We start from the raw sequence: 57671 nt of genomic DNA on the forward strand, positions 1-57671 counted from the left end.
AAATTTTCAATCGCTATTTATTTTATATCAGTACTTTAATTTGTTTTGATAATTACTGTAAGTCTAAACTAATTAAACAGCAACATCATATTCGCGAAGTGCATCATTTAAAGACGTCTTCTTATTTGTACTTTCTTTACGTTTTCCAATAATTAGAGCACAAGGGACTTGAAATTCTCCCGCAGCAAAGGTTTTAGTATAACTACCAGGTATCACTACTGATCTTGCAGGGACACGACCTTTCATCTCAACAGGAGTATCGCCGGTAACATCTATAATTTTAGTACTCATGGTTAATACCACATTAGCACCTAAAACAGCTTCTTTTTCTACATGTACACCTTCTACAACGATACAACGTGATCCAATAAAAGCACCATCTTCTATAATAACAGGAGAGGCTTGTAAAGGTTCTAAAACACCACCAATACCAACACCACCAGATAAGTGGACGTTTTTACCAATTTGTGCGCAACTACCAACGGTGGCCCAAGTATCAACCATGGTTCCTTCGTCTACATACGCACCAATATTTACGTAACTAGGCATTAAAATTGTTCCAGCAGCGATGTAAGCACCATGACGTGCAACAGCATTTGGTACCACTCTAATTCCTTTTTCTTTATACCCTCTCTTTAGTGGAATTTTATCATGATATTCAAAAATACCAGCTTCTAAAGTTTCCATTTTTTGAATAGGGAAGTATAAAACAACCGCTTTTTTAACCCATTCATTAACCTGCCAACCATCAGTTGTCGGTTCTGCTACTCGAAGTTTTCCTAAATCTAAAAGGTTAACCACTTCTCTAATAGCGTCTATCGTTTTTGCGTTTGTTAATAACTCTCGGTTATCCCAAGCAGTCTCTATTGTTTTTTGTAATTCTGTCATGTCAATTTTAATTTAAGACAAATATAATTCGTAAAAATTAAAATATGGCACAATATTTAAGGTGTTAAGAGTATAAAACTATAAATTTGCACAAAATTTAATATGGCTCGCATTTTAGCAATTGATTTCGGAAAAGTTAGAACAGGATTAGCAGTCACTGATGAGATGCAAATTATTGCCTCTGGATTGACTACTGTAAATACTAAGGAACTTATTACATTTTTAAAGGACTATCTAAGTAAAGAGCAAGTCGAATTGTTTTTAGTCGGGGAACCAAAACAAATGGATAATACGCCAAGTGAAAGTGAAGCGTTAATTATTCCGTTTTTGGTGAAATTAGAAAATGCATTTCCTAAGATTCCGATAAAACGTGTGGATGAACGTTTTACTTCTAAAATGGCGACGCAAACGTTAATAGATAGTGGATTAAAGAAAAAACATAGACAAAATAAAGCGCTTTTAGACGAGGTTAGTGCAACCATAATCTTACAGAGCTACCTTTATAATCAATAATTAATAGTATGATATTACCAATTGTCGCCTATGGCGATCCCGTTTTAAAGAAAAAAGCGACTGACATTACTAAGGATTACCCGAAGTTAAAAGAGTTAATAGCAAACATGTACGAAACCATGTATGGTTCGTTTGGTGTTGGTTTAGCTGCACCGCAGATTGGATTGTCAATCCGTATGTTTATTGTGGATGCGACTCCGTTTGCAGATGACGAAGACGTTTTAGGTAAAGAAGAAAGTGAGTTTTTGAAAAATTTTAAACACACTTTTATCAATCCAGTTATTTTAGAAGAATCTGGAGATGAATGGGCGTTTAATGAAGGCTGTTTAAGTATTCCTGATGTTAGAGAGGATGTCTTTAGACAACCAAATATTAAAATTGAATATTTTGATGAAGACTTTAATAAGCAAGCTATGGCATTAGATGGTTTGGCTGCTAGAGTGTTTCAACATGAGTATGATCATATCGAAGGTATTTTATTTACAGACCATTTATCTGCGTTAAAAAAGCGTTTGATAAAAGGAAAATTAACTAATATCTCTAAAGGGAAAATCAATGTAGATTACCGCATGAAATTTCCATTAATGAAAAAGAAACGTTAAACGTTTGGAAAACCCAAACTAACATAAGATATTTGCCATCCAATTTTTGAACACTATGCAGCGTCAAAGTGAAAGATAAAAGGATAATTAAAAACAAGAAATTATATGGCTTTAGATAAAGTATTAGCAATTGCAGGTAAACCTGGATTATATAAATTAGTAACTCAAACAAGAGGTGGCTTTATTGCTGAATCTTTAATTGATAATAGACGTATGTCTGTTGGAATACAACAAAACGTTAGTATTTTAAGTGAGATTGCAATTTATACTTTAACAGAAGAAGTGCCATTGAAAGACGTCTTAAGTAAAATTAAAGACAAAGAAAAGGGAGCACAAACTAGTATTAGTCATAAAGATTCTAAAGATAAACTGGAAGAGTACTTTTTTGAAGTATTACCAGATTATGATGAAGATAGAGTGTATCCAAGTGATATTAAAAAAGTGGTGCAATGGTATAATATGTTACAAAAAAATGACATGTTAGACTTTGAGACTGCTAAGACTGAAACGTCTGACGAAGAAGAATAAATTGATTTAATTTATAGATATTAAAAATCCAGCTTTTGCTGGATTTTTTTTGTTTATCATTTTTTAAGATGAAACAAATCAACGTACTTTTACAAAAACCTTTTTTATATGAATTCTAGAGCAGACCAATTAAAAGCATTTGACCGTTTATTGACTATTATGGACGAGCTGCGTGAGCAATGTCCTTGGGATAAAAAGCAAACTATGGAAACGTTACGTCATTTAACTATTGAAGAAACGTACGAGCTGGGTGATGCTATTTTAGAAGACGATTTAGAAGAAGTTAAAAAGGAAATTGGAGATCTAATGTTGCATATGGTTTTTTATGCAAAAATAGGAAGTGAGAAAAAAGCATTTGATATTGCAGATGTTTGTAATAGTATCTGTGAAAAACTAATCCATAGGCACCCACATATTTATGGAGATGTTACTGTAAAAGATGAAGCAGAAGTCAAGCGTAATTGGGAAAATCTAAAATTAAAAGAAGGAAGAACAAGTGTTTTAGAAGGTGTTCCTAATAGTTTGCCAGCCTTAGTAAAAGCAAGCAGGATACAGGAAAAAGTAGCAGGAGTTGGTTTTGATTGGGAACGACCAGAGCAAGTATGGGAAAAAGTAGAGGAGGAGCTTAACGAGTTTAAAGTTGAAGTAGAGAAGGGTGATGCTGACGCCATGGAAGACGAATTTGGAGATGTATTGTTCTCTATGGTGAATTACGCTAGGTTTTTGAATATAAACCCAGAAAACGCCTTAGAACGCACGAATAAAAAGTTTAAAAAGCGCTTTCAGTATTTAGAGAAAAAAGCAAAAGGGCTGAACAAAGATTTAAAAGACATGACTTTGGGTGAAATGGATGTTTTTTGGGAGGAGGCCAAAAAACAGTAATTAGAAAATCTGTGATTTTCAAATACCAAGTTTTTTTGGGAGGAGGCCAAAAAACAGTAATTAGAAAATCTGTGATTTTCAAATACTCAGTGTTTTTTGGGAGGAGGCCAAAAAACAGTAATTGGAAAATCTGTGATTTTCAAATACTCAGTGTTTTTTGGGAGGAGGCCAAAAAACAGTAATTAGAAAATCTGTGATTTTCAAATACCAAGTTTTTTTGGGAGGAAGCCAAAAAAAAGCAGTTAATTTTTGTTTGATTTAAAACCCAATAGCTATTAGTTAGAGTTAGTCTTAAGCTATAGTAGGTTAGATGCTTACGTTACTATTATAATATCAATTGTAATTAGCAAATAAAGTGCTGGAATAAAAAAACATTTTTTTTTCAATCTAAAAAATCCAAAACAATAATTGCGTCGTATATAAAACAAATGATACAATCTTTTCAAGATACTATAGTTGGTTAATAGCATACATGACTTTAGATGTCATTAAAATAATTATTTCTTGTAAGCGAACGGAAATAATTGGTTAGTTTAGTTAGGAGCTACAATCCTACCTCTTTACAGAGGTGGGATTTGGTTTTTTATAATGTTTCGTTTAATTACTTTTTTCAGGAAAAAGTTGGTTTATAAGTGTTTTGTTGGTGTACAAAAAAGCTATTAATAAGATTAGAAACAAGAGATTGAAACTTAAGCCAAATACCGTTATTTTTATATTTATATAAAAAACGTCAATTAAATTAATTAAGCCCAAAACAGAACTTGACAGAAAAGTTAAAACATACCATTTTTTGTTTTTAAAAAATAAAAGGTTCGAAATTAATAGTAGAAGAAAGCCTAATAGATGCGTGTTATTAATTACGTTGGTTGATAAAAAAGAGATTATAATTGACACAGTAATTAAACTGAGCGCAATTAAAGGGATAATAATAGTACCTTTTAGAGGTTGCATGTTTTTTCTTGCTTTAATTTAATGTGTTTAGCGCAGCCTCAATTTTTGTATTTAAGATATTTAGTTCATTATCGTATAGGTCTGTATCTTCTGCAATCGTTTTTCTAATAAGTATAAAGCTTTGAAGTCTTAATTCTGAATAGTCTAATAAGGTTTTATTTTGCTCTATTAAATCAGAAGGTAAGCCATCTAACGTATTTAATTTTTCAATAATATCGACATTTTCTTCCCATTTAGGAATTACAATAGCATCCAATTCTTTAATTAAAGTAGGATTGTCTTTTGAGTCTATATTGTCATAAAACTTTAGAGATTCAGTTTCATTTTGAGAAAACACTTCTATAGTGTTATCGTAAATATCATATACAGGATTACTGGTTTCATAGTAGATGTATCCAAATAGTCCTATTCCAATAATTAATAGAGAGATAAGTCCAATGCCAGCAGCTCTCCATCCTGAAAAGAATATATGGTCATTGTCTTTATGGCTCTTCAATGCCTCACCTTGGGTATGTTCTACAAGTCCTAAGATAATAGCAATGTAAATAGCAGGTATTACTATGTTGGGGATTTTATTGATAATCTCCTCAGGAATCATTAGTATTCCAACAAAAATAATAACTGTGCTTACGATGCCCAAAATTAAAGCAATACGACCTTTTTTAGGTTGATTTAATACTTTAAAGTTTTCTCCTATCATATAGCCAGCAGCTAATGGACCTCCTAAAAAGGTTGCCCCGCCTATTGCTCTATGAGAGTATAATTTTAGGTCTTTCTGTGCTACGGCAATTTGTGTTTCTATATTATCCATTCTATAGTTGTCTCATTTTTTTGTAAAAAAAAACCTGTTTAATCCATTAAAAATGGACTAAACAGGTTTGTGAAATAATTAATATTTTAAGAATATAAACCTTTAATTTTTTTCAATTTAGTGGTCCATAATACTAAATCGTCCTTATGTCTTTTAATATTTTTATGTACATCTTTAACTAAAGGATTGTCTGATTTTACATTAGAGAAAAACTGTAAGTTATTTTCTAATTGAATGATCTCGCCTTTAATGTCATCTACTTTTTTCTGAATGTAAAAACGCTCGCTATCAATTGCTCTAGAATCATCACCAGAAGCTAATTGGTCTAACTTGTTTTCAAATTTAATTAACTCAGATTCTGTTCTGTTTAAGTCTAAAGATTTAAAAACACCATCTAAAGCATCATTAAAATCATTTTCAATTTGACGTTTATTACGTGGTACGCGACCAACAGCTTTCCATTTATTGATATGTTCTTTAATGGTGGCAAGGTCTTCTTTTTTCTCTCCTGCTAGTTTTAAGCTTTTAATTTCTGCAAGTAATGTTTCTTTAGTCGTAAAAGCTTCTTCCTCCTCAGCACTAGCGGCATTACGTTGTTCTTTAATACGATCAAAGTAATGGTTACATGCACTTTTAAATTGTTTCCATATTTTGTCGCTGTCTTTTCTAGGGACATGTCCAATACGCTTCCAATCCCCTTGAATTTTTTTCATTAATTGGGTAGTCGCTTCAAAATCGTCATTGTTCTTGTTGTCTTCAGCAATTTTAACTAAAGCTTGCTTTTTCTCTAAGTTGTCGTATTGGTCTTTTTTTAGATTTTTATAGAAATCATTTTTCTGTCTGTTAAACCCTCTAACGGCTTCTTTAAAAGCAGCCCATGTAGCTTCGTTAACTTTTACAGGTACTTTTCCTGCTTTGAAAAATTCTTCTCTAAGCGCTTCAATGTCCTTAATCTTGTTTTGCCATCCACTATGATTACTGATGGTCTCATTAGATTTTTCGTTGATAAGCGTAATAATAGCTTGCTTATTTAGTAAGTTTTGCTCGTAAATAGTGTCTAGATTTTTGAAGTAGTCTTGACGTTTCGCATTTATCTTTTTGGTTGCTTCTTTAAAGCGATCCCAGATTGGCTCTCTGTGTTCTCTGGCTACAGGCCCAAGTTCTTCTTTCCAAATTTTATGTAAATTTTGAAGTTCTCTAAAAGCTCTATTTGTATTTTGATCATCGGCTAATGCTTCGGCTTGCTCAATAATTTTAGTTTTTAACTCTAAATTATGTGCAAAATCCTTGTCGCGTAAATCTCTATCTAAATGTAATAAATCGTAAAAACGTTCTACATTAAAATGGTAACTGTTCCAAGCGTTGTTGTATTTGTCGCGCGGAATTGGTCCTGCAACTTTCCACTGGTCTTGAAGTTCTTTAAATTTTTTGTATTTAGTATTCATAGAGTCTTCAGCATCTTCTGTTAATGCTTTTATACCCTCTATAATGTCTAATCTATTGGTTAGATTTTGTTTGTGGTTTTGTTCTATATTCTTATAGTGACCATTCAAACGTTGTTTGTAATCTTTATAACTATCTTTAAAGCTACGTTGTAAAGGCGATTGGAAACTAAAATCAATCTCATTACCACCAGTACTTAAAAACTCTTCTTTTTTCTCGTCAAGCAGGTCTTGAAATTGCTTGTCAAACTCAGTTTTTATAGCATCAATATGCTTTTTTATGGCTTGTACTTTTTCATTCTTTACTAAACGTTCAATCTCTATAACCAGTTGTTCAAGGCTAAGTGACTCGTAATCTTTATCCTCAATATTATGACGATCTACATTACCTTCATCTTCAGCATCTTCTGCATTAGAGTCCTCAATCTCGTTTAACACTTCATCATTGTCTTCTGTAGGAGAAGGCGTTTCTTGAGGTGTTTCAGGTTGTACGTTTGCGTTAATTTCTTCCGTTCCATCTGCATTTTGCAGGTTATCTAGCTCTGACATTTTATAAATGTTTTAGTTTGTTTTATGTGTATTCAGCTTTTAAAGATAGTAACATCTTCAAAAACTACCAATATTTTAAGTGTTTACTCGTGATTTAAAGTCGTTTATTCCAAATTTTCCAAGATTTTTCGGCTTGAAAGACTAACATATCATACCCATTGATTGTTGTTGCGCCTCTATTTTTACCTTCTTTTAAGAATATAGTTTGTGATGGGTTATAAATTAAATCAAATAATATATGTTGAGATGAAATCCCTTGATATGGAATGTTTGGAGCATCATCAACATCCGGAAATGTCCCAACAGGAGAACAATTAATAATAATTTGATGGTCTTTAATAATGTCTTCTGTAAGTGTATCGTAGGTGTAACTCGCTTTTTCTGAATCTTGACGAGAGACAAAATGAAAATCAATTTTTAGTGCTTTTAACACAAATGCAATCGCTTTACTAGCGCCACCAGTTCCTAAAATCAACGCTTTTTTATGGTGTTTTTTTAGATGTGGTTTAATCGTTTTTTTAAAGCCGTAAATATCTGTATTGTAGCCTTTAAGGTGTCCTTTTTTTGTGAATTTTATGGTGTTTACGGCACCTATTTGTTCCGCTTTTTTGTCTAAACGGTCTAAAAATGGAATAATACTTTCTTTATAAGGAATGGTGACATTTACGCCAGATAAGCCTTCTGTTTTTAGAATACTTTTTTTAAACTCTTCAATGTTTTGAATATCAAAGTTTTGATACGTCGCATCGTTTATAGCTTCATCCTTAAACTTTAAAGTAAAGTAATTTTGCGAGAAAGAGTAGGAGATATCTTTACCTAATAAGCCATATTTACGCATGTTGTCGTCCTGTTTTTTGTCCATAAAGTTCTAAAGCTAATACAATTGCTATTCCTACAAGAGTATAGAAAAAGGCAAGATAAGTTTGGGTATTTAATTCTGGTAAATAACGTTCGTAATTTTCTATTATTTTATGATTTCTAGAATCCATTAGAAAACCACCTGTGTCTGTCATTTTATAAATAGTACGCTTAAAAGGCCATACAACACCTAAAGACCCCACAATAAAACCTATTATAGAAGCCATTGTAACACTTTTATAATGTTTTAGTATATAGTTTAGGACATGAGAGAACGTCACCAATCCGACGACGGATCCAATAGTGAATACCGTTAGTACTTTAAGCATTCTGAGACGTTCTAAGTTTGATGTAAAGCTGAAATCACCTATTAATAGTTCTGAGAAGGTATCAAATAAAGCATTTACAGAATCTACTAATAATAATACATAGTTGCCCAGTAAGATTAATATGAATGATCCTGAAAAACCAGGTAAAGTCATTCCAGAAACACTTATAATTCCACAGAAAAACACAAAAATTAGATTGTCATTTTCTGTTGCGGGGTCTAAAAAACTGATGCCTAAACCTAATGCTGCTCCAATTGCTAATGCAAAATAGGTCGTTGTTTTCCAATCTTTAAAATCTTTACTAATATAATAGATAGAGCCAATGATCATCCCGAAAAAGACACTCCAGACATACAATTGATAATGTGTGATTAGATAATCTAATATTTTAGAAATACTAAAGTAACTGACGATCATTCCGAAGAATAATAAGGCTAAAAAGCGACCATTGATATAGTGATAAAACGCTTTAAAACGACCAGTTATTAATAGTTTAAAAGCGGTCCCATTTACTTTTTGTAGTGAATGAATAAACTCTTCATAAAAACCAGCAACAAATGCGACAACACCTCCAGATACACCAGGAACTTTATTAGCAGCTCCCATACCTAATCCTTTTAAGACTAAGAATATTTTATCTTTTAATGTCCGTGTATTCTCCATTTATTCCGCTCTGTTACCTACTTTTTCAAGAATAAAAATAGTTAAAAAACCAGCAATCATTAATCCAATAGCTAACATTGTTTGTGGATTAACTAAATAATTATTTAACTCGCTATAGTGTATGGGTAACACACTTTCTTCTAATACGGTTTTGTATGATTCAAAGTCATTAGTCGTTTTTTGAAAAAAGGATAAGGTTCCAAAATCGGTAATAGTACTAAAAGGTACCACGTCTCCTGTTTTGTCAACCATAACCGAAACTGTTTTTTTCCAAGGCCAGACTTTATTTAAAGAGCCTAAAATAAAACCTGTAAGTACTGCCAAAGTTGTATTATGATAATTTTTAAATAACCATTTTAAAACGTGGCTAAAACTAAGTAAACCAACGACTGCTCCTGCAGCAAATAAACCAATTTTTTTAATGTCAAAGTCATGAAAAGCATTACTTAACGTTTTGTAAGCGCCTAAGATCACTAAGATAAAACTACCAGAAATACCTGGCAATATCATCGCACAAATAGCAATGGCACCGGCAATGAATAAAAAGTAAGAATTTGTGTTACTTGCTAAAGACGGGAGGCTAGTAATATAAAAGGCAGCAATAGCACCTACTATAATTGCAAGTATCGCACTGACTGACCATTTGGTAATTTGTTTACCAATAAATAGAATACTAGCTATAATTAATCCGAAAAAGAAAGACCAAATTAAAACCGGATGATGTTCTAGTAGATATTTAGCTAAGCGCATAAATGTCACAAAACTGATAACAATACCTGTTAAAAGTGCTACTAAAAAATTACCATTAAGTTTTGTCCAAAAGGCTGAAAATCCGTCTGATTTTAGAGTTTTTAGCAGCGCTAAGTTAACACCACTTATTGTGGAAATTAACTCTTCATATATACCAGAAATAAAAGCTATTGTACCTCCTGAAACACCAGGGACAGCATCGGCAGCTCCCATTGCAACACCTTTTAAGCTAATTAAAAGATAATCTTTTAAACGTCTTTGCATAGTTTAATTTTTGTTAGTAATCAAAGGTATGCAAAAAACGTTTTAAGTTTAAATTATTGCAACTTTTTTAATGCCTTTTTAAAGGTAGTAGACTGATAAACAAATGGGAACAATTCCTCAATAACGATTAAAAATTCTTTGTCAAAAGTAAAGGCGTTTTTTAAGTGATAACTCGCTTTTTCTGTTTCTAATAGCGTATAGTAAATACCTGTTAATCGGAATTCGATTTCTGCATTTTCAGGATAAAACTCAGCTGCTTGTATTAAATTAAAACTCGCAGATTCAAATTCGCCTAATTGTACTAAAATATCAGCACGCTGTAACCAAGAGGTTAATTCGTAGTTACCTAATTCTATAGCACGTTTATAACCACGTTCTGATTCTTCTAAAAAATTTAATCTATGATTGATTTTTGCATATAACTTCCAATAAGACACGTTATCTTCATCAATGTTTATGGCTTTATTGATGTAGTATAGTGCTTTTTGGTAATTTTTCTGTTTATTATAAAACTTAGTAATTGCAATCCATCCTTTATCTAATAAGGGATCTTCTTTAACGGTTTGATAATAATATTGTTTGGCCAATTTATTCTGACCTAATTTTTCATGACAACATCCCAATCGTAATAAAGCAAATGATGTTGGATCCTCTAATTCTAGAGTTAATGCGTAGTTTTCTATAGCTTCATTGTATCGTTTTAATTTTTCTAAAACTTTACCTTTTTCAATATAGGCCCCAACAAATGTATCATCTGAGATAATAGCAAACTCATAGGCGCTTAAAGATTTTTTATAATCTTTTATAGTATAATACTGTTTTCCTAATTGGTGCCAACCCACTTCAGAATACGGGTGTTTGTCTAAATACGCATTTAAAAAGTTTATGGCTTCTACGTTTTCATTTAAAAAGTCGAAGCAATACATCACATTATATAAAGACGAATAATCCTCAGAATCTTCCGCTAAACAACGCATAAAGCTTTGTTTTGCTTCTTCAAAATTATCTAAAAATAAGTATTCCATCCCTATTAAAGAATGTAATTCAGACGTTTCTTCAGATAAGTCTAAGGCTCTATTTAAGACTTTTATAGCGTCTTCATGCTTGTCTTCTTTAGATAAAATATTTGCTTTTTGAATGTAAACCTCTTCATTTGAAGATTCTAAAACATATAAGGCATCTAATAATTGATTCGCGTCTTTTAGCTTGTTTTCAAATACAAAAATTTCTACTTGAAACAATTTGAGATTAGTAGAGGTCGGGTGTTGGTCCAAACCTAATTTAATCGCTTTTTTTGCTAGTGATACTTTTCCTTGATTAAGGTAATGATGAATTATATTTTCAAACTCATCCGAATCAAAAAACAACACATGGTTTGTTTTTAACATAGATTCGAATTTTTTGAGTGATACTTTATTAGGTTCTTCTTGGCTAAACTCCATAGGCACTGTTTAGGTGTTTCTAGTGTAATAAATGTAGTGTTCTCTTACTTGTTTTATGGCCTAAACCAATTTTGTTTTTAACAAAGTAATCAACAATTACAGGGATTTATATGTTTTTGGGTGACTTTTAGTAACTTATGTACTAGTTGTGATCACTTATGTTATCTAATAAGTCAATAATAATGCCACAACCGTCTATTATTTGAGCAATGCTAATGGTTAAAGGTGGCGTGATACGTATTGCTTTTGGTTCAAATAGTAACCAGAATAAAATTAAGCCTTGATTTTGAGCTTCTAAAATGACTTTGTTAGTGATGTCTGCCGATGTAGTGAGGGCTGCTAACATTAAGCCACGACCTCTAATTTGAGTAATTAAAGGGTGTTTTAAGTGTTGTCTTATAACTTGTTCTTTTATTAAAGCTTCTGCCATTAAGTCACTATTTACAACTTCTTTTAATGTCGCTAAAGCGGAAGCTGCAATTAGTGGATTACCTCCGAATGTGGTGATATGCCCTAGTTTTGGACTATCTTGGAGTGTATCCATATGTGCTTTTGAAGCTGTAAAGGCACCAATAGGTAAGCCTCCTCCAAGTCCTTTTCCTGTGACAACAATGTCGGGAATGACATTATAATTTTCGAAACCAAATAATTTACCAGTACGACCAATACCTGGTTGTATTTCATCTAAAATTAAAAGGGCACCAACTGCTTTACATTTAGCTTTTAATACTGTTAAATAGTTGTTTTCAGGTTCGATAAACCCAGCACCTCCTTGAATAGTTTCTACAATAACAGCTGCAGTTTTTGTAGTAATATGCTTTAAGTGTGGTTCGTAATTAAAGGTAATATGATTGATATCTGGTAGTAAAGGTCTAAAAGGTGCTTTGCGTTCTTCAAAATCCATCAAACTTAAAGATCCCATAGTATTACCATGGTAGGCATTATGGGCTGCTATTATTTGACTACGTCCTGTAACACGGCGGGCAAGTTTTAAAGCACCTTCGATAGCTTCTGTACCCGAGTTTACTAAATACGTAGACTCCAATGGTGCCGGTAAATGTTTGGCGATAAAAGCACACAGGTCGACCGCTGGTTGTTGTGCGTATTCACCATAAACCATGACGTGTAGATATTTATCGGCCTGATTTTTAATAGCATCAACTATTTTTGGATGACAATGCCCTAATGTACATGCAGACACGCCTGCAACAAAGTCTAAATAGGCTTTATTGTTTGTGTCATAGATATAACTTCCTTTGGCATGAGAAATTTCTAAGGCTAAAGGATATGGAGAAGTCTGTGCTTGATATTTAAAAAAACCATCGGTCATACATTATTCTTTTTCGTCTTCTAGTTTTAATCCTGGTTTTTCAGCTGTTTTTTTAACCCCGGTAGCAGCCTTATTTAAAAATTTCTTCGGTACAGTTCTAGAAGCTTTTGGTGCTTCATCCTTTTTATTCAGTTGTTTAGCATCGGCTTCTTTATCGGCTTTATTGATACGTCCAATTAAAGCGTCTCCAAAAAACTCTTCATCAGCTTTATACGGGGCTAAACCTTTTATAACAGGTAAAACATAAGGCGGGTCGTCTTTAAATAAGTCTTCAACAGATTTAGGACGCTCATCATCACGCCAGTCAAATCCTCTTAGTTTTCTAGCATTTTTAGGAAGGTCTTCCTCTGTATATAGTTTGCCTTCAAATTGTGTTATTTTTCTAAGTTCTACAACTTCTTTGTTTTCAAAATAGATTATGATATCTCCTGATTTTGATTTTTCAATACCAATTAATTCATCTTTATCATTTCTACTATAATTTATAGATTCTGCGTTTTTAAGAATATGCACTTCATTAATATCATTATTATCATCAAATAACCCAATCAGTCGTTTACCAGATATTTGATTATAGCCATCTTCACTAATAGTATCCTTACTAATTAAGAAGGCGTTATTAAACACAATAAGTGAATCTAATTTTTCCGTTTTAGGATTTGATTTTAAATGAATAGTATCCCCAGTCATTTGGTTGTCAACATTCCAAAGTATGGGTTTTCGTGCTGCCGAAAAGGCGTCTCCTTTATTAAGTCTAGCTAAGTTAATTAACTGTGTTAATCCTGATTTATGATCGGCATGAATCGAATCGGCTTTAGCACTAATGTCTGATTTATACACTTTACCATTATAAAACCCTCTGGTTATACGATGGTCTGCTTTACCAGTAATCATTAAGGTATCTGCGTGCATATAAATACTATCCGTTTCTTGAATAGTAATGGCTAAGGCGCGTTTTGTAATGTAAACAGAATCTTTGGCACGATATACTTCTGCATAATGACCTTTAATAATACTACTATTGATAGTATCAGTGACTGTAATATTATTGGTTGCTGATGCAAAATTACGGTTTCTGTCAAAAAAGATACTGTCACCAACTACCACGCGATTATCGTAGTCTATTCTTGAATTTCTTACAAAGTATCCCGTGTCATCAGTGGTATTATAAAAACCACGTTCACTATAAATTTTACTACTATCACCAACGATTGTTGAAGGACCATACATGTAGGCGTACCCATTATCTGAATAGTAGTCTAAGGTTTTTGTATTTAATTCGTATTGTGGATTTACTAATTTTACACTATCTACAAAACGGTATTTTTTTTCATTCATATAATAACGTCCGACACGACTAGTAATAGTCCCTGAAGAATCTCGCACTACTTTTCCTCCAGATTTATAATAGGATTCTTGATTAACTCTATTAAAATATAAAGTATCAGAGGTAATTGTTGATTGTGGATCTGTAAGTACGACATCACCACTAGCAAATGCTAATTGTGTTTTTCCAGAATACTCGACATATTTAGACGTTAAGTTAATGGTGTCTCCTTGTTTCATGTTTACATTACCATAGGCTTCTATAAAATCTTCCTTACCATAAAAAATAGCTCTGTCACAAAACATATCAATACCATCATGGTATATGTGGACTTGTCCTTGATCACTTCTAGTCAAGATACTTGCACCAGGAAAATTTTCTTCATCAATATCACCAAATGCACCAGAGTCTTTAATCTCGATGTTTTTTTGTTGGGCCATTCCTAATTGCATGATAAATACAAGGAATAAAAAGGGAGTATATTTAGTAAATTTCAAATTGCGACTGTTTGGTGTAAAAATAACGATTTAATAGACTTACTATTATGTATTAGGAATAATTTAAGATGAAAAAACCTGCTATTAAACTGAATAGCAGGTTTGTAATTTAAACGTTTATTTTGAATTACATAAAAATAGTTTGCTTTCTGTCTGGTCCAACAGATACTATTTTTATAGGTGTTTCTAATTCTTCTTCTAAGAAACTAATGTAATCATTAAGTTCTTTTGGTAGTTGAGACGCTTCACTCATTTCAGTTAAGTCTTCACTCCAGCCTTTAAACTCAGTATAAATAGGTTCTACATTTTCCGGTTCTATATTAAACGGTAAATGCGTAATTGTTTCGCCTTTATATTTATAAGCAGTAGCTACTTTTAAAGTCTCAAAACCAGATAAAACATCACTTTTCATCATCATTAATTGCGTCACACCATTAACGCGACAAGTATATTTTAAGGCTACTAAGTCTAGCCATCCACAACGTCTAGCGCGACCTGTTACAGCTCCAAATTCTTGACCAATTCTAGCCATTTCATCACCATCTTTATCAAATAACTCAGTTGGGAATGGTCCAGAACCTACACGTGTTGTGTATGCTTTAAAAATACCAAAGACTTCTTTGATTTGGTTAGGTGCAATACCTAAACCAGTACAAGCGCCTGCTGCAGTTGTATTACTTGAAGTTACAAATGGATACGTTCCAAAATCAATATCTAAAAGAGACCCTTGAGCACCTTCAGCTAAAATGGTTTTACCCTCTTTAAGCGATTGATGTAAATACGCTTCACTATCTATAAATTGTAACTCTTTAAGTTTTTCAATAGACTCGAAAAATTCAACTTCCATTTCATCTAGATCGTATTGTACGTCTACATTATAAAAAGCAATCATAGCTTCATGCTTGTTAGCTAAAGCTCTGTATTTTTCTTTCCAGCTATCCATTTCTAGATCACCAACTCTAATACCATTTCTACCAGTTTTGTCCATGTAAGTTGGACCAATACCTTTTAAAGTAGAACCAATTTTGGCTTTTCCTTTAGAAGCTTCACTAGCAGCATCTAATAAACGATGCGTTGGTAAGATTAAATGTGCTTTTCTTGAAACAATTAGTTTGGCCTTATAGTCAATATCAAATTGGTCTAAACCTTCTAATTCTTTAATAAAAACAACTGGATCGACTACGACACCGTTTCCAATAACATTCATAGCTTCTTTATGAAAAATCCCTGAAGGTATAGTACGTAGTACGTGTTTTATTCCGTCAAATTTTAAGGTATGTCCTGCATTTGGACCACCTTGAAAACGTGCTATAATGTTGTATTTAGAGGTTAATACATCGACAATTTTTCCTTTGCCTTCATCTCCCCATTGTAAACCAAGTAGTAAATCTACTGCCATCTTTAATTTGTTGTGTTGTTATTAGTTTTTTTTCGGTTTCCGTAAAAGTATAAAGAGTGTTTTGATATCTCGATATCAAACACTTCCTCTATTGTTTTTTTTATTGCTTGGATTCTAGGATCACAAAACTCTATGACTTCTCCTGTGTCTTGAAGTATAACATGATCATGTTGCTTGTCAAAATAGGATTTCTCATAATGTGCTTGGTTTTTACCAAACTGATGTTTTCTTACCAATCCACAATCCAAAAGTATCTCTATAGTATTATATAAAGTAGCGCGACTCACGCGATACTTTTTATTCTTCATATTATCGTACAAAGATTCTATATCAAAATGTTCTGAATTTGAATATATTTCTTGGAGTATAGCGTAACGTTCTGGCGTTTTCCTATGTCCATTGTCTTCTAAAAAAGAGGTGAAGACGTTTTTTACAATCTCTTGATTTTTTATATCTGTTTTTCCGCTCATAAATACCCAACAAATTTACATCTTTTTTTGAGGTTGTACTCATAAAAAAAGATAATTTGACAACTGTGTTATTAGACAGTTATTAACAACTAAACTTTAAATTCTAGTAACTTTATCAATACCATTGATTTTTTTAAGGTTATCTGTCAGTTTTTTTAGCATTGATTTATTATGAACTTTGACATTTATTTTTCCTTTAAAAACACCATCATCACTCTGAAAACTTATACTATTCATGTTGACATGCATGTTTGAGGATATGACTTTAGTGATTTCATTTACTAACCCTAAGTTGTCAATACCTGATAATATAATTTGAGCAGCAAATTCTTGTTGAGAGGAATCTATCCATCGTGCTTGAATAATGCGATACGCGTAATTAGATTGTAAACTAAGTGCATTTGGACAGTTTTTTTTGTGCACTTTAATACCGTCATTAATAGTAATAAACCCAAATACAGCATCACTGGGAATAGGATTACAGCAATTGGCTAATTTGTAATCTAACTTTTCTTCCTCTTTACCAAATACTAATAAATCATACTTATTAGTAATCTCTTCTTTATGTATATCGTCAGGATTAGTACCAGGCTTTCTGTTTATTTTACTTTTCAAAAAGCTGACTAACGCATTACTTCTAGACGCTGAATAGTCCTTAAGCATCGTGTTATCTATGCTTCCGGTACCAATACGATAGAATAAATCTAAACTAGTTTTTAAATTAAAATGGCTAACCATTTCATTAACAGATTTTTCGTTTAGGGTGATTTTAAGTTGTTTTAATTTTCGTCTTAAAATCTCTTTACCATCCTCAGCTATTATTTTAGTATCTTCTTTTAATAAGGATTTTATTTTTCCTCTGGCTCTTGCAGTCGTGGCATAATCTAACCAGTTTGGGTTAGGTTTTGCATTTTCGGAGGTGATAATATCAACTTGATCTCCGCTATTTAAAACGTGGCTTAATGGGACTAATTTTCCGTTTACTTTAGCACCTCTTGTTTTTTTACCAACTTCAGTATGTATACTAAACGCAAAATCTAAAGGCGTAGCTCCTTTTGGCAACGACTTTAATTCCCCTTTAGGGGTAAATACAAAAATTTCTTTAGAATATAAATTCAGTTTAAACTGTTCTACAAAATCTACAGCATTAGTAGAGGCATGCTCTAAAGCTTCTTGCAAACGGTTAATCCAGATGTCTAGATTATCTTCTTTGTCATCCGCATTTTTGTATTTGTAATGTGCAGCATATCCTTTTTCTGCAATTTCGTTCATGCGCTCACTACGGACTTGGACTTCTACCCAACGTCCTTTTGGCCCCATTACAGTAATGTGTAATGCTTCGTAACCTGTGGACTTTGGTGATGATATCCAATCGCGTAATCGAGTCGGGTTGGGTCTAAAGTGATCGGTAACAATTGAATATATTTTCCAAGCTAAAAACTTTTCGTTGTCTCTGTCACTTTTGTAGATAATACGAACCGCAAATTTATCGTATACCTCGTCAAAGGAAACCCCTTGCTTGTCCATTTTTCTTTTAATAGAAAAAATAGATTTTGGACGTCCTTTTATATTGTAATTTAAACCTTCTTTATCTAAAGATTTTTTGATAACATCATTAAACTCTTCAATATAAGCGTCTTGTTGTTCTTTACTTTCTTTTATATTGTGTAAAATGTCATTATAAATCTCAGGCTCTGTATATTTTAAACCTAGGTCTTCTAATTCCGTTTTAATATTATACAATCCAATTCTGTGTGCTAAAGGGGCGTAAATATATAAGGTTTCGGACGCTATTTTTTCTTGCTTGTCTGGACGCATACTGTCCATGGTTTGCATGTTATGCAAACGGTCTGCTATTTTTATAATGATAACCCTAACGTCATCATTTAAAGTTAATAGCATTTTTCTAAAATTTTCGGCTTGTAAAGACACATCCATGTCTTTCTCTTTACTTAAAGACGAAATTTTGGTCAGTCCATCAACTATTTTGGCAACAGTTTCTCCAAATAGATCTTCAATGTCTTTGACAGAATAATTGTCGTTGTCTTCTACAACATCATGCAATAGGGCAGCAGCAATAGAGGTCGCATCTAAACCAATTTGTTCGGCAACTATTTTAGCAACTGCAATTGGATGAAAGATATAAGCTTCACCACTTTTTCTGCGTTGATGACTATGGGCTTCCACCGCAACATCAAAAGCTTTTCTAATTAGTTTTTTATCGTCCGTAGATAAGGTGCGATAACTCACTTTTAAAAGATGCTTATAGGCTTTTGCAATTTCTGCATTTTCTTTTTCAATATCGATTTCTGTCATAAACTGTTCTCCTTCATTTAAAATAGAATGAATACTAAAAATACTACAAAAAAGTGAAAAGACAACACCTTAATGGCTAATTTGGATTAAAACTATATAATGTATTTTTTATAGGATAAAGTGTCGTTTTAAAAGATTACTGTTCTTTATAAACAGCCATTTTTAGCCCCATACCGTAATTGTTTAAACCTGCGTTTAGTAGGTTAGAGTTTGTAATGTTTTGTTTATCAAAAAGAACCCACTGTCCATTGTTGTGAAAAACACGTTTGACGTAAGTTGTTTTAGTCTCAATTTGATCAGTAAATGGTAATAAAGGTCTAAAGGTGGTTGATACTTTTACAATACCACGTCTGGTTTTAACCTCTTTGTATTTTTTATTAGGGAGTAGTTTTCCATTTTTATCTGTAAAACCTAGTACTTGTATGGATACATAAATACCGTCTTTTGGAACAAAAATATCAAAGCCTGAAACGTCAAATTCAAATATGGGTTTCGTGTTTTCTGTGGCAATAAAAACAACTTTTTCATAAGTTAAAACCGCTCCAGGGAACCCGTTTTTGTTTTCATAAAATTGGACTCTAAATAAAGTTGAAAAGCGGCGTTTGGCTTGTTTACTCTTACTTCTTTTTTTCCAGTCCTTCGCTTCCGTTTTTATAGGAAGCAATATTTTGGTTAAATGTTTAGGCTTATTGTCCTCATTGGGAAAAAATACCGCAATTTCACTTTCTATTGTTGGTAACCAACATTTGTAATAATCATTATGATCTGTTGGTTTTAAAGTGACTTCTTTATATTTTCCGGTAGGTCTAGCGATAACAATGACCTCGTCCAATAGGTCTGCTTTAGATTCTAAAAAGAATGTATCTTTTAGGGTGGCTGTTGCTAACTTTAAGTCTTTGTAGCCTAAAGCCGAAATAAATAACGAGTCAATATCTGAATATAATTTTTTTGTAAAGTGAAATTTACCTTCGTCATCTGCAAACAATCCGTTTCCGTTTCCAAATGAAATAGTAGCAAAAGAGACCGGTTCGTTGGTTGTAGATAGTAGTGTTTTATTTTGTGATTGACTTAAAAGTGAAATAAAACAAGTGAAAGCGAGAAGTAGGTGTTTTTTTGACATGGTCTAATTTAAAGATTATACTTAAATGATTCAATAATTATTCCAATAATTTGGAAATTAAAAAGCCTTCTAGAAATAGAAGGTTTTTTTAATTTAATTGAGTATTGTATTATTAGATTCTTGTGAGAACCTGAAACCAATTCAGGTTGACGACTTGTATATCTTAATTTTATTAATGAACGTCATTCCGAATTTATTTCGGAATCCCATTATCTTGGATTGTGGAGTTTTAAGTGAGAACCTGAAACGAGTTCAGGTTGACGACTGTAGTCTTATAATTCAAAGTTTATCATGAAAACCTAAAACCAATTCAGGTTGACTAAAACTTATTTAGACGCTTCAATCCACTGGTCTATTTTAGTTTCTAGTAACGCTAATGGTACACAACCTGGTTCTAATACTTGATTATGAAACTGCGCAATATCAAAACGATCACCTAAGGCTTGTTCTGCTTTAGCGCGTAATTCCATGATTTTTAATTGCCCAATCTTGTACGATAATGCTTGTCCAGGATTTGCCATATAACGTTCGATTTCCGAAATGATACTAGCTTCATTTTCTGCTTCATGGTCTAATGAGTATTTAATAGCTTGTTCTCTTGTCCAACCTTTAGTATGCATTCCTGTATCCACAACTAAACGAATCGCACGGTGCATTTCCATCCCTAACATTCCAAAATATTGATAAGGATCTGTATATAGTCCTAATTCTTTCCCTAGAGACTCGCAGTATAACGCCCAACCTTCTCCATAGGCACTATACCATAGTGTTTTTCTGAATTTTGGTAATTCTGTATCTTCTTGTTGTAATGAGATTTGATAATGGTGTCCCGGAATAGCTTCGTGTAAAAACAAGGCTTCGTCACTAAAGACGTTATATTTTGAAGCATCAGGAATTGGTGTGTAAAAAATACCAGGTCGTGTGCCGTCTAAAGAGCCCGGATTATATTCTGCACTAGCAGAGGCTTCTCTGAATTTTTCAGTTTGTCTTACTTCAAAAGCTGTTTTAGGTTTAACATCAAAGAGCTTGGCAATTTGCGGTTTCATAGTTTCATGTATCGCATTAAAATTGTCAATTATTTGCTTAGGTGTGGTGTATGGCGTTAAGTCTTTGTTGTTTCTAACGTAATCAAAAAACGAAATAATATCTCCTTCATAGCCAACTTGCGTCTTTACTTTTTCCATTTCGGCAAGAATACGCTTCACTTCACTTAGACCTAAATTATGTATTTGGTCTGCAGTCATTGTCGTTGTGGTGTATAACTTGATTTGATGCTCGTAATAGGCTTTCCCGTTTGGCGTATCGTCAATGCCACTAGTTGTTCTACCAGCTGCCATATAATCGTCTTTCATAAAATTGTAAAGCGATGTGTAAGCAGGAATAACTTTGTTTGACACCATATTAGCATAAGCTGTTGTCAAACGTGTTTTGTCTTCGTCAGAAAAACTGTCAGGTAAATTTTTAATCGGTGTATAAAATAGGTGATCCTCTAATGTCGTTTCTGCAATTGTTTTTAATTGTGGTACAACCTTAGCGATTAATGCTTTTGGTAAAACATGTTTGTTGTCAATCCCTGCTTTCATTTTTGTTTCAGCAGAAGCAACCCATTCTAAATATTGGTCTACACGTTGCAACCAATTATCATAATCTTCGACTGTTTTAAAAGGCTGAGAACTTGCACCACTTGCCAGAGTACCAACCGTTAGTTGTTTGGTCCACATTTGGTTTATAGGGGTGTAGTTTTCATTAAAATCAAAGCGTTCTAAATTAATATCGCAATCCCATATTAAAATGTCACGACTTAATTGTTGTTTGGCGTTAAGCTGTGAGTTGCTATAAGATGCCGCTTTAGATTTAAAATCCGAATAGTATACTTTTTCTTTCTCTGAAAAGGTATCTGTTAGCGTATTTGGTAAGCTATTATTGTAGCGATTATCTCCAGCCGATGTTGCACTTAATGGGTTTAATTTTAAACCTTCTTCATAAAAATCGTTTAGCATGATACTAAAAGCTTCGTTTTTTACTAAAGTTTCAGTAGGAGTGTTGTCTTTTACGGTTTTATCGTTTTTACAAGCTGTAAATAATGTAAAAACGCAAAGTAGGGTGAAGTAATGTTTCATTTTATGCTTTTTTGAAGGTGTGATTAAATGATTGCTATCATGTTACTTATTAATACCAACGCTTTTTCTTCTTTTTAGACGCTTCACTTTTACGTCCTTTTTTATGCTTACTACCAGATTTTGCTGATTTGTGCACAATAGGTTTTGCTTTTGGATCTAAAGGATAAGGATGATCGTCTATAACATCTAGTTGTAAATGAATCAGTTTTTGAATATCTATTAAATATGTTTTTTCGTCAGCACTACATAAAGAGTATGCCATACCTGATTGACCTGCACGAGCTGTACGACCAATTCTGTGGACATACGTTTCTGGTACACTTGGTAAATCAAAGTTAACGACAGCATCTAAATGATCAATATCAATACCACGTGCAGCAACATCTGTTGCAATTAAGATATTAATTTCTTTTTTCTTGAAGCGTTTTAAGGCGTCTTGTCTTGCTGTTTGACTTTTATCACCATGGATACTATCCGCTAAATAGCCATTTTTAAGTAAGGTTTTTTCTAATTTATCCACACCATATTTGGTACGTCTAAAAATTATAATGTTTCCTTTTATGGTATTGCGAAGCAGGTGTAATGCTAATTCTATTTTGTCCTTTTTAGGTGTGAAATAAAGTAATTGATTAACATTTTTTGAAGTAGAACTATTTTGCGCCACTTCAATACGTTGTGGCTCCGTTAAAATAGTACTTGCTAATTGTTCTACTTTATAAGGTATCGTTGCAGAGAATAGTAACGTTTGTTTTGTTTTAGGACAAAGACGTTCAATCTTTTTAACATCATCAATAAAGCCCATGTCTAACATTAAATCAGCTTCATCAAGGACTAAGGTTTGTACATAATCTAGATTAATTTCATCTTGCTTATGTAAATCCAATAAACGTCCCGGAGTGGCAATTAATATATCAATCCCTTTACGTAACTTTTCTATTTGAGGGTCTATTGATGCTCCTCCAAATATAACCGTACTATCAAGGTTGGTATACGTGGCGTAAGCTTCAAAATTTTCGGCAATTTGTATTGCTAATTCTCTTGTTGGACTTACAATTAAGGCTTTGATTTTTTTACCTTTTTTGGGACCGTCTTGTTTGTCATACAATAACTGTAAAATAGGTAATGCAAAAGCAGCTGTTTTTCCTGTACCGGTTTGTGCAGAAACAATCACATCTTTTTTGTTAAGTACTAACGGAATGGTTTTTTCCTGTACTAATGTTGGGTTATCGTATCCTTTTTCCGCAATAGCGCGCAAAATAGGTCTGTTAAGTTGTAAGTCTTTAAATGACATGTATTAATATTTGCTACAAAGGTAGTTTTTTCCACGCATTTAATAGTGTTTAATAGTTTAAGAATAGCCTAACGGTATTTACTCTTTAATTACGCTAACCGTGTAGGTTGCAACGATGTCGTTTTTGATTTTTAAATGGACATCATAAACGCCTTTACTTTTAAATTTGTAATTAAAAGACACCAAACCATTATCGTTTTTAAGGTCGGTAATTTTGAATGGAATAGTTTTAATACCAATATATTTAATCAGTGATATGTCTTTAGTCTCTAAGCTATTTAGAGATTTAAAGCGTATTGCTAAGGTGTCATTCTTTTTTATGGTTGTATTTAAGTTACTGGGACCAATCGGAATGATTTTGTGTGTAAATGTCTCGCCATAAACTATTGGAGACGCGCTATAGTCAGAGGTTATTAACGTATCGTTTAATAACCATTTTTTATCCAACGGATAATGGTTTTTAGCAAATAGAGTAGGGTCTGTTAAAAAATAGCCTAAGTTGTAATCTTTGATAAAGACATTGTTTACAAAATAGCCACTAGACCAGGTCGCGTCACACAAATACCATTTGTTATTTAATTTTACGGCATTCCAAGAATGATTGGCTAAGTCTAAAGATGTCACATTGGCGGTTGTAGAACGTCCATAACCATTGACCATTTTACAATCTATATCCACTAAAAAACAAAGCTCTTTAATGAGATAAGCATAACCTGTACACATGGTTTTTTTATGCTTTAATAGTTTTTTAAAGGCTGTTTTTTGATAGTCATTATTCCATTTTAAATAGGATAGACTATCGTTTTTAAAGCGTTTACGTTGTTTGCTAACTTTATTATCTTGATTAAGATCGCCTTTTATATTAGTACAAACCCAAGTATAGATTGCTCTAAATTTTTCGGCATCATTATCTAGTTTGTAAGTTAAATTATGCGCAAGTAATGGTAAGTTTTTTAAACTAGCATTAGCATTTAATTTAGCAATATTATCAGCTCTAGTAAAATCGATAGATTTAAAATCCGAAACTTGCGCAATAGTTAATTTAACTATGAAAAAGAAAAATAGTATGAGTCTGTTTTTCATATAAATAGCATTAATCCTTTTTAGAAGAATACACTTCTTTAACAGCCACTTTACCCATTAAAATATAAGAGTCGTTGTTTAAACTGACATTTAATACCATGTTTGCAGTTGCATTGTTATTCTGAATCGTCATTTTTTTAGATTCGTAACCAACGTAACTAAAGATTAATATGTCTCCATTTTTTACTTTTTTAGGAAATACAAAATTACCATCAAAGTCAGATTCAGCTCCAGTAGCAGAACCTTGTAAAACAATATTGACGCCTGGTAATGGTAAGTTGTTTTCGTCTACTATTGTTCCTGTTACAGCATTATTTTGGTTAGTTTGATTCACTCTGATATTAGGTGTCGTGTCTTTTGTAACGGTATCCTGTGCTTTGACACTAGTAAAAGAAAATAGCGCTAAGCACGCTAGACCAATAGCGCTTATAAAACTGAATTTACTTTTTGTGACGTGTGTAGGATACGCTGTTAATTGTGTGCTTTTAAATCGACCACAAGTATTTTGAGTGTCTTTTTTATTGAAAAAGCTTGCGATGTCATCAGTATTCATGGTTGTAAAGTCAATCACTTCTTTTGTACAAGACTTACAAAAGCCACCTTTTGGTGTTGGTGCAAATTGATTGAAGTTTTCCGAGCAAGGTGTCGTAATGTCTAAGTTGATTTGATTTTGCATGAGCTATAGGTTTAAATGTTAATATACATCAAACTTATATAACTAAGGGGAAGATTAAAAAGGGTAATGAGTAAACTATACTTTTCAATGAGTAAAGTCTCTTTTTTAGTAGATTTACTTAAAGTGATCGAGTCAACTGTTTGATTTTGTAGAAAAACGGATTAGTCTTGTTCGCCTTCTGGTGCTTTGGCATTGTCAGGATTTGTTCCTTTTAAAGCATATATATAAGCTGTTACTTGACCAACTTCTTCTGGAGATAATTGATATCTCCATGCAATCATACCTTTGCCCGGAGTACCACCAAATATTATAGTTTGTGCAATGTCTTTTTTGCTTCCACCATGGAGTGAATAGTTATCGGTTAAATTAGGGCCGATACCCCCTTGACCATGTTGTCCGTGACAAACGTTACAATTATTGTTATATATTATTTTTCCAAAATCAATACTAGTATCATTATCTGCGATTTCAAGTATTTTAATGTTTTTTTCTGCGATAATATTATTCCAATAAGAGGTTTTTATTAGTTGTTTTTCTTTTTCAATATGGATCTCTTTTTGAAGAGTTTTACTTGTTGGGATTTGCTGTAAGTAAGCTATCAAAGCTAGTATTTCGGTAGTGTTATTAGCATTTGGATAGGTTACTGATTTAGAAATGATGTTGGCTTCATTAATTAATGTTTGCCAAATCAGATTCTGATCTGTTTGTAATTTATTAGCTGTTGTGATTTGTGATACGACTGCTTTAGTAAGTTGATTGGTTTTTAGTTTTGGGTATGCAGGCATTTCTGCGTTAAAAGCAATTATTTTTGGGTCATTTAAAAAATGAAACAGCCAATCGTTAGAATACTTTCCGCCTAATCCATCAAGGCTAATCAGTTGTTGTGTTTGATTTTTTATTTGTTGCGTATGACATTGACCGCAAAGTTCTCGAGTATAAATTTTTTGACCATATGCTGCTAAAATGTTTTTTTCAACAGTTGGGATAGCTGTATAGATTGCTGTGTTTTTTTTGATTGAACAACTTACTGAAAAAGTAAGAATAGCTATACATAAGAATATGATGGATATGTATCGTCTCATTAAAGGCGGTGTTTCTCTATCTAAAGTGCGTCGTAATAAAATTTGATTTTTAAATTACTATAGCAAGTTAACTAAAAACCGACTTATATTTTACTGTCGTTTTAGTTAAATTGGCTGATAACGATTTTAACCACAGTAATTGATTGTTAATTAAGTGAGCTTCCTGGAGGTTTAATAACATGTTGTCATCAATTTTGGTTTGCCCAGCTTCAATATCACTGTCTCGTTTTAAAGATAAATTATCATAGCGTTTTTGTAGTTTTTTATGCGCTTGATATATTTTGTTTTCTTCGGAAACAAGAACCGTTTTAGTGCTTTCTAATTGCGAAGCAGAATGCAGTAATGTTCCTGTAATCCCTTCGATAATAGTATCAAATTCTTCTGAAGCTGGTGTTGTACTATGATTTAAAATATAACGTCCAATCGAAGCTATCGCAGATAATATGGTGTGGTTTAGTGTGACCATCTCATATATTAAAGCCGATTCTTTTTGTTTAGATTTTGGATCTTGTGTTAACCTTTGGAATGCTGCATTTAGATTACTCATCGCTAAAAAAGCCTCTTTTCTGGATACTTTATAAGCTAATGTGTTTTCTTCCTTGTCGTGGTAGAGCTTTTTGGTCGCTTTTAAATAATTACTGTTAGAGGTAATTACAGTGGCTAATACTGTGTCTAGGTTTTTGTATTCCCAACTCGGGAACAATAGGTAATTGGCTATCACTGCTATTATGGCGCCAATTACGGTGTCTATTACACGATATTGCACTACAGTAAAAGCGTCAGGATCTATAAGTGCATATACAAATACAATGTGTAAGGTTATAAAGGCGGCGCCTACTTTATAGCTTTGTTGTATTAATGAAAACGCAAACGTTAAAGAGACAATCGCTAATACTAAATAGACCGTTGTGTTTTTGGTGATTACTATAATTGTTGTGGCAATTATAGCACCAATTAAGGTACCGATGATTCTATTTTTAGAGCGCTCTTTGGTTAACCCGTAATTGGGACGCATGATCACAATTATGGTTAGAATAATCCAATATGCATTTTTTAAATCCAAAACACTTCCTAAAAGAAAACCAAATACAATGGCACAAGCCAATCGTAAAGCATGCCTCAGCATTGGCGATTTTAAACTAAAATGCTGTACTAATATATTTAGTCTGTAATCTTGAGAGGTTAAAAACTGTTTAGATTCCAGAGGTTTTAAAGAAGCCTTCGCATTGTTTTTTACTTTGGTTAAAACGCGTCTGATAACTTTTACTTCCTGGAATAATTGCTTCTGATAATCTTGAAGGTTACGCATCGTAATTGCACCTTCTCTAGCTTTAGGTAGCGTCACTTCTGTAACATAATCCTGAATTGCAGTCTCTGTGTCGGCAGCTATTTTATTTAATAATTCAATATCAGGAAGATTGCCTTTTTTTATGAATAATTCAGATAATTTGATAAGGTGATTTCCTAGCTCTTTATTTAGTTTTTTAAAGGTATTTAAATGCTTTTTTTCTAAGCCAAATAGGGTGTCAATTTTGGTGTAATCTAAAGTGTTTGCTAAGGCTAACTCAAAAATATCGATTAAGGATATAAATATTAAGAGGCGTCTCTCATTAGAAAAGGAACGTCCAGAACGTTTTCGACCCTCTAAAAGTAGCTCTCTTAAGGTTTCGTGTTTTTCACTTATTTGGGTTTGAAGGACTAATGCTTTTTTAGCATACTTCTCCCGTTTATTAGGCTTGGTTAATAGCTTGGCTCTTATTTTTAAATATTGGCCAGTAAGCGATAATGTATCCGATAATAATTGGTCATCGTCTTTTCTAGGAAACACCCAATTAGACAATAAAGACACTACTAAATACCATAAGCCACCAACGCCAATTAAGCCGACGTGTAAAATAATAGATTGAAAATCGGGCTTACTAACCGCTAAACCTAATACAATCGCGAGTAATCCTGAAAATGATATTAAAGAAGCTCTGAAACCATAAGCAGAAATTAAACTAACCGCAAAACTTAAAACAGCAATGGCAATTAGTAGAATAATAAAAACGGGTTTGGTTAACAGGATTATAAACGTTACCAACATGGTTAGTATAATACTAATTAAGATGCCGTTTATTTTACGTCTTAAGCTTCCTGGGACATCACTTGGGGCGTTTAAAAATGTCCCTAGAGCAATGGCGGGCGCGTAAGCAAACAAGTCTATTAAATTAAAAACAGCTAATGGTAAAACAATAGCAACGGTTAAGACTACACCTCTATAAAAGCCTGAACCTTTAAGAAATAACTCGATGGTTTTTAAATGATTTTTAATCTTATTTCGCATTAAAACAAAGGTAGCTTTTAATGCCTTTCGGCGAAATTAATCTTGTGTTAATTATAATTGCAACAAACCAAATTCTTTCAGCTTTTGCATAGGTTTAGAAAACCAGAATAATTCAAAATCGTCTAACTGCGTTTCGAAGTCTTTTTTTAACGCTGAAAAAGAAACACTTTTGCCACTTGTTGGTTTTAGCGTTTCTAGTGTGTCAAGCAACCATTCGCCTTCAGGCTTATTTAATGTCATTTGAAGACGCTCCGTTTTATCATGAAACGTCAGGTCTAACAACTCATTTATAAACCCTTTTTTAGTTTTTGTGCGCTCTGCAACTAATGGTAAGTGTCCTAACCATACAATTTTTGCAGTTGGTTTTGTGGTTAATGTGGTTTCGATATTTAAACAATCTTCAATATGAAAAGGTGCAATTGAGGTCTGCGGAATCTCAAAATCAAACCATTCTTGTAAATCCATATCAAAACCAATCCCGTGCATAAAATTGAATAACGATTTTTTTAAACCGAAACTGAATTGGCTATGATCAATACCTGTGCTATCCGTAAAATCAATATCATTATTGGCAAACGAAATAGATTTATAATTTGGCGTGATACCATATTCGGTAGGATTTAAACCAATCGGACTGTGGGCTGTTAATGCAAATTGATGCCAGAACCCAGACTGAATAATTCCTAATTCAAATAACTGTCGGACCATCTCTAAACTATCAACCGTTTCTTGTACCGTTTGTGTCGGATAGCCATACATTAAATAGGAGTGGACCATAATGTTGGCTTGCGTAAAGTTACGCGTCACTTGCGCGACCTGCTCCACCGTTACACCTTTATCAATTAGTTTTAATAGTCTATCTGATGCCACTTCCAAACCTCCAGAGACGGCAATGCAACCTGAGGCTTTTAGTAAATAACATAAATCTTGTGTAAAGTTTTTTTCAAATCTGATGTTAGTCCACCATGTGACGGTAAGTTTTCGTTTTATAATTTCTAAGGCTAACGCTTTCATTAACGCAGGTGGTGCCGCTTCATCCACAAAATGAAATCCGTTTTCTCCAGTTTGCGCAATTAATTGCTCCATACGATCCACTAAAAGGGCTGCTGCAATGGGCTCGTAAATCTTGATATAATCTAAGGATATGTCGCAAAACGTACATTTTCCCCAATAACAGCCATGTGCCATTGTTAATTTATTCCAACGTCCATCACTCCATAAGCTGTGCATGGGATTAGCAATTTCTATAACCGAAATGTAATCCTCTAGCAATAAGTCAGAGTAGTCTGGTGTGCCTACTTGTAGTTGTTTATATTCTGGTCTTGTGGTGTTGTTTTTATAAACGACTTTCCCATCTTCTAAAAGGAAGGTGCGTTTGTACTGTTTTTCTTTGCTACTGTGATCAGTGGTTATTGTAGTGCTTCGACTGCGCTCAGCATGACTGGTGTTGTTGCTATTTGGGTCATTGGTTATTGTGGTGATTTGACTGTGCTCAGCGTGACCTTTGTTGTTGCTATTTGGGTCTTTGGTTATTGTAGTGCTTTGGTTGCGATCAGCGTGAACTTTGTTGTTGCTGTTATTGTCTTTGCTTATTGTGGTGCTTTGATTGTGATCAGCATGACCTTTGTTATTGCTATTTTGGTCTTTGGTTATTGTGGTGATTTGATTGTGATCAGCGTGACTATTGCTATTTTGGTCTTTGGTTATTATAGTGCTTCGACTGCGCTCAGCATGACTGGTGTTGTTGCTATTGTGGTCACTTGTTATAGTAGTGCTTGGACTGCGCTCAGCATGACCTTTGTTATTGCTATTTGGGTCATCGTTTTCTAGATTGTTTTCTAGATTTTTTTTTAGATCAGTTTCGGAAGGACTTTGGTTGTCATTAGACTGACATACGTTTTGGTATAATAACGCAATGGGTAGCTCGCCATCGTCTAGCGTAATAAAATCAAAGAAATCAAAAACACGTGTGTCTGTTACTTGACGTAGCTCGGTATTTGGAAAACCACCACCAATCGCAATTTTAATCTCTGGATAATTTACTTTTATAAATTGTGCACATCTAAACGCGCTGTATAAATTCCCTGGAAAGGGTACCGAAAAACAGATTAATTTTGGTTGTACGGTTTTTAATTTGTCCTCAAGAAGTGCCAGTGTTAACTGATCTATAAATGTAGGTGTGTTTTGTAGACTGTCGTAAAGTTCGTCAAACGCATTGGCACTTTGTCCTAAACGCTCGGCATATCTGCTAAATCCAAAATTAGGATCGATACATTCAATAATAAAATCTGATAAATCTTCAAGATATAAGGTGGCTAAATGCTTGGCTTTATCTTGCATGCCCATTTCTCCAAATGCCCAGTCCATATCTTCTAGTTGTTCAAATCTAGAGGCTTGTGGTAGGAAGTTTGTCGTGCATATTTGTCGTGCTAAAGTTTGATTTTTGCCTTGTAGAAATAATATAATAGCATCCAAAGGCTGTAAATAATCATCTTTTAACGTGTAAATACGTTGCCCATTTTCTGTCGAAATGGAGTCGTTTTCTATGGCTAAATCAAAAAGTTTTTCAAAGGTCTTTTTACTGAATAATTCTAAAATCACCTCAATCCCTAAATCCATCTGAAAGGCAGACACCCCAATAGTATTTAAAAACCCTTTTAAATATGCGGTGGCAGGATAAGGCGTGTTTAATTGGGTAAAAGGTGGTGTTATTAGTAAAAGATCTTTCAAAAAAATGGCTTTAAAAATAGATTGGCGCAAAGATAACTTAATTGTTAGCTATCAGATTTGTGTTCTATTAGTTTTTTATAAAAGCCGCTAGTTTTTGACGTTTTTTTAGTGGTATGGCGTCATTGTCTATAATTAAGGCTAATTGTGATTGGTCTTTTTGTTTAGAAAACAATAGGGTAAACAGTTGTGCTGTGGTTAGACTGTTGGTTGCCGCTTGCACCAATAACATGTGGTCTCCGGGTTTTACAAGCCCTTCTTCTAAAATACGGATATAGGTTCCTGGGCGTGCATGATTGATAAATTGTTTAAGAATGGTCTGTGTGCCAAACCGTATACCTAATTTAAAACAAGGTTCCCTTGGTTGTGTCACTTGGACTAGGGCGGTTCCTATTTTATAAATATCACCAACCCTAATTTTAGTTTCGTCTAATCCTTTTACGGTTAGGTTTTCGCCAAAAACGCCATAATTAAACGCTATGTTTGGGTATAGGTTTTTCCAATAGTCATAATGGTCTTCCGAAAATAAGTAACAGGCTTTAAAAATGCCACCATGATGTTTTCTGTCGGAAACCTCGTCACCTTTTACGTCTTCTTTTTCTAAATAAATACCAGCATCTGTTGGGTTTTTGTACATGCCCGTGGTTTGCTTTTTTCCATTCCATTCAATGGTTGTTGGTTTGGCGATGTTAGTAGAAGTGATTTTCATAAAGGACAATTATACTTTAAAATACCAAAAAGGGATGGTTATTATGGTGTCTCGGGTTTGTGTACTATCTGTTGTTTCTAATCGAAAAATACTTAAGTCATGCTTTCCGTCTTTAAGAGTATTAAGTGGTAATACCGTTTCAAAACCATTTTGGTTATTGTTGTGTCTTGTGTATATAAAATCAGGATTGGTATACTCTAAACTATCTATTTTAAAGCTGTAAATACGTGCTATTGTTTTGATGTATTCTAGTTTTAAGCTGTCATTGCTTTTTTGGGATGAAGCATCATGCATACCCATGAACATTGCCGATTTAAGACCACGAATGTCTTCTTTAGGTTTTAATGACGGATTAAAGTTAAAAACAGCATCTTCAACTCCTTTTTGGTAATCAATAAAAACAGGCAAATACGCTGTGTTTATAATTTTAGAAGGAATGGAAGCCATTTTTATAAACAAGTTTTTATCAGAAATACTTTCGTCATAATTGTTATTGTTTGCTATAAATGCGTTTGAATTATCCGTTGGAGAAAAATAGTTAGATCTGTTATAAGAGTAGGAGGATGCCGTTATAATTAAAAAATAAATAGGTATTAATGCAAAGCTTAAGCGTTTTCCAAATTTGTTGTCTAAAAAATTATGTACTAATGGTCGATATAAAAACGACAGTGTAATAAAGCTAAAGACCCAATAAAACGGAAAGTAAATTTTGGCCAACCATTTGTTTTTTTTCAAATACCCTTGAGTCAAAAAATCAATAAAAGTTAAGAGCATTCCAAAGATAATAAATAGTAATAGCGCTATTCCAATAACATATAAAATAACAGGTCTTTCTTTGTGATCATTGATTAAAGAATAGGCGACAAGTGTAATGGCTGCAAAAGTTAAAAATATGGAAAGAATATAAAAAATCAATAAAAAAGAGACAGCGAATAAAACACTACAATAATCTTCTAAGGAAGCAATATACTTGTCAAAAGAGCCTGTTTTTTTACGTAAATAACGGTCAAATTTAGGTCTGTAGTTTAATGTTTTATAATCAATATCTCCAGAGACATAACGCAAACCCAAAGCTCCAATCCATAAGCCTCTAAGCACGACGTGCAGTAATAGTGTCGTAATTAAAATCCAACATGACATTAAAACGATTGTTATTGTAGTAAGATATAACCAATTGTTTTCATTTCTGGCAATCGATTGGTATAGTTCTAAAGGCCCAAACACTTGTGTCAATCCATAAATTGCAAACCCAGAGATAATTAATTCTAACTGCCAACTTTCTTGTTGTAGTTTATCTAACCAAGCTTTAAAGGCTTTGGATCTATAATTATTTTGCATGGGTTTACTCTGGTTGGTTTCTGTAAATATAGAGTAAATATTGAAAAATTACTTTTCATTACTTAAAATACTAGCGACTGCTTGCTTGTATTTTACAGGATTCCCAGCTTTTTTAATGGCTTTGAATGTTTTTTGAGGATTAGAAAACGACTGCGAGAAAAATTCCCAAAAGCCTAACATTTTCATTTTTATTGGGGTTGGTCCCGACAGATACGCGTCGTACTGTTGGTAAATCGTATCATGAAACTGACTAAAAATCTCCCAACGGTCTTTAGGATAGTCTGTCGTATTATTTTTAATCATGCTTGGTAAAAATGGATCTGCAATTAAACCACGACCTATCATAAAATGATCAATACTCGGAAAGCGTGCCTCTATCTTTTTAAAGGCAGCAACACTAGTAATATCACCATTATAATACAATTTGTGCTTTGTACTTGTAATGCAACGTTCAAAGGCCTCTAAATCTACAGGACCTTTGTATAGCTGTTTTCCAATTCTGGCATGAATTGCAATGTTTTTAAGCGGATAACTATCTAGAATAGGGAAGGTGTCTAAAATTTCTTCCGCATGGTCATAACCCATTCTCATTTTCATAGAAACCGTAATATCACTTTCGTCGTGTGCTTTTTTTAAGACGTCGTTAATTTTGGCAGGATTGCAAATCAAACCAGAACCCATTCCGGATTTAGTGACCATTGGATAGGGACACCCTAAATTCCAGTTTAACTCTTTATAACCCAAACTTTGCACGTATTTAACCACAAACATAAACTCGTCAGGATCATTAGTCATCACTTGCGGAATCACGTCTAACGTCGTGTTATTTTCTGGTAGTAAATCTAATTGATACGATTGCTTGATTTTTAGCTTTCCGTTTAGCCTGATGTAAGGGGCGTAAAACGTGTCGATACCACCAAAATAATGGTGAAACGCATTACGGAATCTAAAATCCGTGAAGCCTTGTAACGGTGACGATAGTAAAGTGGTTGACATCTAAAATATACAGTAATATTAGTTGCGCAAATATAGTTTCAAAATATTACAATTACGCACTATTTGCTAAACCACTTGGAAACGGTCTGTAGGCATAGTATTGTAGGACTTCTTCAATGGCTAATTTTAGCGCCCTGTTTATTGGGACAATAACATTACCCATTGTAAAATCTATCTGCGAGAGTTGCATGTAATACGCTGTAAACATTGGGATGTTTAGGTCTTTGTTTATGGCATCTGTAGTTTCTTTAAGTACTTCTTTTTGGTTTTCTTTTATAATTTTGCAAGTCACCATACGTTTTTGTCCATACTTATCATTAGAAGCTGCGTAGCCAAAAAGACGACAGACTAAACCCCGATATTTATAATTACTACAACGACCTAGTGCACTGTCTACGAGGTTTAAGGGACTATAAATGTGGCAAATGGAGTGTTTTGCTTTGGTATTAAGTGTTTTTAGCGTGGTTTCGGCTTGACCGTTTAAAAATAAATGAAACGCAAAAGGTAGAAACTCTAAAGGAGAGGCTTCCATTGTGGGGTTAGTACAGCACTTACCGCAACCCGTTGCGCAATGTAATGTTGTTTTGTGTTGAAAGGTTGCAATCTCGGTATCTAGCGTCTCAAATAACACTTCCACCATTCGTACTCTTCGCTCTATAGACATTACTTTTTTTTGAAGGTACGCTATAAATTTACCGTATGCTGTGTTTATTGTGTTTATAAAAAAAGAGAAGTGCTAGACCATGCTTTAAATTAGAAAGGTTAGTGTCTAATTGGCTTTAAAACCAAAGGCGATATAGGGTTGTGAGTTGTTGTTAATAACTGTAGTGCTTTCGCTAAATTTGGAACTTAAAAATACGACTTGGTTGGAGGCTAATGGGTAAGGGACATCAGAAAAGTCCGATTGACGTAACACCCGACCTACAACAGCGTCGTATGGTGTGTAGCCAGGCGTTATAATACGTCTTACTGTAATGATATCTCCAGAAGTTACTGTTACTGCGGTAATATTTTGATAATCTAAACCGGCTTGAGAAAACGTATGAAGTCCAGAATAACTTAAACCACTGGTATTATTAATAACCGCCACGGTATAACTTCCCGTATATGTGCTTGGGTTTTGATAACCGATACTGCAGATTTCTCCAGACTGATTAATTTGTATGTCATACTCATGCACTTCTAAATCCATCCATTCGGCAAAATTCTCATAACCATCAGCTATACTAAAAATAGTCGTCATATAATTAGCCGCATATTCATTTTCGCAGCTAGAAGACTCATAATCGCAGTCGTCGTCGTTATCGCAATTAAAAAGGGTGATAGCTAAAAGTGCGAGTATACCAAAGGTTATATTTTTCATTTTTAAAAGTTTGTGTTGCTTGCTGTATTATCAGTAATCTACTGGTTGTAAATTACTGATAATGCAAGCACTTTTAAAAGTATGATTTATTGAACTCGTAGTTTCATTAGATTAAAAGAAGACTTGAGTCCATCCCCGTTATCGGTTTAAAACTAGATATAAGGCCGCCACCAAACAAATGGCGATAATAATAAGTACGTATTTTTTAACTTGATTGGGTTTACTGTACAACATTCCATTGCTAGATTGTTTTTCTAACGTTTCGATGTTTTTAGCCATGTCTGGGGAAACCACAGCTATTGTATGCGCTTTACCATCATAATATTCGGGATTAGCCATCAAATTCTCGACAATGGTTTTGCTTTCCTTTAAATCTAAATTAGTTTGCGCACGGACATATTTTATTGCCGCAAGTTGACCAGCGTCCATTAACTCCAGAATAATCTCCTTATCTAATGGGATGTTATTTATAACAATTTTCATAATTACTCAATAGCCTTTTTTAATGCGTCTAAACCGCCAACGACAGGTAATGTAATACTTGTGTTGTCTAAATCGACCTTTAATTTTGTTCCTGGTTTAGGATGAATGGTAAACTCTTTATCACTAGAAAAAATAATCAAACCAATTTGTTGTCCTGCTTTGATAATTTGATCATCTGGTTGTAAATTGAAGGTCATATCGTAAAACGTTCCTTTTTCAAGCGGTTCACTTTCTGTTAAGGACTTATAGTTTTGCGGATCCGCCCAACCACGTGTAATAATATTATCAGTGATCACTTCTGGATCATCAGTATACGGTAACGACACTAACATTACCGATAAATTGGCAGCCGGTTTACTACTAGATAAGCTAATCGTGATTGTGCTTTCTCCAGAAAGATGTACGTCTTGTTTTAAAGTCTTAGTAGCATATAATAAACGGTGTTTACTTTTTTCGGCTTGCGCATGTTGCTTTCCAGAAATATTAAAATCATCCTCTAGCGTTTCTGTTTTTTGCTTTTTGCTTCGTAGGGTTGTTAAAGGACCAACCTCGTTACCGCCTTTATTTAAATATAACGTCACATTTTTAGCCTCTGGATTTGGATAGGCTGTATACGACGTCGGATTGTTGGGTTTGTCATTTTCTCTAACAATTTTGACTTGTGGGTCATTTTCTACACCATTATCAATACCGTGTAAATAGTGTGTAAACCAACGGTTCATCATCGTCATTGGTGGTGGTCCACCATGTCCATTTTGATGGTAATATAGTTGTGTTGGTAAGCCCATTGCTTTGGCCTTTTGGTAAATACGATTACTGTGCTCTGGCATAACATTCCAATCGTTAAAACCATGAGACATTAATAATGCTGCTTTCATACCTTCCATTTGGTTGAGGTAATCACGGTCGTTCCAAAACTCGTTTAAATCTCCAGTTTCTCTGTCCATGCCGTTAGCCATTTCTGTATCTCTAACGGTTTTGTTATTGTACGGACGTTTACTCTCGTCGCCACTATGTATAAAATCATACAATACATCAATATCTTCTCCTAAATAGCCTCCTGGCGAACGTACTAAACCATTAGATCTGTAATAGTGATATGATGAGGTATTTGGTGCGATTGGGATAATGGCTTCCAAACCGTCTACACCTGTTGTTGCAGCTGCTAGTGGTAAGGTCCCGTTGTATGAGGTTCCTGTCATACCGACTTTTCCGGTAGACCAAAAGGCTTCCACCTCTTCGTCACCATCAGGTGTGGTGTAACCTTTAGCACGACCATTTAACCAGTCAATGACTGCTTTTGGTGCTAATGCTTCGTTTGGACCACCAACAGTTGGACTACCTTGTGATAAACCTGTTCCTGGAGAAGAGGAGTGAACCACAATGTAACCACGAGGCACCCATGATGCGATATGCGAATTTGATATAATTGGACGTTCTCCTAAACGGGTAACTTCTGGATGGGCACGTTCGGTTTTAGCAGGTTCGCCTAGTTCATGCTCTACATCCCACATAATACCCGGGACATCTGGTGCCACACCAGCAAAATAAGGACTAGTGACGTAAACGATAGGTAATTTTAAACCTTCTGTATCAGTTTGTTTTGGCCTAGTTACAGACACGTGGACACGATCTAAAGTGTCGTCTCCATCGGTATTAAAGGTCGTTTCTACCCAAAGGTCATGTCTTATATAATCTTTATAATTGCTAAAGCCTTCTACCTTTTGCGCTTCTCCGTTTTCAAAAACAGGCACCGTTTTGTCTTGCGCGATACTTATGGTAGCAGCCGAAAATATTAAGGCTAAAGCAGACGCTTTTAAATACTTTTTTATCATAATAACTAACTTGTAACGTTTGTGGGTTACAAGTTAGTTATTTTTTATGAGTAGAAATTACCGTAGGTTGTTAAGGTAATTATAAATGTTTTGGAGTGGGTTTGTTAGAGATTGAGTAGCACCTTGGTTTTTAAATCGTGTCTTGAGTCACTAAATCTTCAATTTTATAGAATAGGATTGCATTAAACAGAATGTAAATAATTGCTGTCCAGAATCCATACAACATAGATAGCCAACTTGATGCTCCAAAACTGTGTGCAATTAAAACAAACAATAAGAAAACACGAGAATATTTTTTAGGGCTGTAATAGCCTAATAGTCCAATTATAATTAGCCAAAGTCCGCAAAGTATAAAAATTCCGGACACATGTTGATTCATCACAAAATGCCCTATATCATTTCCTTCGTTTGCGATAGTTAGATCTCCATTCCAATAGGCTTTGGGTTGATGCGCAATAGTAATTACAGCATCAAAAAGACTTGCCCATAATTGTTAACGATTTTGTGAAAAGTTAGTTTTGAGCAAGCAGTTTTTTTTATTGAATTAATGCTTAATTCGCTTCCAATAAGAATAAAGAAATAGCAGCTTGTTCGGGAAACGATAATTGACTTGTTCCGTTTTTATTCATATGATTAAGTATATCCATTTCCGTAATTTTAATTTTGCTTTCTTTTCTCAAAGTCACTAAAACACTTCCTGTTCTCTCAAGATTGTTTTCTGTAACTTCTATTCCGTGGAATTTCATAACTTTTTCTAAAGTCGGTTGAATTTCACTTGTCATAGGATTTCCGATAAAAGCAACTTCCATTTTATCATATGCCGTTTTTTCAATAGTTGTTTTTTTGTTTCCTGTCGATGAATTACAATTTGATAATAAAATTGTAATTGAAAGTAATAGTAAAATTTTTTTTAATTTCATAATTATGGTTTTTAATGTTTGCTAACTCGTTATATAATTACTTTTGCTACTCATATCTCGTAAAAAAAATATAGTACTTTTTTAGTACTGATAATACGTAAAGTTCTGTTAAATATGTTTATAGGTTTTCCTGTGCGTGTGAAATACGTAGAACTACTTATGTTTCCGTAAAGGCATAAAAAAAAACACGAGATTGGGTGTTTTTTAGATGTTTCGCTTTGCTCTGAATGATAGCTGAGGTTTGAATGTTAAGTTTGGTTAATTATCCAGGTTGTTGGCGTCATTGTTTTTATTTATTATAATTTTTAAATAGCTTTCAAGTTTAAACGCATCTAAATTTGTAATCGGAATAGATTGAGATGAAAGTTTTTTATTTTCAAATAACTCAACTTTGAAATCACTTTTTTCAATTAAGACGCCGTCAACAAAGCTGACGTCATAATATTCTTCTTTCTTATTATTAAGAAAATCTGTATAATTGATTCTTATGATAAATAAAGGGTTAATAAGCAGGGGAGTATATCCGTTTTTTATTAATTCTGTGCTCATTACTCTTGTAAATTCATCAAATTTTATATTGTTATCAAAACCTTTTAGTAATCTAATATCTCCCTTGTTTTCTCCAGTTCTATAGCTCTCATTAAAACATCCCGTTAAGTGAATATATTTATTCAGTTTATTATTTTGTTGATCAATAATTTCGAAGTGAGCATAACTTTTAATCCTTGTGGAAATATTTTTTGCTTTACCTCCAAACTTAGATATTTTAACGGCTATTTCTCTAATGTAACCTGTGGCATCTCTTTTGACTTCTTGTGATAAATTAAAATCTGGCGTGTTCTCATAATAGCTCATCTGTTTTTGTTCATTAGCTATTACATTTGAATTATACGAAACAATTATTGCCATCAAGCCTAACAATAGCGTTGTTAATACATTAAAATAAATTTTATTTTTCTTTAAAAACTTCTTAATCTTCATTTGTAAATAATTACTAACGTTATGTTTAAAAATAGTTTCGATTTTGTGTGCGAGGGTTAACGAACCGCCGTATACTTTCCTGAGTGCTATTGTTAATAACAATAGAGACGAAAGGACCAACCTAGTTGCTTACGTGCGGTGGTGTGAGAGGCGCACTCCGGCTATTTTAGTCGGAGCCGTCTACTCGATTAGCTGTAGCGTTATATTATTCTATTATTATCTTTATTCAATTCACTCCACAATTTATTCAATTCAATTAATATTTTCTCATTATCATTAAATAACCATTTTTTAATATTCTTTATTTCTTTTGATTTTAAAGAACATTCAAATTTTAATTCAGTATTATTTTTAGAAGGAAAGTATACTTTTCCTAAATCTTTATTTGTTTTAAATTCTATGATATGAAAATGTGGCTCACCATGTTCACTTCTTCCGGAAGAACCTGTTTCACCTCCTCTAATATCCATGTAATATTTTCCAAATATTCTTCCACTAATATTTTTTAATTGAACTAAAAACGTATTTGAATCTAAAGTTTCAGGAATATGAAAAGAAGTTTCAGATTTAGGTCTTTCTTGTAATATGAAGCTATTTATTTTTTTATTTTCAAAGTATTTTTCACCTTTTGTTATAAGAATTTTAACATACCAATCTCCTTTCTTAAATTTAATATTAGGAATTCTATGTTCTCCATTTATTGGTTCAATTATAGAGAAAAGCTTTACAATAAATCCTTCTATTTCTGGAATATCGATGACTATTAATTCACAAATGGCAAGGGTTATTTCAGGTTTTTCAACCCGACCTTCTAAACACTTAGTTTCTGAATTATATTCAAAATTTAATATAGAATTTAGTATTTTTTTCATTAGTTACAGCTAACGTTTATGTATAAGAATAGTTGCGGGTTTGTATGCGAGGATTTTCCGAAGGAAAATCAGACGTAACAAAAGCGCACGAACTCTAGATTAAGCACTAAACTACGCATTATTTTTATGCGATGTTAGCTGCTGTCTTTACTATTAAAATGACTTTTCAAAAGGTGTTCGTTATTTTCATCAACTAAAAATGATGTTATTTGACCATCAGGTTGCAATACGCTCATTCCAATATCTATTCCAGATGAGTAAAGAATAAAATCTAAAATTGATGAAAATTCTTTATCAACCCACTTTCTAGACTTCAATGTTCCAACAGTATTTACAGTCAAAATTTCTGAAGTTTGATGAAAAATCGAATGATAACGTGGTACATTCTCTTTTATCATTGCACTATAAAACAGAAAAGCATTTACTTCTAAATATTGAGCAAAGTTTAATTGATGCTTTTGAAGGTCTTTTAGAGGACTCATAAAGTCTGAAATTACATTATTATCTTCATAAACTATAGTCAGTGATACTTCGCCAAATTTCATTGATAAGCATAAAGCAGGTATATTGTTATGATAGAAGAATTCATCATCCTTACATTTAAATGTAAATATGCTCCAAGGTTTTGGGGCGTTGAATACTGTTTTATATCTAATTGATTGTAAAAATAAATGTAACGCAGAGTAACCTTCTAATTCAGCTGATGATAATATATTTCCAAGATTGGGATTTGCTCTGTCAACTTTTAAAGACAGTTCTTTGTATCTAGTAGCGTATAAAATTTTAGCAGTCCATTGGAATATTATTTTTTCATCTTCATTAGTTAGATTTTTAAATGAATTGTCAAGAAGTGTTCTGAATTTTTCTTCCATTTGAGAAAGGTGAACATTATTGCATTGAGAACAACAAGGAACGGTCAAACTTCTGTATGGTATTTGACTTTGATTTGAAATGGTCAATTTTTTATCCCATAAATTATATTTGTGTTGCAACCATTTAGGAAAAATATGTTCGGCAGTTTTTGAATCACATTCTTTTCCACATAAAAAACAACTTTCATCATCGAAAGTTTCTTCATTCAAGTTTCTATAAAAATTAATTTCTTGTTCCAATTCTCAGATTGCAGATAACTCGTTATATAATTACTTTTATTCCGGATATCCCGTAAATTAGGATAGGGTATGGTTACTTTTTATTCATAATATCCCGTAATGCGTTAGTACACAAAGCTACAACTATTCTTTTTGTTGTGAAATACGTATAACTACGTATATTTTTTACAAAGCCAAGTTATAACAGTTGCTATAATCTAGTTTACGGTTTTCCGTAAAGGCTTAAAAAAAAAAAGGATTTTAGTTGTGAGATTATACCGTGGGTTGTTAGGATAATGTTGTTTATGTGTAGTGTTTTGAGAGGCGCACTCCGACTATATTAGTCGGAGTCGTTTACTCGATTGTGCGCTGGCTTTTTCCGTTTATATTAATTTTCAATCATAATTTTTATCATTTCTAGGTAACCTGGGAAATCATTTGGATTTAAAAGAACTTGGTCTCTGTTTTTCGCAAGATTTACAACTTTGAAATCAGGCGAAGGATTTGTTTGAAGAATATATTCATTCAGCACTTTTGCTCCTAATTTGTTGTTGCCACGAAAACTATAATAATATGTATAGGACGCAACATCATTCGCTTTATCACCTAATTCAGTTGAAAGGCGGTCTATTTCAGATAAAATCTTCTCGTTCTTCTCGATTTTTGAGTTCAGTTCAGTAACTTTTTCTTCGCTGAACATTGAAGGGATTTCAGTTTTGTATCTTTCTTGTCTTTCAAGGTCGTCCTTATCATACTTTAAATTTTTTTCGAAATATTCCTTGCGATATTTTACATTGTCACTATAAAGAATTGAATCGGTTAGTTTTAATTCGGCAAATTCATAACTTTCTGGGTCGTTCATTTTCGGTTTTAAATACTCCTCAACATTTTTTTTTACAATGTCTTGTTGAGTTGGTTCTTTTTCCGATTGACAGGAAGTCATTCCTAATACTACAAATGCAATTCCGACAAATAAAATAGTAGTTTGTTTAATCATAATTTCTGGTTTTTGTTTTTTTCCGCTTGCGCACAACTCGTTATATAATCACTTTTATTACTCATCTCCCGCAAGTACAAAAAGATATAGTGCCTTTTTAGTACTGATATCTTGTAAAGCTCTGTTACACAAACCTACAACTATTCCTATACGTGTGAAATACGTAGAACTACGTGTATTTATGTAATACCAGCAAGTTACAACAGCTTGATTAGTAATGGTTACGGTTTTCCGTAAAGGCATAAAAAAAAACACGAGATTGGGTGTTTTTAGATGTTTTGCTTTGCTTTTAATGATAACTGAGGTTGGTGTGTTATGTTTGGTTGGATGGTTAGGGGTATGGAAAGTTGTGGTTTTGTGTGTGAGGATTTACGAAGGAAAATTAGAAGCTAGCAAACGAGCAACTGACTTTGGTTACCCTAAAACTAGCAGTTTTTTATACGGTGTTTTGCTTAGTGCTTTTTTACTTCAGTTTTTTATTTAGTAACTAGATCTAAAGATTAAATTATTTTATTCAATTTTAATATCAATTAGAGAAACATCTCCATTCGGTTTTTGATTTAGTTCAACGGTATAATTACTTCTAATCATTGCACCAAAACCATTTTGAGAGTCAACATAAGATGTTATTATGAATGAACCATTCTTTTTTTTAACTTTTGCTTTAAAAAGAGCAGGAAATTTAGCTGTACTAGGAGTTTTTAATTGTCTTTCAACAAATTTTTGGGAAGCAATTACAGCTTCATTGTCACTTAAGTTATTGTTTTTTTTATATTCCGATGAAGAGCTTGGAATTCCGAAATCTATTTCCGTTTTGTAATCTATGTATTTGTTATACAGAAACATACCTGCGGTCAATACAATAAGTATAATTAATGTTTTTTTCATTTTTTTTAGTTTTATGTTCGTTTTGTGAGTTTTTCGGTATTGAGCATAACTCGTTATATAATTACTTTTTTTACTGATATCTTGTAAAGTTCTGTTACACAAACCTACTATTATTCTTATAGGTGTGAAATACGTAGAACTAGTATATTTATGTAATATCAGCAAGTTACAACAGCTTGATTAGTAATGGTTACGGTTTTTTGTAAAGGCAAAAAAAACACTGGATTGGGTGTTTTTAGATGTTTTGCTTTGCTCTGAATGACAGCTTAGGTTGGAATGTTACGTTTGGTATGCTATTGTTTGTTGTAGGAATAAATAATGTATGTGAATATCTTGGACTAATTGGAGTTCAGCAAGAATTTACAGATATAGCCACACCAGAAGAAATACGCGTATACCAGCAAGCCTATCATGGAATACTAAAAAAAAATAAAAGAGTGGGTTACCAATATTTTGGGCAAATTGAACAAATCTTAAAAAGGGATGTGGCTTTTTATAATAATATGTAGGTTACATATGCTCTTAGAATATGTTATACCAATGGAAAAATAGGATGCTGATAAACACCTCATTTTAATAAAAAAATTAGGAGCTTAATTAATAATTGAAATTTAAAAGATTACTCTTGTTTTATAGGGCAAAACAGTTTATTTCAAATAATCTTTTGTTTCAATTATATAATTATAATCTAAAGTAATTAACACTGCTTATTTAAAGTAAGATAAAAAAAATGTGATTATAAACATCGCATAAACTGCCCAAAAAAAGCCTTCAAACCCTTTGGTTATCATAGTTTGATTATAAGCCAACCATTCATTTCTTGGGTTTTTATGTACGACATTCTTAATCAAATTTCGAACTCCGTATTTATTCCAAAGGAATATTATAATTCCAATGAATAGTATTTGTGTAATGTGCTCTATAAATGTCATCTTTTAAATTGTTATCAACGTTAAATATATGGCAAGTTGGGCAATATAAAGCAGTGAACTTTCTAGTTTGCAGTGAGCCAAAACGTTGTGTTTTGTTTTTATCTTATTTATTTTAAAAGCCAAATCAACGATTTGGAGGGGTTGGTAAATAGAACTGAACTTTATTAAACCAGCGAACGCCCTATTTGCTATATACCGTGTTTAGGTAGTTTAATCCAATTCGTACTTATCAAATTTTGCTCTAAATAAATGTTCTCCCCATCCGTTATTCAATCCGTTTAAGATTTCATATTCAAAAAGTTGAATAGATTTTGTTTCACCGTAAGCATCCTTTGGTTCAATATTTCTACTATTCAAAAGAGTTTTAAACTCCTCAATTCCCTTGACCGATTCAGTTGGTTTTCCTTCTGAATAAGCCCTAAAGATTGGGTTTTCAGATATGTAGAATGTTTTTACCTCAAAACTTTTAGAAACATTCAATGGAAACTCTTCGTTATGGGTTACTCTATTTACAACATCAGTTATAATTATCCATCCGTTTAATTCAGTAATTCCCATTGCTTTTTCCATTTTATATGAAGTTACATCTTCAAAAAATAGATTTTCTTCTGATTTGTAAAGTACATCAGGTATTATTTCGTCAATTTCTTGTTTTGATGCTTTAACACACATGATGCTAATATTCCATGCCATAATTTCTAATTGATTTATTTTTCTGTTATTACCTACAACGTGATTGTGTATGGCAATCTGGGCAGAATACAGGTACTTATTTTCGGTTTAGCCACAAGCCATTTTTTTTATTTTGCTTTAATTTTTCTCTTTAATACCAAATCTATTTCATATTTCCCTAAAGGTTAATCTAAAAGATTTGGCGACTTTGTAACTAGATAACAACCTTTGGGTTAAACACTAATCACCCACTTTACTACATATAGTGTTATCACACGTTTTTAAGCTAATTCCTCTGAGACTATTTCTATTTTATTTCCATTTTCATTAATAGTCCAGATTTGTAAAGTGTCAAATCCGTTCCGTTTTACTTTTTTAAAGTCAACTTTTTGTCCGTTAATTAATTCTATTTCTCCATTTGAGTCAACTTCGTCTCTATAGTCATCTTCATAATCAATTCCATTATAAGTTGAAATAATCAATTCGAATTTGCTATTTCCTTTTTCGTCATGGTATATTTTGTCGGGAATTCTATTATTTATTTGTTCATCAGAATATTTGTCACAAAACATAGCATTATATCCGTGTTTGCATCCGTCAAATAATAAGTATTCACTTTTGTCACTTATATTAACCGCAATAATTTTAGAAGGAGCAAAGTCAGTACCTACGATTAAGTTTTTATAGTCAGAGTGAAGTTGTCCATAATACTTGATTTTGAAAAATGTCTCACCATTTTTTGATTTAAGTTTACGTTTCCACTCGTGAGAATGTAATTCCTTTGGGTTGAAAATATGTTCAACATTTCCTTCAAGAAAAGTCGGTCCTAAAATTCCGTTTTTAGTTGTAGAGTTTGAGTTTGATTTCTCTTTTTTGAAGATGTCAAATATTCCCATTTTTTTCTTTTTTGTAATGTGTGGTAACGTGTTTCTTTAGTTTGTAATAAATATCTTTATATAGAGAAAGAGGAGAATTATAACGTGTTTTAGAATTATAGATCCATTACGCGTACTTATAAGATTTTTTGCGTGTATAAGCGACTAATTTAGCAAATAAAAAACCAACTAGAAAATCCGCGAGAACTTTTGTAAGTATGCTAAAACTAACCATTAACTTTATACGGTGTTAGGTATCTAGCTTTTCAATCGTTTTCCATTTTTAATAATAAGTATGAAAGTTCGATTGATAAATTCCGTACTTCTTCTCTTGAATTCGTATTGTTTGCCAGAGCTACAACTACTATTTTCTCATCAAAAAATATTCTAAAAAAACTACTACATCCAACTTGCTTTCCATTATGTTCTATGACTTTTCCATATTTTGGTGTTATCCAACTAAACCAACCATTAGTATATTCTCTTTCTTTGTTTTTTGGATTATTGAGTAGAATCATAAGTTCAGTAGTTTTTGGACTTATTAATTGATAATTTAAAATTGCTTTTCCAAATTTGAGCATATCTTCTGCTGTCGATTGTATTCCTCCACCAGCATATGTATGGCTTAAATCATTTTGTGGGCTTCTATAAAATGTGTTTCCAAGTTTTATGTAAACATCTGCTTTGTTTTTATAGTCTAAATCACTATTTTCTATATCAGTATGTGTCATTTTTGAAGGTTCCCAAATGTTTTTCCGCATATAATTCTGATACGTTTGTCCAGTAACTTTTTCTATAATAGCTCCAAGTAATGTGTATCCATACGAAGTGTATATAAATGTACTTCCAGGCTCAAAATCAAGTTTTCTATCCTTAAATTTATCTAGAGCTTTTATACAATTAGCATAATGAGTAAAATGGACTGATTCTAAATCCGATTTGTAATTAGAAATTCCAGATGTATGATTTAATAACTGACGAATAGTAATATCTCCTTTTTCTTTTTTAGGAAATTCTGATAAATAGTTTTGTATTGGAATGTCTAAATCAATTACACGTTTTTCATAAAGTTGAAAAATTGCAATAGCAGTCATAGGTTTGCTGATTGAAGCAATTCTAAACTTGCTAAATTGATTTGGTTTTTCTTGGTTTCTTTTATTTAAAAATCCAGATGTTGATAGCCAATTCCCACAATTTTCAGAATAAACACCTGCTGAAATTCCTAAAAAATCATTTTTTTCTATTGCAGAGTTAATGATGCTATCCGCTTTGAAGCCAAAATCATTTAATTTGCCACAATTCAGATTATTTTCGCTTTGAGATAAGGAAACTGGTTTGTCAGAAAACGGATTTAAGCTATAAGGCTCAAAAGTCCAATAGAAAATATAGAAAAGTAAAAGTAAAATTATTCCAAAAATTATTTTTAATTTATTCATAGGTTACTTCTGCTTGTGCCTAACGGTTACGTATAAGAATAGTGCGGTTTTGTGTGCTAGGATTTTCCGAAGGAAAATTAGACGTAGCAAAATAGCACTAACCTTTGATTAAACCTAAAATAGTTATTGTTTTAGACTGTGTTGTTTTACTAGTTTTTATTTGTTTGTAACAAATAACAATTGTCTTTTAATTGAATGTCTTTTCCGTCATAAAAATCAATTTCCATTTTTAAATCATCAATAAGCTTAGGTTGATCAATGGGACATAATTTAAAAAACTTATTTTTAATTAATAAGTTTCCTGATTTATCATAAATCGAAATCATCACATTGTTTTTATGACTATGGATCCAATCTAAATTAAACCAGTGTCCTTTTTGTTTGTTTTGTACCCAAAATGCTGTTTTAGGAATTTTACTTAATGTAATAATAGAATCAATGTCTTTTCGATATTTAAGTTTCCAATCGGAGCCATTTTTTTTGTTCAGATATTTATCGATTTCAGTGTTGTAGCTTTCAATTCCGTTTAGCTCAGTTCCGCTGACTACGCATCCAAATCCAACATTTTTAAATCCGTATTTCTGACTTACTTTATTCATTTCTATAGGTGAAATGATTGATTCGCCTACTAATACTTTGTGAGGTGTACTGTTTTTAATATCAGATTTTGCAGTTAAGTAATTAAATCGGTTAAAAAAGCCGTAGTGCCATAATCCAATGGCGATTAGAAATACTATTATTCCACTAAATATTATCTTTTTTTGATTCATTTTTTTAATAACGTTTAGCGATTAGTATAAGACAGGTAGGGGAGTTGGTAAGTGCTTTTGTTTTGTTACTTAGTTAAATATAAATATTTTGCTTTTATCTATACTATTATAAATGCCCTATGTTTTTTATAGCTTGTTTTAGGTAGTCTTTCTACGTGTAATTTTAACAGGTATGTTATTCCTAATTAATGGTTTAAAAAGTATTTGCTTTTTTTTATAATCTTCCCAAAACAGTATGCAATAGATTAGGTTATTTTTTTAAAATTGTGACCAGATCAAGTTCACCAAAATGATGAAAGTAAAACCTTTCAATATGATTAAATAGATTTGTATTTTTATCTACTATTTCTTTTAAAATCGAAATTATTATAGCATCATTATCATCTATATTATTCGGCCAATCTGGAAAATATATTAAGTCTAGTGCAATTTCTTCTTCAATATACTCATCATCCTCAAAACCATAAAGGTCACTTATATACTCAAATTCATCTTGGTCAATTGCTGTCTTTAATGCAATATCAAATTCATTTCCATTTTTTATAATCGTAGAAATGTCAAGATGTGGTACATTATTATATTTTTCACTAGCTAAATCGGTATACGCGTTAATATCACATACAATAATCTTAATGGTTTTATTACTTACTATTTTTAAAATATGTTCTGTTATTTTTTTCTTTAACGTTTCCATTGTTTTGTTTAAAGGTTTGATTAAGTTGTTCTTAAGTTTACAAATTATTAAATTTTACATGTTTTTTAGCACAATACTTTTGTTGTAAAACGTTTATTGAGTCGGATAAGGTTTTTCTAGTGTTGCTTTTCTCCAAATACTATTTTTCGTTCTTTTTAGTGAATCATTAATATTAAAATTCACAATTTTCTTTTTTAATTCACTCAATTCAATAATACTCTCCAAATTATTGTCAAGTGAGATTTCTGCATTGGTTTCTTTTGCAAGAAAATAGGCTAAGAAGTAACCAAATTCTGCTTTTGAAGATTGGATTTCATAAATTTTAGAGTTTTCCTTTGTTTGTCCAATTTCGGCATACTCATTTTTAGTTTTTCTATTTGATAAGTATAACCAAGTCCATTCTTTACTTGCAGGATTATGAGAGTCTCCTTCAGTATCTACATTATCAACATTTTCAGAAATCCATTCGCAAACCAGGCGGAAATCAGGTCTAAATTGAGTAGTCTTAAAATAAATGTAATGTTCCATCTAATGTTTTACAACTCGTTATATCATTACTTTTATTGTTTATATCCAAAAAAGACAAAAGGATATAGTGTCTTTTTAGTACTGATGTATTGTAGAGTTGTGTTACACAAACCTACAACTATTCTAATACTTTTAAAATAGATAGACTGCCGTGCATTGATCCAATCTTAAGAGGTATGATCTTTAGGTTAATTCCTTAAAGGCATAAATTTTGATGAGGTTTTAGTTATATTTAGTTCATTATTATCCAAAAAAGCATCCGTATTTATCTTCCTTAATTATTTCAATCATTTTGTCTAAATAGGTTGATTCTGGAAATGGGGCATAAAGTTCCCACTTTCCGCTTGCACGCATCCAATATAGATTCCATTCTCGTCTTGACTTATAAAATCTAATTTTGGCAAACTCAATATTCTGAATTTCGCTTGGATTGTCCCAAAAAGGTCTTATTTCGAATAGTATTATTATTTTTCGGTCATAAGAATAACCAATATCAAGTTGTTTTCTTATTTCTATATCTTCTGGACGTAATGATTCAACAAACTTTTTTATTGTTAATTCATTTATGTCAATCGTGGTATTTTTCATTCAGTCACAATGTTTTTTTAGCTTGCGTACAACGTTCTTGTGCATGACCTAGTATGCGTTGTTAAGTCAACTAATTTAGTAAATAAAAACCAGATAAAAAATCTGGGAAGATTTGCGTAAACAAGCTGCAATTAGCCATTAATTATAAACGTCTTTGTTGGCAATAGTTTTTTAATTAAAATCCGAATTTTCAATATTAATACTAAAATTTATAGATTCTATGGTGTTTGATGCAGGCACTATGACAGAATAATTCTCAAACACATTTGGAGTAGTTTCTCTTTTGAAATTAATTTGTGTATCAGTGTTTTTATCTGTGTAAAGTGTCCTATTTATCTCACTATTAGTAATCTCTATTGATTCTAAATGTGGATAAATATAAGAATTTAGATGGACAGGAGTATATTCCATGTTATTCAATGTAATCAATAAATTCACAGGATATAAGTGTAAAAAATCAAAGTCCCATTTGTTATCTACTCTTATCTCAATAGGCACAGCGTCATAAAGGTAATTCCATATATCAATATCTTCTTCGACAAATAATCGATAGTAATTTCCTGCACCTGAAGTTTCAAATGTAAAATCATAGTTTCCATTTGAATCTGTGTAAGTGGAATCTAGAAACTGAACAAAATCGTACGAAACAAAAAGACCATCTGGATCGGTTTTATATTCTGCAATTTTAAATTTTCAAATGGAATGTCATTTGGAGTGTCATAAATCATTCCAAAAACTTTAGTTTCGATTCCTGCGTCTAAAGCATCATCTTTGTTACAAGATAACAGCAAACATGCAATAGTCAATAATAAAACAATTCGTCTCATATAGTTTTTTTATAGAAGATGTAAATGTCCTCATTTGGTTGCGTCAAATTACTGCCAACGTTTATGTATAAGAATAGCGCGGTTTTGTGTGCGAGGATTTTCCGCAGGAAAATAGACGTAACAAAAGTGCACGAACTCTTGATTTAGTACTAAACTACGCATTATTTTTTTACTGTGTTGTAGTGGTTTTTTTTTATTTGTAATGCCTATGTTTATATCCTAGCATAGCAATGGCGTTACCAACTTTTTCTAAATTTTCAGTAAAATGAATTACCAAAACATATTCATCTCCCCCTGTTTCTAATAAACTTATCTGTAAATTATGTTTTTTAATAGCTTCATTATATACTTTAAAAGCGTCCCAATCAGTATTAATTAAATAATTAGCTTCAAAACGTTTATAATTTGGTAATTCTATTTCTTTTTCGAGTAATGATTTTACTACAGAATCTATCCAATAATGTAACTCACTTACCGATTCTTTCCAATCTAGATGTATGAATAAATCAATTTTATTTTCCATTGCATATTCATTCAATTCATACCAAGGTAGCTCAATGAATTTATTTGTATCAATAAAAGATAATAATTTGTTTTGTGTTTTTAGAGGTGAGCAGAGTTTTACGATATCTTTAAGCCCTTCTTTTTCATTCTTGCTTACATCTATTTCTTCTTCGATATATTGAGGGATAAAGGGTTTTACTTCTTTTAAAGTGTTATCTTTTTTTTCAAACCATTTTTTTCCAGTGACAACCTCTTTTATAAGAAGCCACCAAAAAAAAGGAATAAACCACCAAAGGTAAACTTTGAACTCAAAATTTAAACAAACATAAATGGCAAGCACTAAAAATACAAATAGAGTTATAAAATAGAATCTAGTTTTGTTCATAGTTGGTTGGGTGCATTTTGTATATTACTGACAACGCGTTATATCATTACTTTTATTATTCATATCCAAAAAAGAGAAAAGGATATAGTGTTTTTTTAGTACTGATATATTGTAGAGTTGTGTTACACAAACCTACAACTATTCTAAAACTTTTAAAATAGATAGACTGGCGTGTATTTATCCAATCTTAAGAGGTTTGATCTTTAGATTAATTCCTTAAATGGTTAAATTTTGAGGATGTTTTAGTTATAGATTTTCATGTCTTCAAAGACATTTTCTGGATGATAATAGCGGCTGGTTCTTTTTTGCCAATGATATGAGGAGGCTACAATAACTTCTAGGGCGCTAAAATATTTTTCTACCGTTAACTTGTCTTGTAAAGGCAAAGGCGTCTGTTTAGCTTTTAGTATTGTTAATTTGAAATCGGAGTGAATTTGATTTACTTTGTCTATAGATTTAATTACAGCCTGATTGTAATTAGACGCTTCCTTAGTTTTTAAATAGGCATTTATTAGGTTATAATCACTGTGTTTTTCTTTAGCATAGGAGAAAAGATCATTAGATAAAGCGCCGATTAGCGCACATTGTCTGCATAAATTTTTAATTTGAAGCTGTTTATTATCAATTAAGGCTTTGTTTAAGTAAATAGAATGCACGTACTCGATTAAATCAATAAGCAGGTACATGCCTCCTGTGATTAATCTTATAGAGATATATTCGTTGACAGTGGTATATGCTTTTTTTGTCAACGAAGCCGATAAATGTTCTACTACAGAAGCCGTGTATTTATTAAAAAAGTCTTCAGGGCTATCGGCTCTTAGAGTAGTGCTAATATAATTAATAGACGTATATAATTTATTGATTTGACTAGTTTCAGAATGATGTGTTTTTTTACCTTTCCATATTTCTAAAATTTTAACTATTTCTGGCAGTTGCCCGGTATTGGTGTCTTCACCAAAAAAGTCGTCCATAAAGTACAAAACGTCATAAGTAACAAGAACATTGACCATTTTATCTATGGGGCTATCAATGTAGATATAATTTGTCATTGTAGAATGGCCAGAATATAGATTATCATCAATTATACCCAGTGTTTTAGATGTTGTTTTTGCTTTTTTTGAAATAGTATCCGCGTCTTTGTGAATATATAATTGGGTATTAGATATTGTTAAAAGCGTTGAGTTGAAATTCATTTTTTTTTATTTTTAATTTAAACTTGTGTCTAACGGTTTTTTACTTAGGAAATAGCTTGTAAAAACAATTGCTTTTCGGATTAATGCATCCTTCCACTTTTATTTTCTAACACTATATTTTGTATTTTTAAGTGCGTCGCGTAATGTAGAATAACTTGTTATATAATTACTGTTAGTATTGAAATCCTATAAAACTATGTTACGCAAACCTACAATTATTACTATACTTATGAAATACGTAGAACTACGTATATTTATTGGATAGCAACAAGTTACAATAGTCTTTTAAGTAGAGGTACTGTTTTTTACAAAGGCATAAACAGCGCCAGATTAGTTGGTTTTAAGAGTCTTCGCTTCGTTCTTAATGATAGCTACGGTCTAAATTATAAGTGTGATTTGACAACTGGAGTCTGTACTGTTTCAAGTTTAACCGTTGGGAAAGCTTGAGGATGCAGAGCGAGTAAACAAATGGTTTATAATCTTAACCGTATGTACTGTTTGTACAAAAGTAAAAAAAAAGTAAAGCTGAAATACTTGGGGTTATTTCTAAAAATTATAACGCTTCAAAAAAGTATAACCGTCCATTTAAACATGTCAAAATAGCATTCAATCTTAATAAATAATAAAGTGAAGTGTTAATTAGCTTAATCTATTGGTGTAATATCAGGTTGCGCATCGATTGTAGGTGTTTTATGTTGTTTTTCTATGTTATACTTAAACCGTAACACTCTTAAATTCCACAACGTCAAAGTCTGTATTGCTGTTATTTTTTCATTTTCAGAACTGACAATCAGCTGATCTTTAAATGACATAATAAATTTAGTCCATAAATTACCTTTAGAGTCTTTTAATAGAAAGTAAAAGCCACTATCACCAATTTTTCTTCCAGACGAATTTAAAATGAGTGCTCCATTTGGACCTACTGTAGGCTCTAAGATAACCGTTGCGCTTCCGTTTGGTAAAGGGAAAATTGCTTTTAAACAACTTTTTCCGTTAGGAATTTTACAAGTTTCATAAATTCCGGAATAAACAACTTGCTTAGATTTTTTGAAAGTCCTTAACCATATAGTTCGTTTAACTTCTTTTGATTTTTTGTCTATTAAATAAATTATTTCACTTTTTAAAGTTGTAGATTCTTTACTATTACTCAACGGTATATTTAGCTGCTCAATACGATTGCTAAATAATATTTTTAATAAAATTCCAAAGATTTTAAATACTGGATTCCATTGTACCTTTAAATCAAAATCATAATTACTGGTGTTTTCGTAAAAATCAATAACATCCTTAGATAATTTGTTGCGCTCTTTTTCTGGTAAGTTTAATAGGTTAATAGAATGTAATAGCCCTTTATCAACTTGCTTTTCGTCTATTATTAATTGTTCTTTTTTTGCTAATTGCGTTATAAACTTTACGCCAATGCCTTCAGTTTGGCCAAAAGGCCCTAACAACCATTGGTTGTCGCTGGCAATAATCTTTTTACCAAATAGGATGACCCATTGTTGCGTTATCCAGTCTTGAAAATTTTGTTTTAATAAAGCAATTGCCATTTATTTTGTTGCTTTTAGGTTAGGTATATAATTGCCTTTTCCTTTCCAAGTGCCAAATTCTGAAAGTGGTTTAAATCGTAATGTTGCGAATTCAAAGTGGAAGTTTTTTCGTTCTCTTTCTTTCATTGCATACGCATGTCTTTTTGGTTTAGACATTGCGCTATGGCCATGAACCATACTAGACATGTCTTGTTCCGTTTTCCAAATCGAAAAGGTAGACACTGTGTTTGGAAACTTAAATGAAGCTAATGACAGTAACGTTCCGGAATGATCACGTACTAATTTTTCAACCGGTCTTCCCCAATGTAAAAATCGTGGGAGTGCTAAAGGTTTCATTCTTGCAATTGTTACAGCAACTACAGGAGCGGATGGCTGTTCCAATTCAGCTTTTTGTTTTGGTATTTTGTAGCCAGTAATACCACCCCATTCTCTTATAAATGCTAATCTGACGTGCCAACCTTTAGCTAAAATGCTACCAAATATATCTTCTTTTAAGTAGTTATCAAGAGCTTCTTCGCTTTCCCATTGTGCAAAAAAGGCAATCTCCCTTATTAAAAAACGAGACGGAGATAGGATAGGGGCGCCTAATGTCATTGCGGTCATGTATTCCGAATAGATAAGGCCTTTAGTGTTTTTATTAATTAGGTTTGACACGATTCCTTTTATCGCTAATGAAAATGGAATTTTGACCAAGTGATAAGAAGATATGCTCATATAGATATTATTGTAGCGTCGTATTTTGTTGCGTTAGACTTTTATTACAGTTCTTAAATTTATAGTGCCACCCTTATTTTTAATCGAATAATTTTTATTTGTTATTGCTGTTGGGGTAGTAATGCAAATGTTGTTGGTGTGTGTGGTTACGTGATTTAAACATCTAATTTAGTAAATAAAACATACATTTTAAACATCTGTTTTGGATAATAATTACTGAAAATTCATTACTATTATAGCAACTTTTGGATTTGTTTTCTGCATTGTTTTATTAGAACTTCTAATGTCTTTGTCTCCATAGATTTCTTGAGATTCTTCAGTTGTTAATATTCCTTTGAAATGAGAATTTTCTAAACGAATAAAAAAACCATTTTTAAGCGTAACGGTTTTATTTAGAGTGCCATTATTCCAGTTTGTTATGGTCCCTTGATAATCCCATCCAAAACCTAGTAAACAAAAAGAGTCTTTATTTAGTTTTTCTAATGTTTTTAAATCCGTTCCAAGTGTAATACCTTCTTTAGTTTTCCAATTTGTTTTCTCTCCTTTGATTTCAACTAATTTTGGATGTACTCTGTCTTTTTTATTTTTCCAAGTTATAGTAACTTCATCAATAGAATTAGGGAATAATTTTTTTCCAAATTCAAACTGTCCTTCTCCTGTAGCAATTGAATCTTTTATGACGTTTTTTTGTCCATAAATTTCAATTAATTCCTTTTCAGAAATAGATGCTGTAATTGCTCCAAAACTTTTATTTGGACTAATTAATTTGACGGTTTTGTTTTGAAAACTCAAATTTAAGAAGATGAACACTATTAAAACTGTTGCTCTCATATAGTTGTTATCGGGTGTGTGTGAAAAAAGTAGGGTAGAGGATGAACATTATATTACGGGTGTATTACTTCTTAGATATTAAAATTTGGTAACCTTTATTAAGGTGTATTGCCCTTGGTTTGGGCACAGAATCTTTATTGTTTTTCAGTGTGTTGTATGCAAACTTTTTAGGTGTCTGTTGTTACATTATCCCAATTTAGATTCATAAACTTAATCAACCAATTTAAAGCATAATGTCTTTCATAGACGACACTTGTATTTAAACCTCCTGGAGCTTCTTCTTGTTTTACTCTAGCATTTACGCAAGCCCAATCAAATCTTAAAATTAAATCTGCTTGGTCAAGAATTTCTTTTTTACTTCTTAATTTAGATTGTTCTCTAAATATTTTTGGACCTAATTGATATACAATTTTTACATCATCCGCAACATTACACATTTGGTTTGGGTAAACTAACGTGTCAATATAACCAAGTGACCAAAGTAGAACGTGTAAACTTTCATATCTCCAATTTGCATTTGTTTTTTGTTGTTCTGTTGGATGTATTGCAGACGCATACTCTTTTTCAGTTGGAGTTAGTTTTGATGAAATTTCAAAATCTTCATCCATTTTATCTAAATGAATTTTTTCTAATCCTTCACTTTTTAAACCTAAATATAATAATGCTAATGCTCTGTCTACAACTTGGTCTTTAGTTCTTAACACTACATTTTTCTCAGGTTCGGAAAAAAGTGAATTAGCGTTTTTATAAATCGGAATACCTTGAGATTTACAAATTTTTTCAGATTTGATTCTTCTTTCTTTTTGGTCAATAGTTGCTGTGATATTTTCAACTGGTTTGGTAATTGGTAGTGTCGTAAAATCAGATTCTTTTTCTGCTTTTTTGTTTTTTTGACTGCAACCAAATAGGCTTGATAAAAACCCCATAAGTATAAGTATTTTTAAATATTTCATTTAAAGTTTGATTTTTTAGTTGGCATATAGCATATTTGGTATGCTCCGAAGTTTAAGCACCCAATTTAGTAAATAAAACATAAATTGAAAAAATCTGTTTTGGAAAGTAATTACTAAAAATTCAATGCCATTATAGCAAATTAAAAGATTTGAGAACCATAAAAATGGTTGATTATCTTCAGGTTAACCGCTAATTACTTCTGTTTATTATACATAGTGTTATACGGCGTTTTCTTTCTTGTTCATTTTCTTAGTGTCCTTTTAAAGTTTTTATTTTAAGTAATGTAGTGCCGTTCCATTGGTAAAATGTTGTTGCATGAGTTACGATATCTCGTGCCATTGTTCCGTCCGTCTTATATCCACCTATATATTCTTCAGATATATCTTGTACAACTATTAATTCTTTTATAGGGGTTTTTAAATCTTTTGGATAAGGAAAAATTTCTGGTTCTGCGGTTATTTGATTAATACTTAGAACACCATTTTTTGCAAGAATTATCTTTTTTCCAT

At 32.4% G+C, this 57671-nt stretch carries 54 protein-coding genes (2 of these 54 cut by a window edge); 4 read left to right on the forward strand and 50 right to left on the reverse strand.

What is annotated here, in order from left to right:
- Both H0I26_RS07725 and H0I26_RS07730 read right to left on the reverse strand, forming a co-directional pair.
- Nucleotides 1-10: the start of a glycosyltransferase family 9 protein gene (locus H0I26_RS07725; protein ID WP_218701704.1), read on the reverse strand. It extends 1043 nt beyond the left edge of the window; 10 of the gene's 1053 nt are visible here — the first part of the coding sequence; its start codon is at nt 8-10; its stop codon lies off the left edge, out of view.
- Nucleotides 11-72: 62 nt separating this feature from the next.
- Complete coding sequence (locus H0I26_RS07730; RefSeq protein WP_218701705.1) at nt 73-888, reverse strand: 2,3,4,5-tetrahydropyridine-2,6-dicarboxylate N-succinyltransferase; 816 nt, start codon at nt 886-888, stop codon at nt 73-75.
- A gap of 102 nt (nt 889-990) precedes the next feature.
- Here H0I26_RS07730 and ruvX point away from each other — a divergent pair, with 102 nt between their 5' ends.
- From ruvX to mazG, 4 genes are all read left to right on the forward strand, one after another.
- Nucleotides 991-1401 (forward strand): Holliday junction resolvase RuvX, encoded by a 411-nt coding sequence (gene ruvX, locus H0I26_RS07735; RefSeq protein WP_218701706.1) that lies wholly within the window; start codon nt 991-993, stop codon nt 1399-1401.
- An 8-nt stretch (nt 1402-1409) separates the two neighbouring features.
- Complete coding sequence (gene def / locus H0I26_RS07740; RefSeq protein ID WP_218701707.1) at nt 1410-2003, forward strand: peptide deformylase; 594 nt, start codon at nt 1410-1412, stop codon at nt 2001-2003.
- 105 nt (nt 2004-2108) lie between these two features.
- The gene (locus H0I26_RS07745) at nt 2109-2531 is read left to right on the forward strand and encodes a DUF5606 domain-containing protein (RefSeq protein ID WP_218701708.1); all 423 of its coding nucleotides are present in this window, start codon (nt 2109-2111) and stop codon (nt 2529-2531) included.
- Nucleotides 2532-2639: 108 nt separating this feature from the next.
- A complete protein-coding gene (gene mazG, locus H0I26_RS07750) occupies nt 2640-3413 on the forward strand; it encodes a nucleoside triphosphate pyrophosphohydrolase (protein ID WP_218701709.1) in 774 nt (257 codons plus the stop codon).
- 964 nt (nt 3414-4377) lie between these two features.
- Here the strand turns inward: mazG and H0I26_RS07755 are convergent.
- The 48 genes from H0I26_RS07755 to H0I26_RS07995 all read right to left on the reverse strand — a co-directional run.
- Nucleotides 4378-5175, reverse strand: coding sequence for a hypothetical protein (locus tag H0I26_RS07755; protein ID WP_218701710.1), 798 nt, complete (start codon nt 5173-5175; stop codon nt 4378-4380).
- Between the two features lie 86 nt (nt 5176-5261).
- Nucleotides 5262-7166: a DUF349 domain-containing protein gene (locus tag H0I26_RS07760; RefSeq protein ID WP_101017623.1), complete on the reverse strand. Its 1905-nt coding sequence runs from the start codon at nt 7164-7166 to the stop codon at nt 5262-5264.
- Nucleotides 7167-7260: 94 nt separating this feature from the next.
- The gene (locus tag H0I26_RS07765; protein WP_256935295.1) at nt 7261-8028 is read right to left on the reverse strand and encodes a shikimate dehydrogenase family protein; all 768 of its coding nucleotides are present in this window, start codon (nt 8026-8028) and stop codon (nt 7261-7263) included.
- Nucleotides 7997-9016: a DUF368 domain-containing protein gene (locus tag H0I26_RS07770; RefSeq protein ID WP_218701711.1), complete on the reverse strand. Its 1020-nt coding sequence runs from the start codon at nt 9014-9016 to the stop codon at nt 7997-7999. Before H0I26_RS07770 ends, H0I26_RS07765 begins: the two co-directional genes overlap by 32 nt.
- Nucleotides 9017-10030: a DUF368 domain-containing protein gene (locus tag H0I26_RS07775; RefSeq protein ID WP_218701712.1), complete on the reverse strand. Its 1014-nt coding sequence runs from the start codon at nt 10028-10030 to the stop codon at nt 9017-9019.
- Between the two features lie 53 nt (nt 10031-10083).
- Nucleotides 10084-11472: a tetratricopeptide repeat protein gene (locus H0I26_RS07780; protein ID WP_218701713.1), complete on the reverse strand. Its 1389-nt coding sequence runs from the start codon at nt 11470-11472 to the stop codon at nt 10084-10086.
- Between the two features lie 142 nt (nt 11473-11614).
- Entirely contained in the window at nt 11615-12802 is a 1188-nt protein-coding gene (locus H0I26_RS07785; RefSeq protein ID WP_218701714.1) for an aspartate aminotransferase family protein, read from the reverse strand.
- A 3-nt stretch (nt 12803-12805) separates the two neighbouring features.
- Entirely contained in the window at nt 12806-14626 is a 1821-nt protein-coding gene (locus H0I26_RS07790; RefSeq protein ID WP_256935296.1) for an OstA-like protein, read from the reverse strand.
- Nucleotides 14627-14753: 127 nt separating this feature from the next.
- Nucleotides 14754-16025 carry an adenylosuccinate synthase gene (locus tag H0I26_RS07795; protein WP_218701715.1) on the reverse strand — a complete coding sequence of 424 codons (1272 nt, stop codon included), beginning with the start codon at nt 16023-16025 and terminating at the stop codon, nt 14754-14756.
- A 2-nt stretch (nt 16026-16027) separates the two neighbouring features.
- Nucleotides 16028-16495, reverse strand: coding sequence for a Fur family transcriptional regulator (locus H0I26_RS07800; RefSeq protein WP_101017641.1), 468 nt, complete (start codon nt 16493-16495; stop codon nt 16028-16030).
- A gap of 96 nt (nt 16496-16591) precedes the next feature.
- Complete coding sequence (locus tag H0I26_RS07805) at nt 16592-18811, reverse strand: RelA/SpoT family protein (RefSeq protein WP_218701716.1); 2220 nt, start codon at nt 18809-18811, stop codon at nt 16592-16594.
- A gap of 136 nt (nt 18812-18947) precedes the next feature.
- Entirely contained in the window at nt 18948-19931 is a 984-nt protein-coding gene (locus H0I26_RS07810; protein ID WP_218701717.1) for a carboxypeptidase-like regulatory domain-containing protein, read from the reverse strand.
- A 326-nt stretch (nt 19932-20257) separates the two neighbouring features.
- A complete protein-coding gene (locus H0I26_RS07815; RefSeq protein ID WP_218701718.1) occupies nt 20258-22051 on the reverse strand; it encodes a DUF885 domain-containing protein in 1794 nt (597 codons plus the stop codon).
- Between the two features lie 49 nt (nt 22052-22100).
- Nucleotides 22101-23342, reverse strand: coding sequence for a DEAD/DEAH box helicase (locus H0I26_RS07820; protein ID WP_218701719.1), 1242 nt, complete (start codon nt 23340-23342; stop codon nt 22101-22103).
- Between the two features lie 78 nt (nt 23343-23420).
- Complete coding sequence (locus tag H0I26_RS07825) at nt 23421-24425, reverse strand: transglutaminase domain-containing protein (protein WP_218701720.1); 1005 nt, start codon at nt 24423-24425, stop codon at nt 23421-23423.
- Nucleotides 24426-24435: 10 nt separating this feature from the next.
- Nucleotides 24436-25101, reverse strand: coding sequence for a carboxypeptidase-like regulatory domain-containing protein (locus H0I26_RS07830; protein ID WP_218701721.1), 666 nt, complete (start codon nt 25099-25101; stop codon nt 24436-24438).
- Nucleotides 25102-25262: 161 nt separating this feature from the next.
- A complete protein-coding gene (locus tag H0I26_RS07835; protein ID WP_218701722.1) occupies nt 25263-26183 on the reverse strand; it encodes a c-type cytochrome in 921 nt (306 codons plus the stop codon).
- 67 nt (nt 26184-26250) lie between these two features.
- Nucleotides 26251-28509, reverse strand: a complete 2259-nt coding sequence (locus H0I26_RS07840; RefSeq protein ID WP_218701723.1) for an FUSC family protein — start codon at nt 28507-28509, stop codon at nt 26251-26253.
- 51 nt (nt 28510-28560) lie between these two features.
- Nucleotides 28561-31239, reverse strand: a complete 2679-nt coding sequence (locus H0I26_RS19685; protein ID WP_256935297.1) for a radical SAM protein — start codon at nt 31237-31239, stop codon at nt 28561-28563.
- Between the two features lie 67 nt (nt 31240-31306).
- Nucleotides 31307-31945, reverse strand: coding sequence for an MOSC domain-containing protein (locus tag H0I26_RS07855; RefSeq protein ID WP_218701724.1), 639 nt, complete (start codon nt 31943-31945; stop codon nt 31307-31309).
- 9 nt (nt 31946-31954) lie between these two features.
- Nucleotides 31955-33283, reverse strand: a complete 1329-nt coding sequence (locus H0I26_RS07860; protein ID WP_218701725.1) for a hypothetical protein — start codon at nt 33281-33283, stop codon at nt 31955-31957.
- Between the two features lie 48 nt (nt 33284-33331).
- The gene (locus tag H0I26_RS07865; RefSeq protein ID WP_218701726.1) at nt 33332-34279 is read right to left on the reverse strand and encodes a tRNA dihydrouridine synthase; all 948 of its coding nucleotides are present in this window, start codon (nt 34277-34279) and stop codon (nt 33332-33334) included.
- A gap of 52 nt (nt 34280-34331) precedes the next feature.
- A complete protein-coding gene (locus tag H0I26_RS07870) occupies nt 34332-34943 on the reverse strand; it encodes a YkgJ family cysteine cluster protein (RefSeq protein ID WP_218701727.1) in 612 nt (203 codons plus the stop codon).
- 105 nt (nt 34944-35048) lie between these two features.
- Nucleotides 35049-35642, reverse strand: a complete 594-nt coding sequence (locus H0I26_RS07875) for a hypothetical protein (RefSeq protein ID WP_218701728.1) — start codon at nt 35640-35642, stop codon at nt 35049-35051.
- A 138-nt stretch (nt 35643-35780) separates the two neighbouring features.
- The gene (locus tag H0I26_RS07880) at nt 35781-36125 is read right to left on the reverse strand and encodes a ribosomal protein L7/L12 (RefSeq protein ID WP_218701729.1); all 345 of its coding nucleotides are present in this window, start codon (nt 36123-36125) and stop codon (nt 35781-35783) included.
- Between the two features lie 2 nt (nt 36126-36127).
- Nucleotides 36128-37960 (reverse strand): Xaa-Pro dipeptidyl-peptidase, encoded by a 1833-nt coding sequence (locus H0I26_RS07885; protein ID WP_218701730.1) that lies wholly within the window; start codon nt 37958-37960, stop codon nt 36128-36130.
- Nucleotides 37961-38090: 130 nt separating this feature from the next.
- Nucleotides 38091-38342 carry a hypothetical protein gene (locus tag H0I26_RS07890; RefSeq protein ID WP_218701731.1) on the reverse strand — a complete coding sequence of 84 codons (252 nt, stop codon included), beginning with the start codon at nt 38340-38342 and terminating at the stop codon, nt 38091-38093.
- Nucleotides 38343-38511: 169 nt separating this feature from the next.
- Nucleotides 38512-38880: a hypothetical protein gene (locus H0I26_RS07895; RefSeq protein ID WP_218701732.1), complete on the reverse strand. Its 369-nt coding sequence runs from the start codon at nt 38878-38880 to the stop codon at nt 38512-38514.
- A 258-nt stretch (nt 38881-39138) separates the two neighbouring features.
- Nucleotides 39139-39861, reverse strand: a complete 723-nt coding sequence (locus H0I26_RS07900; RefSeq protein ID WP_101017686.1) for a hypothetical protein — start codon at nt 39859-39861, stop codon at nt 39139-39141.
- Nucleotides 39862-40061: 200 nt separating this feature from the next.
- Nucleotides 40062-40733, reverse strand: a complete 672-nt coding sequence (locus H0I26_RS07905; RefSeq protein WP_218701733.1) for a hypothetical protein — start codon at nt 40731-40733, stop codon at nt 40062-40064.
- 134 nt (nt 40734-40867) lie between these two features.
- Nucleotides 40868-41845 (reverse strand): hypothetical protein, encoded by a 978-nt coding sequence (locus tag H0I26_RS07910; RefSeq protein WP_218701734.1) that lies wholly within the window; start codon nt 41843-41845, stop codon nt 40868-40870.
- A gap of 367 nt (nt 41846-42212) precedes the next feature.
- The gene (locus H0I26_RS07915) at nt 42213-42821 is read right to left on the reverse strand and encodes a hypothetical protein (RefSeq protein ID WP_218701735.1); all 609 of its coding nucleotides are present in this window, start codon (nt 42819-42821) and stop codon (nt 42213-42215) included.
- 510 nt (nt 42822-43331) lie between these two features.
- Nucleotides 43332-43709: a hypothetical protein gene (locus tag H0I26_RS07920; protein ID WP_218701736.1), complete on the reverse strand. Its 378-nt coding sequence runs from the start codon at nt 43707-43709 to the stop codon at nt 43332-43334.
- Nucleotides 43710-44851: 1142 nt separating this feature from the next.
- Entirely contained in the window at nt 44852-45334 is a 483-nt protein-coding gene (locus H0I26_RS07925) for a hypothetical protein (protein ID WP_218701737.1), read from the reverse strand.
- 260 nt (nt 45335-45594) lie between these two features.
- Nucleotides 45595-46209, reverse strand: a complete 615-nt coding sequence (locus tag H0I26_RS07930) for a hypothetical protein (RefSeq protein ID WP_218701738.1) — start codon at nt 46207-46209, stop codon at nt 45595-45597.
- 245 nt (nt 46210-46454) lie between these two features.
- Entirely contained in the window at nt 46455-47624 is a 1170-nt protein-coding gene (locus H0I26_RS07935) for a serine hydrolase domain-containing protein (RefSeq protein ID WP_218701739.1), read from the reverse strand.
- A 149-nt stretch (nt 47625-47773) separates the two neighbouring features.
- Entirely contained in the window at nt 47774-48394 is a 621-nt protein-coding gene (locus H0I26_RS07940) for a hypothetical protein (RefSeq protein ID WP_218701740.1), read from the reverse strand.
- A gap of 250 nt (nt 48395-48644) precedes the next feature.
- Nucleotides 48645-49088, reverse strand: coding sequence for a hypothetical protein (locus tag H0I26_RS07945; RefSeq protein WP_218701741.1), 444 nt, complete (start codon nt 49086-49088; stop codon nt 48645-48647).
- Nucleotides 49089-49181: 93 nt separating this feature from the next.
- Nucleotides 49182-49616, reverse strand: coding sequence for a hypothetical protein (locus H0I26_RS07950; protein WP_218701742.1), 435 nt, complete (start codon nt 49614-49616; stop codon nt 49182-49184).
- A gap of 243 nt (nt 49617-49859) precedes the next feature.
- Entirely contained in the window at nt 49860-50204 is a 345-nt protein-coding gene (locus tag H0I26_RS07955) for a DUF3024 domain-containing protein (protein ID WP_218701743.1), read from the reverse strand.
- Nucleotides 50205-50375: 171 nt separating this feature from the next.
- Nucleotides 50376-50615 (reverse strand): hypothetical protein, encoded by a 240-nt coding sequence (locus H0I26_RS07960; RefSeq protein WP_218701744.1) that lies wholly within the window; start codon nt 50613-50615, stop codon nt 50376-50378.
- Nucleotides 50616-51224: 609 nt separating this feature from the next.
- A complete protein-coding gene (locus tag H0I26_RS07965) occupies nt 51225-51920 on the reverse strand; it encodes a hypothetical protein (RefSeq protein WP_218701745.1) in 696 nt (231 codons plus the stop codon).
- Nucleotides 51921-52162: 242 nt separating this feature from the next.
- The gene (locus H0I26_RS07970) at nt 52163-53113 is read right to left on the reverse strand and encodes a terpene synthase family protein (RefSeq protein ID WP_218701746.1); all 951 of its coding nucleotides are present in this window, start codon (nt 53111-53113) and stop codon (nt 52163-52165) included.
- 644 nt (nt 53114-53757) lie between these two features.
- Entirely contained in the window at nt 53758-54663 is a 906-nt protein-coding gene (locus tag H0I26_RS07975) for a hypothetical protein (protein ID WP_218701747.1), read from the reverse strand.
- Nucleotides 54664-55377 carry a hypothetical protein gene (locus H0I26_RS07980; protein WP_218701748.1) on the reverse strand — a complete coding sequence of 238 codons (714 nt, stop codon included), beginning with the start codon at nt 55375-55377 and terminating at the stop codon, nt 54664-54666. It lies immediately after the preceding gene.
- 213 nt (nt 55378-55590) lie between these two features.
- On the reverse strand, nt 55591-56169 hold the full coding sequence (locus tag H0I26_RS07985; protein ID WP_218701749.1) for a hypothetical protein: 579 nt from the start codon (nt 56167-56169) through the stop codon (nt 55591-55593).
- A 206-nt stretch (nt 56170-56375) separates the two neighbouring features.
- Nucleotides 56376-57161, reverse strand: coding sequence for a DUF4272 domain-containing protein (locus H0I26_RS07990; protein WP_218701750.1), 786 nt, complete (start codon nt 57159-57161; stop codon nt 56376-56378).
- A 250-nt stretch (nt 57162-57411) separates the two neighbouring features.
- Nucleotides 57412-57671, reverse strand: partial view of a hypothetical protein gene (locus H0I26_RS07995; RefSeq protein ID WP_218701751.1) — the 3' portion only. It continues 85 nt past the right edge of the window; 260 of the gene's 345 nt are visible here — the last part of the coding sequence; its start codon lies beyond the right edge, outside the window; the stop codon is at nt 57412-57414.

The sequence above is a fragment of the Olleya sp. HaHaR_3_96 genome (assembly GCF_019278545.1).
Taxonomy (GTDB): Bacteria; Bacteroidota; Bacteroidia; order Flavobacteriales; family Flavobacteriaceae; genus Olleya.

Excerpts from the sequence above, each read along its gene's own strand:
- H0I26_RS07745 (WP_218701708.1), top strand. The coding sequence starts at position 2,109 with ATGGCTTTAGATAAAGTATTAGCAATTGCAGGTAAACCTGGATTATAT.
- H0I26_RS07760 (WP_101017623.1), bottom strand. The coding sequence starts at position 7,166 with ATGTCAGAGCTAGATAACCTGCAAAATGCAGATGGAACGGAAGAAATT.
- H0I26_RS07775 (WP_218701712.1), bottom strand. The coding sequence starts at position 10,030 with ATGCAAAGACGTTTAAAAGATTATCTTTTAATTAGCTTAAAAGGTGTT.
- H0I26_RS07780 (WP_218701713.1), bottom strand. The coding sequence starts at position 11,472 with ATGGAGTTTAGCCAAGAAGAACCTAATAAAGTATCACTCAAAAAATTC.
- H0I26_RS07960 (WP_218701744.1), bottom strand. The coding sequence starts at position 50,615 with ATGGAATATACTCCTGTCCATCTAAATTCTTATATTTATCCACATTTA.
- H0I26_RS07870 (WP_218701727.1), bottom strand. The coding sequence starts at position 34,943 with ATGTCTATAGAGCGAAGAGTACGAATGGTGGAAGTGTTATTTGAGACG.
- H0I26_RS07820 (WP_218701719.1), bottom strand. The coding sequence starts at position 23,342 with ATGTCATTTAAAGACTTACAACTTAACAGACCTATTTTGCGCGCTATT.
- H0I26_RS07900 (WP_101017686.1), bottom strand. The coding sequence starts at position 39,861 with ATGAAGATTAAGAAGTTTTTAAAGAAAAATAAAATTTATTTTAATGTA.
- H0I26_RS07880 (WP_218701729.1), bottom strand. The coding sequence starts at position 36,125 with ATGAAAATTGTTATAAATAACATCCCATTAGATAAGGAGATTATTCTG.
- H0I26_RS07950 (WP_218701742.1), bottom strand. The coding sequence starts at position 49,616 with ATGGAACATTACATTTATTTTAAGACTACTCAATTTAGACCTGATTTC.
- H0I26_RS07925 (WP_218701737.1), bottom strand. The coding sequence starts at position 45,334 with ATGGCATGGAATATTAGCATCATGTGTGTTAAAGCATCAAAACAAGAA.
- H0I26_RS07770 (WP_218701711.1), bottom strand. The coding sequence starts at position 9,016 with ATGGAGAATACACGGACATTAAAAGATAAAATATTCTTAGTCTTAAAA.
- ruvX (WP_218701706.1), top strand. The coding sequence starts at position 991 with ATGGCTCGCATTTTAGCAATTGATTTCGGAAAAGTTAGAACAGGATTA.
- H0I26_RS07935 (WP_218701739.1), bottom strand. The coding sequence starts at position 47,624 with ATGAATAAATTAAAAATAATTTTTGGAATAATTTTACTTTTACTTTTC.
- H0I26_RS07915 (WP_218701735.1), bottom strand. The coding sequence starts at position 42,821 with ATGATTAAACAAACTACTATTTTATTTGTCGGAATTGCATTTGTAGTA.
- H0I26_RS07800 (WP_101017641.1), bottom strand. The coding sequence starts at position 16,495 with ATGAGCGGAAAAACAGATATAAAAAATCAAGAGATTGTAAAAAACGTC.
- H0I26_RS07955 (WP_218701743.1), bottom strand. The coding sequence starts at position 50,204 with ATGAAAAATACCACGATTGACATAAATGAATTAACAATAAAAAAGTTT.
- H0I26_RS07905 (WP_218701733.1), bottom strand. The coding sequence starts at position 40,733 with ATGAAAAAAATACTAAATTCTATATTAAATTTTGAATATAATTCAGAA.
- H0I26_RS07835 (WP_218701722.1), bottom strand. The coding sequence starts at position 26,183 with ATGAGACGATACATATCCATCATATTCTTATGTATAGCTATTCTTACT.
- H0I26_RS07875 (WP_218701728.1), bottom strand. The coding sequence starts at position 35,642 with ATGAAAAATATAACCTTTGGTATACTCGCACTTTTAGCTATCACCCTT.
- H0I26_RS07855 (WP_218701724.1), bottom strand. The coding sequence starts at position 31,945 with ATGAAAATCACTTCTACTAACATCGCCAAACCAACAACCATTGAATGG.
- H0I26_RS07865 (WP_218701726.1), bottom strand. The coding sequence starts at position 34,279 with ATGTCAACCACTTTACTATCGTCACCGTTACAAGGCTTCACGGATTTT.
- H0I26_RS07830 (WP_218701721.1), bottom strand. The coding sequence starts at position 25,101 with ATGCAAAATCAAATCAACTTAGACATTACGACACCTTGCTCGGAAAAC.
- H0I26_RS07930 (WP_218701738.1), bottom strand. The coding sequence starts at position 46,209 with ATGGGAATATTTGACATCTTCAAAAAAGAGAAATCAAACTCAAACTCT.
- H0I26_RS07895 (WP_218701732.1), bottom strand. The coding sequence starts at position 38,880 with ATGAAATTAAAAAAAATTTTACTATTACTTTCAATTACAATTTTATTA.
- H0I26_RS07765 (WP_256935295.1), bottom strand. The coding sequence starts at position 8,028 with ATGGACAAAAAACAGGACGACAACATGCGTAAATATGGCTTATTAGGT.
- H0I26_RS07945 (WP_218701741.1), bottom strand. The coding sequence starts at position 49,088 with ATGGAAACGTTAAAGAAAAAAATAACAGAACATATTTTAAAAATAGTA.
- mazG (WP_218701709.1), top strand. The coding sequence starts at position 2,640 with ATGAATTCTAGAGCAGACCAATTAAAAGCATTTGACCGTTTATTGACT.
- H0I26_RS07940 (WP_218701740.1), bottom strand. The coding sequence starts at position 48,394 with ATGAATCAAAAAAAGATAATATTTAGTGGAATAATAGTATTTCTAATC.
- H0I26_RS07975 (WP_218701747.1), bottom strand. The coding sequence starts at position 54,663 with ATGGCAATTGCTTTATTAAAACAAAATTTTCAAGACTGGATAACGCAA.
- H0I26_RS07965 (WP_218701745.1), bottom strand. The coding sequence starts at position 51,920 with ATGAACAAAACTAGATTCTATTTTATAACTCTATTTGTATTTTTAGTG.
- H0I26_RS07920 (WP_218701736.1), bottom strand. The coding sequence starts at position 43,709 with ATGAAAAAAACATTAATTATACTTATTGTATTGACCGCAGGTATGTTT.
- H0I26_RS07825 (WP_218701720.1), bottom strand. The coding sequence starts at position 24,425 with ATGAAAAACAGACTCATACTATTTTTCTTTTTCATAGTTAAATTAACT.
- H0I26_RS07840 (WP_218701723.1), bottom strand. The coding sequence starts at position 28,509 with ATGCGAAATAAGATTAAAAATCATTTAAAAACCATCGAGTTATTTCTT.
- H0I26_RS07755 (WP_218701710.1), bottom strand. The coding sequence starts at position 5,175 with ATGGATAATATAGAAACACAAATTGCCGTAGCACAGAAAGACCTAAAA.
- H0I26_RS07785 (WP_218701714.1), bottom strand. The coding sequence starts at position 12,802 with ATGACCGATGGTTTTTTTAAATATCAAGCACAGACTTCTCCATATCCT.
- H0I26_RS07795 (WP_218701715.1), bottom strand. The coding sequence starts at position 16,025 with ATGGCAGTAGATTTACTACTTGGTTTACAATGGGGAGATGAAGGCAAA.
- H0I26_RS07980 (WP_218701748.1), bottom strand. The coding sequence starts at position 55,377 with ATGAGCATATCTTCTTATCACTTGGTCAAAATTCCATTTTCATTAGCG.
- H0I26_RS07990 (WP_218701750.1), bottom strand. The coding sequence starts at position 57,161 with ATGAAATATTTAAAAATACTTATACTTATGGGGTTTTTATCAAGCCTA.
- H0I26_RS07885 (WP_218701730.1), bottom strand. The coding sequence starts at position 37,960 with ATGATAAAAAAGTATTTAAAAGCGTCTGCTTTAGCCTTAATATTTTCG.
- H0I26_RS07970 (WP_218701746.1), bottom strand. The coding sequence starts at position 53,113 with ATGAATTTCAACTCAACGCTTTTAACAATATCTAATACCCAATTATAT.
- H0I26_RS07810 (WP_218701717.1), bottom strand. The coding sequence starts at position 19,931 with ATGTCAAAAAAACACCTACTTCTCGCTTTCACTTGTTTTATTTCACTT.
- H0I26_RS07805 (WP_218701716.1), bottom strand. The coding sequence starts at position 18,811 with ATGACAGAAATCGATATTGAAAAAGAAAATGCAGAAATTGCAAAAGCC.
- H0I26_RS07860 (WP_218701725.1), bottom strand. The coding sequence starts at position 33,283 with ATGCAAAATAATTATAGATCCAAAGCCTTTAAAGCTTGGTTAGATAAA.
- H0I26_RS07815 (WP_218701718.1), bottom strand. The coding sequence starts at position 22,051 with ATGAAACATTACTTCACCCTACTTTGCGTTTTTACATTATTTACAGCT.
- def (WP_218701707.1), top strand. The coding sequence starts at position 1,410 with ATGATATTACCAATTGTCGCCTATGGCGATCCCGTTTTAAAGAAAAAA.
- H0I26_RS07730 (WP_218701705.1), bottom strand. The coding sequence starts at position 888 with ATGACAGAATTACAAAAAACAATAGAGACTGCTTGGGATAACCGAGAG.